The 57,671-nt window shown below is 42.8% G+C and carries 59 protein-coding genes, 2 tRNA genes and 2 pseudogenes (2 of these 63 only partly in view); 3 read left to right on the forward strand and 60 right to left on the reverse strand.

The features are described from left to right. The 14 genes from IGI96_RS02590 to IGI96_RS02655 all read right to left on the reverse strand — a co-directional run. Positions 1-67, reverse strand: the 5' end (the start) of a protein-coding gene (locus IGI96_RS02590) for a YggT family protein (RefSeq protein ID WP_005228822.1). It extends 197 nt beyond the left edge of the window; only the first 67 of its 264 coding nucleotides appear in the window; its start codon is at positions 65-67; the stop codon falls past the left edge of the window. 26 nt (positions 68-93) lie between these two features. Next, positions 94-747 (reverse strand): cell division protein SepF, encoded by a 654-nt coding sequence (locus IGI96_RS02595; protein WP_438784814.1) that lies wholly within the window; start codon positions 745-747, stop codon positions 94-96. Positions 748-763: 16 nt separating this feature from the next. Then, positions 764-1,435, reverse strand: coding sequence for a YggS family pyridoxal phosphate-dependent enzyme (locus tag IGI96_RS02600; protein ID WP_074536072.1), 672 nt, complete (start codon positions 1,433-1,435; stop codon positions 764-766). 12 nt (positions 1,436-1,447) lie between these two features. After that, the gene (ftsZ, locus tag IGI96_RS02605; RefSeq protein ID WP_005228816.1) at positions 1,448-2,692 is read right to left on the reverse strand and encodes a cell division protein FtsZ; all 1,245 of its coding nucleotides are present in this window, start codon (positions 2,690-2,692) and stop codon (positions 1,448-1,450) included. A 31-nt stretch (positions 2,693-2,723) separates the two neighbouring features. Then, positions 2,724-4,046, reverse strand: a complete 1,323-nt coding sequence (gene ftsA / locus IGI96_RS02610; protein ID WP_005228814.1) for a cell division protein FtsA — start codon at positions 4,044-4,046, stop codon at positions 2,724-2,726. Positions 4,047-4,199: 153 nt separating this feature from the next. Continuing rightward, entirely contained in the window at positions 4,200-5,183 is a 984-nt protein-coding gene (locus IGI96_RS02615) for a cell division protein FtsQ/DivIB (protein ID WP_086337988.1), read from the reverse strand. An 86-nt stretch (positions 5,184-5,269) separates the two neighbouring features. After that, positions 5,270-6,364: an undecaprenyldiphospho-muramoylpentapeptide beta-N-acetylglucosaminyltransferase gene (murG, locus tag IGI96_RS02620; protein WP_010749767.1), complete on the reverse strand. Its 1,095-nt coding sequence runs from the start codon at positions 6,362-6,364 to the stop codon at positions 5,270-5,272. A 15-nt stretch (positions 6,365-6,379) separates the two neighbouring features. Further along, positions 6,380-7,738, reverse strand: a complete 1,359-nt coding sequence (murD, locus tag IGI96_RS02625; RefSeq protein WP_086337987.1) for a UDP-N-acetylmuramoyl-L-alanine--D-glutamate ligase — start codon at positions 7,736-7,738, stop codon at positions 6,380-6,382. A gap of 12 nt (positions 7,739-7,750) precedes the next feature. Continuing rightward, positions 7,751-8,713, reverse strand: a complete 963-nt coding sequence (gene mraY / locus IGI96_RS02630) for a phospho-N-acetylmuramoyl-pentapeptide-transferase (RefSeq protein WP_010749769.1) — start codon at positions 8,711-8,713, stop codon at positions 7,751-7,753. Between the two features lie 19 nt (positions 8,714-8,732). Then, positions 8,733-10,928 carry a penicillin-binding transpeptidase domain-containing protein gene (locus IGI96_RS02635; protein WP_074933471.1) on the reverse strand — a complete coding sequence of 732 codons (2,196 nt, stop codon included), beginning with the start codon at positions 10,926-10,928 and terminating at the stop codon, positions 8,733-8,735. Continuing rightward, the gene (gene ftsL / locus IGI96_RS02640) at positions 10,929-11,348 is read right to left on the reverse strand and encodes a cell division protein FtsL (protein ID WP_005228796.1); all 420 of its coding nucleotides are present in this window, start codon (positions 11,346-11,348) and stop codon (positions 10,929-10,931) included. It abuts the gene before it with no gap. Between the two features lie 5 nt (positions 11,349-11,353). Further along, positions 11,354-12,313: a 16S rRNA (cytosine(1402)-N(4))-methyltransferase RsmH gene (gene rsmH / locus IGI96_RS02645; RefSeq protein WP_005228794.1), complete on the reverse strand. Its 960-nt coding sequence runs from the start codon at positions 12,311-12,313 to the stop codon at positions 11,354-11,356. A gap of 25 nt (positions 12,314-12,338) precedes the next feature. Further along, a complete protein-coding gene (mraZ, locus tag IGI96_RS02650) occupies positions 12,339-12,770 on the reverse strand; it encodes a division/cell wall cluster transcriptional repressor MraZ (RefSeq protein ID WP_005228792.1) in 432 nt (143 codons plus the stop codon). 198 nt (positions 12,771-12,968) lie between these two features. Beyond that, the gene (locus IGI96_RS02655; protein WP_005228786.1) at positions 12,969-13,337 is read right to left on the reverse strand and encodes a DUF3397 domain-containing protein; all 369 of its coding nucleotides are present in this window, start codon (positions 13,335-13,337) and stop codon (positions 12,969-12,971) included. Between the two features lie 332 nt (positions 13,338-13,669). On the opposite strand from IGI96_RS02655, the gene IGI96_RS02660 reads away from it, so the two are divergent. Then, entirely contained in the window at positions 13,670-13,789 is a 120-nt protein-coding gene (locus IGI96_RS02660; RefSeq protein ID WP_005237290.1) for a DUF4044 domain-containing protein, read from the forward strand. A 112-nt stretch (positions 13,790-13,901) separates the two neighbouring features. On the opposite strand, the gene IGI96_RS02665 is transcribed toward IGI96_RS02660, so the two are convergent. From IGI96_RS02665 to IGI96_RS02750, 18 genes and pseudogenes are all read right to left on the reverse strand, one after another. Then, positions 13,902-14,789: an IS3 family transposase gene (locus tag IGI96_RS02665; protein ID WP_315850476.1), complete on the reverse strand. Its 888-nt coding sequence runs from the start codon at positions 14,787-14,789 to the stop codon at positions 13,902-13,904. Further along, complete coding sequence (locus IGI96_RS02670) at positions 14,747-15,313, reverse strand: helix-turn-helix domain-containing protein (RefSeq protein ID WP_015509615.1); 567 nt, start codon at positions 15,311-15,313, stop codon at positions 14,747-14,749. Before IGI96_RS02670 ends, IGI96_RS02665 begins: the two co-directional genes overlap by 43 nt. Before the next feature lie 85 nt (positions 15,314-15,398). After that, positions 15,399-16,844 carry a cardiolipin synthase gene (cls, locus tag IGI96_RS02675; protein ID WP_005228785.1) on the reverse strand — a complete coding sequence of 482 codons (1,446 nt, stop codon included), beginning with the start codon at positions 16,842-16,844 and terminating at the stop codon, positions 15,399-15,401. Between the two features lie 124 nt (positions 16,845-16,968). Then, positions 16,969-17,853 (reverse strand): permease-like cell division protein FtsX, encoded by an 885-nt coding sequence (ftsX, locus tag IGI96_RS02680; protein WP_010749773.1) that lies wholly within the window; start codon positions 17,851-17,853, stop codon positions 16,969-16,971. Then, the gene (gene ftsE, locus IGI96_RS02685; protein WP_005228783.1) at positions 17,846-18,532 is read right to left on the reverse strand and encodes a cell division ATP-binding protein FtsE; all 687 of its coding nucleotides are present in this window, start codon (positions 18,530-18,532) and stop codon (positions 17,846-17,848) included. Before ftsE ends, ftsX begins: the two co-directional genes overlap by 8 nt. Positions 18,533-18,644: 112 nt before the next feature. After that, positions 18,645-19,752, reverse strand: a protein-coding gene (gene prfB, locus IGI96_RS02690) for a peptide chain release factor 2 (RefSeq protein WP_100214389.1) whose coding sequence is annotated in 2 segments (ribosomal slippage) — positions 18,645-19,679 and positions 19,681-19,752 — 1,107 coding nt in all. Because the reading frame shifts where the segments join, the coding sequence is not laid out codon by codon here. An 88-nt stretch (positions 19,753-19,840) separates the two neighbouring features. After that, positions 19,841-19,915: pseudogene (locus tag IGI96_RS02695) on the reverse strand (SEC-C metal-binding domain-containing protein); the annotation flags it as partial. 45 nt (positions 19,916-19,960) lie between these two features. Beyond that, a pseudogene (gene secA / locus IGI96_RS02700) lies at positions 19,961-22,345 on the reverse strand (preprotein translocase subunit SecA); the annotation flags it as partial. Between the two features lie 248 nt (positions 22,346-22,593). Beyond that, a complete protein-coding gene (locus IGI96_RS02705; protein WP_074933465.1) occupies positions 22,594-23,409 on the reverse strand; it encodes a DUF1189 family protein in 816 nt (271 codons plus the stop codon). A gap of 10 nt (positions 23,410-23,419) precedes the next feature. Beyond that, positions 23,420-24,253 (reverse strand): sugar ABC transporter permease, encoded by an 834-nt coding sequence (locus IGI96_RS02710; RefSeq protein ID WP_016608756.1) that lies wholly within the window; start codon positions 24,251-24,253, stop codon positions 23,420-23,422. A gap of 2 nt (positions 24,254-24,255) precedes the next feature. Further along, positions 24,256-25,545: a carbohydrate ABC transporter permease gene (locus IGI96_RS02715; RefSeq protein ID WP_010749778.1), complete on the reverse strand. Its 1,290-nt coding sequence runs from the start codon at positions 25,543-25,545 to the stop codon at positions 24,256-24,258. A 160-nt stretch (positions 25,546-25,705) separates the two neighbouring features. Beyond that, positions 25,706-26,971, reverse strand: a complete 1,266-nt coding sequence (locus tag IGI96_RS02720) for an extracellular solute-binding protein (protein ID WP_086337986.1) — start codon at positions 26,969-26,971, stop codon at positions 25,706-25,708. A 156-nt stretch (positions 26,972-27,127) separates the two neighbouring features. Further along, positions 27,128-28,075: a LacI family DNA-binding transcriptional regulator gene (locus IGI96_RS02725; protein WP_074536086.1), complete on the reverse strand. Its 948-nt coding sequence runs from the start codon at positions 28,073-28,075 to the stop codon at positions 27,128-27,130. 184 nt (positions 28,076-28,259) lie between these two features. Further along, positions 28,260-28,817, reverse strand: coding sequence for a ribosome hibernation-promoting factor, HPF/YfiA family (gene hpf / locus IGI96_RS02730; RefSeq protein WP_005231866.1), 558 nt, complete (start codon positions 28,815-28,817; stop codon positions 28,260-28,262). Positions 28,818-28,954: 137 nt separating this feature from the next. Beyond that, positions 28,955-29,431 (reverse strand): ComF family protein, encoded by a 477-nt coding sequence (locus IGI96_RS02735; protein WP_016608760.1) that lies wholly within the window; start codon positions 29,429-29,431, stop codon positions 28,955-28,957. Positions 29,432-29,627: 196 nt separating this feature from the next. Then, positions 29,628-30,938, reverse strand: a complete 1,311-nt coding sequence (locus IGI96_RS02740; protein WP_086337985.1) for a DEAD/DEAH box helicase — start codon at positions 30,936-30,938, stop codon at positions 29,628-29,630. Between the two features lie 106 nt (positions 30,939-31,044). After that, complete coding sequence (locus IGI96_RS02745; RefSeq protein WP_005228768.1) at positions 31,045-31,365, reverse strand: PTS sugar transporter subunit IIB; 321 nt, start codon at positions 31,363-31,365, stop codon at positions 31,045-31,047. A gap of 72 nt (positions 31,366-31,437) precedes the next feature. Next, entirely contained in the window at positions 31,438-31,731 is a 294-nt protein-coding gene (locus tag IGI96_RS02750; protein WP_005228767.1) for a DUF7662 domain-containing protein, read from the reverse strand. Between the two features lie 110 nt (positions 31,732-31,841). On the opposite strand from IGI96_RS02750, the gene IGI96_RS02755 reads away from it, so the two are divergent. Continuing rightward, entirely contained in the window at positions 31,842-32,483 is a 642-nt protein-coding gene (locus tag IGI96_RS02755; RefSeq protein WP_438784815.1) for a YigZ family protein, read from the forward strand. Positions 32,484-32,676: 193 nt separating this feature from the next. Here the strand turns inward: IGI96_RS02755 and IGI96_RS02760 are convergent, their stop codons facing one another. Together IGI96_RS02760 and IGI96_RS02765 are read right to left on the reverse strand one after the other, a co-directional pair. Next, positions 32,677-33,384, reverse strand: coding sequence for a GntR family transcriptional regulator (locus tag IGI96_RS02760; protein WP_005228765.1), 708 nt, complete (start codon positions 33,382-33,384; stop codon positions 32,677-32,679). A 198-nt stretch (positions 33,385-33,582) separates the two neighbouring features. Continuing rightward, positions 33,583-37,809 (reverse strand): 2-hydroxyacyl-CoA dehydratase, encoded by a 4,227-nt coding sequence (locus IGI96_RS02765; protein ID WP_086337983.1) that lies wholly within the window; start codon positions 37,807-37,809, stop codon positions 33,583-33,585. 174 nt (positions 37,810-37,983) lie between these two features. On the opposite strand from IGI96_RS02765, the gene IGI96_RS02770 reads away from it, so the two are divergent. Then, positions 37,984-38,589 carry a TetR/AcrR family transcriptional regulator gene (locus IGI96_RS02770; protein WP_086337982.1) on the forward strand — a complete coding sequence of 202 codons (606 nt, stop codon included), beginning with the start codon at positions 37,984-37,986 and terminating at the stop codon, positions 38,587-38,589. Between the two features lie 49 nt (positions 38,590-38,638). Here the strand turns inward: IGI96_RS02770 and IGI96_RS02775 are convergent, their stop codons facing one another. The 26 genes from IGI96_RS02775 to rnr all read right to left on the reverse strand — a co-directional run. Further along, positions 38,639-38,806 carry a hypothetical protein gene (locus IGI96_RS02775; protein ID WP_005228760.1) on the reverse strand — a complete coding sequence of 56 codons (168 nt, stop codon included), beginning with the start codon at positions 38,804-38,806 and terminating at the stop codon, positions 38,639-38,641. A 152-nt stretch (positions 38,807-38,958) separates the two neighbouring features. Beyond that, positions 38,959-39,030, reverse strand: a tRNA-Gln gene (locus IGI96_RS02780). 4 nt (positions 39,031-39,034) lie between these two features. Continuing rightward, positions 39,035-39,118, reverse strand: a tRNA-Tyr gene (locus tag IGI96_RS02785). An 85-nt stretch (positions 39,119-39,203) separates the two neighbouring features. Next, a complete protein-coding gene (locus tag IGI96_RS02790; protein ID WP_438784816.1) occupies positions 39,204-39,437 on the reverse strand; it encodes a DUF2969 domain-containing protein in 234 nt (77 codons plus the stop codon). A gap of 126 nt (positions 39,438-39,563) precedes the next feature. After that, positions 39,564-40,211, reverse strand: a complete 648-nt coding sequence (locus tag IGI96_RS02795; protein WP_010749788.1) for a CBS and ACT domain-containing protein — start codon at positions 40,209-40,211, stop codon at positions 39,564-39,566. Positions 40,212-40,214: 3 nt separating this feature from the next. Further along, entirely contained in the window at positions 40,215-40,916 is a 702-nt protein-coding gene (locus tag IGI96_RS02800) for an ABC transporter ATP-binding protein (protein ID WP_015510178.1), read from the reverse strand. After that, positions 40,916-41,692 (reverse strand): ABC transporter ATP-binding protein, encoded by a 777-nt coding sequence (locus IGI96_RS02805; protein ID WP_015510179.1) that lies wholly within the window; start codon positions 41,690-41,692, stop codon positions 40,916-40,918. The genes IGI96_RS02800 and IGI96_RS02805 overlap by 1 nt, the downstream gene beginning before the upstream one ends. Beyond that, positions 41,673-42,650 carry a branched-chain amino acid ABC transporter permease gene (locus IGI96_RS02810; protein ID WP_005228744.1) on the reverse strand — a complete coding sequence of 326 codons (978 nt, stop codon included), beginning with the start codon at positions 42,648-42,650 and terminating at the stop codon, positions 41,673-41,675. The genes IGI96_RS02805 and IGI96_RS02810 overlap by 20 nt, the downstream gene beginning before the upstream one ends. 9 nt (positions 42,651-42,659) lie before the next feature. Continuing rightward, positions 42,660-43,538: a branched-chain amino acid ABC transporter permease gene (locus tag IGI96_RS02815; RefSeq protein WP_005228742.1), complete on the reverse strand. Its 879-nt coding sequence runs from the start codon at positions 43,536-43,538 to the stop codon at positions 42,660-42,662. Positions 43,539-43,646: 108 nt separating this feature from the next. After that, positions 43,647-44,834 carry an ABC transporter substrate-binding protein gene (locus IGI96_RS02820; RefSeq protein ID WP_010749790.1) on the reverse strand — a complete coding sequence of 396 codons (1,188 nt, stop codon included), beginning with the start codon at positions 44,832-44,834 and terminating at the stop codon, positions 43,647-43,649. Positions 44,835-45,118: 284 nt separating this feature from the next. Then, a complete protein-coding gene (locus IGI96_RS02825) occupies positions 45,119-46,000 on the reverse strand; it encodes an ROK family protein (protein WP_005228730.1) in 882 nt (293 codons plus the stop codon). Between the two features lie 124 nt (positions 46,001-46,124). Continuing rightward, positions 46,125-46,583 (reverse strand): GNAT family N-acetyltransferase, encoded by a 459-nt coding sequence (locus tag IGI96_RS02830; RefSeq protein WP_005228727.1) that lies wholly within the window; start codon positions 46,581-46,583, stop codon positions 46,125-46,127. 39 nt (positions 46,584-46,622) lie between these two features. Further along, positions 46,623-46,898 carry a membrane protein insertion efficiency factor YidD gene (yidD, locus tag IGI96_RS02835; RefSeq protein ID WP_016608771.1) on the reverse strand — a complete coding sequence of 92 codons (276 nt, stop codon included), beginning with the start codon at positions 46,896-46,898 and terminating at the stop codon, positions 46,623-46,625. Positions 46,899-46,989: 91 nt separating this feature from the next. Further along, positions 46,990-47,166 carry a DNA-directed RNA polymerase subunit beta gene (locus IGI96_RS02840; protein WP_005228723.1) on the reverse strand — a complete coding sequence of 59 codons (177 nt, stop codon included), beginning with the start codon at positions 47,164-47,166 and terminating at the stop codon, positions 46,990-46,992. Positions 47,167-47,187: 21 nt separating this feature from the next. Then, positions 47,188-48,480, reverse strand: a complete 1,293-nt coding sequence (murA, locus tag IGI96_RS02845; protein WP_016608772.1) for a UDP-N-acetylglucosamine 1-carboxyvinyltransferase — start codon at positions 48,478-48,480, stop codon at positions 47,188-47,190. A 90-nt stretch (positions 48,481-48,570) separates the two neighbouring features. Further along, positions 48,571-48,804 (reverse strand): DUF1146 family protein, encoded by a 234-nt coding sequence (locus tag IGI96_RS02850; protein ID WP_438784817.1) that lies wholly within the window; start codon positions 48,802-48,804, stop codon positions 48,571-48,573. A gap of 158 nt (positions 48,805-48,962) precedes the next feature. Then, entirely contained in the window at positions 48,963-49,385 is a 423-nt protein-coding gene (locus IGI96_RS02855; protein WP_005228716.1) for a F0F1 ATP synthase subunit epsilon, read from the reverse strand. A gap of 31 nt (positions 49,386-49,416) precedes the next feature. After that, positions 49,417-50,823: a F0F1 ATP synthase subunit beta gene (gene atpD / locus IGI96_RS02860; protein WP_005234377.1), complete on the reverse strand. Its 1,407-nt coding sequence runs from the start codon at positions 50,821-50,823 to the stop codon at positions 49,417-49,419. Between the two features lie 26 nt (positions 50,824-50,849). Then, entirely contained in the window at positions 50,850-51,752 is a 903-nt protein-coding gene (locus IGI96_RS02865) for a F0F1 ATP synthase subunit gamma (protein ID WP_005228710.1), read from the reverse strand. Between the two features lie 16 nt (positions 51,753-51,768). After that, complete coding sequence (atpA, locus tag IGI96_RS02870) at positions 51,769-53,325, reverse strand: F0F1 ATP synthase subunit alpha (RefSeq protein WP_086297759.1); 1,557 nt, start codon at positions 53,323-53,325, stop codon at positions 51,769-51,771. A 23-nt stretch (positions 53,326-53,348) separates the two neighbouring features. Then, positions 53,349-53,891 carry a F0F1 ATP synthase subunit delta gene (locus IGI96_RS02875; protein ID WP_016619750.1) on the reverse strand — a complete coding sequence of 181 codons (543 nt, stop codon included), beginning with the start codon at positions 53,889-53,891 and terminating at the stop codon, positions 53,349-53,351. Further along, on the reverse strand, positions 53,878-54,402 hold the full coding sequence (gene atpF / locus IGI96_RS02880) for a F0F1 ATP synthase subunit B (protein WP_016612589.1): 525 nt from the start codon (positions 54,400-54,402) through the stop codon (positions 53,878-53,880). Before atpF ends, IGI96_RS02875 begins: the two co-directional genes overlap by 14 nt. An 88-nt stretch (positions 54,403-54,490) precedes the next feature. Beyond that, the gene (gene atpE / locus IGI96_RS02885; protein WP_005228705.1) at positions 54,491-54,703 is read right to left on the reverse strand and encodes an ATP synthase F0 subunit C; all 213 of its coding nucleotides are present in this window, start codon (positions 54,701-54,703) and stop codon (positions 54,491-54,493) included. 32 nt (positions 54,704-54,735) lie between these two features. Further along, complete coding sequence (gene atpB, locus IGI96_RS02890) at positions 54,736-55,455, reverse strand: F0F1 ATP synthase subunit A (RefSeq protein ID WP_008380872.1); 720 nt, start codon at positions 55,453-55,455, stop codon at positions 54,736-54,738. Positions 55,456-55,748: 293 nt separating this feature from the next. Further along, entirely contained in the window at positions 55,749-56,207 is a 459-nt protein-coding gene (gene smpB / locus IGI96_RS02895) for an SsrA-binding protein SmpB (RefSeq protein WP_008380870.1), read from the reverse strand. A gap of 15 nt (positions 56,208-56,222) precedes the next feature. Next, positions 56,223-57,671, reverse strand: partial view of a ribonuclease R gene (rnr, locus tag IGI96_RS02900; protein WP_270287786.1) — the 3' portion only. 912 nt of this gene lie beyond the right edge of the window; 1,449 of the gene's 2,361 nt are visible here — the last part of the coding sequence; its start codon lies off the right edge, out of view — the gene reads right to left on this strand; it ends in the stop codon at positions 56,223-56,225.

Genomic DNA, 57,671 nt, shown 5'->3' on the forward strand with positions numbered 1-57,671 from the left:
GTGCATAGATCACTAATAAAATGGTATACAGATAAACAGCATCACTTAGTAATTTAACGAATCTCAAAAATAAAATTGGCGTTCCTCCTCACTTTAGATATCAAAAAAATTGGTATCTGCTAATGTTTGGGCAGTGCCTTCAATTTCCATACCCTTAGGCGTGCAAAGAAAAATTTCATCGCCAACACGCTTGATATCACCATCTTCAGCGTACACTGTTCCTGTTAAAAAATCAACTATTCGACGAGCTTGGTACTCTTCAATTAAATGAAAATTAACAAGTACAGCATCCCCATTGATGACCTGCTTGGCAATCCCCATCGCTTCGGAATAGACGCGTGGCTCTACGATCGTTATTTTACCAGCTACTTGTGCGGGTGTTTCTTTTGCTTTTGTTTCTTTGACTCTCGTATTGCTTCTTTGTTGTGCCATCGGAACGACTTTTTCTTCTGTCTTCGTCACCGGTCTTACCCGTTCAGCCGCAGCTGAGGCTTGTTGATAGACAGCTGCTTGTGGTTGCTGTCTGTATTGATAGGCTTGATTTTGTGGTTGACTTGTTGTACGTGTTGCCGCTTGGCCAGATGCATACGTATTCGTGGTTGCTCTGGGGGCTGTAAAAGCTCCTCCTTGGTTCACAGCTTGTTTAGACGCTGTGCGTGCCGGTTCTTCCGTGGCAAATGTTTCTTCGTAGTAATCTTCTTCGTCAGTCAATCCAAAAAAATTGGTCAGTTTCTCTTTGAGCGACATCGGTCAACCTCCTTTTTTATTGAAATAATGCTGTTCCTACACGAATAAATGTTGCACCTTCTTGAATCGCAATGGGAAAATCATTACTCATTCCCATACTCGTTTCTAAGCAAGGGGCATGTGTAAGATGCAGGTCAGCGATCTGTTGTTGAATCCTTTTTAATTCTTTAAAAATCTGATGCTGCTCGTCTTTGGAAGCAGTGAGCGGGGCCATCGTCATCAATCCAACAACACGAATTTTGTCGAACGAAGCAAGTGCTTCAATAAAAGCCATTACCTCTTCAACAAAAATCCCTTGTTTCGTTGCTTCCTGCGAAACATTCACTTCCACAAAGCAGTTGATCGGATGCTCTGCTCGTTTTTGAATTTCTTGTGCCAGTTTGATTGAATCTAACGCATGGAAAAAATCAATCTCATTTATAATTGATTTTACCTTTCTGCGTTGCAAATTGCCAATAAAATGCCAACGGACATCTGGATAATCCTTTAGTGCTGCCTTCTTTTCAAGTAGTTTTTCTACTCGATTTTCTGCACAATCCCGCACACCATTTTCTAAAAGGACTCTTGTTGTTTCTGTATCGACGGATTTTGTCACAGCTGTCAAACAGACATCATTGGCATTTCTAGAAACAAGAGCACAGGAATCCTGTATCTCTTGCTGAATCTTGTGCAAGTTCTCAGAAATCATGTGCTCTGCCCCCTAGCGTTTACGACGGAAAAATGGTGGTGTGCTTAATTCGTCGTCATCATTCGAACGTACTTCATCACGGCTGAAGGTATCGAATTCTTTCTTTTCTACATTTTCAAATGTGTTTTCTTCTACTTTAGGTCGTACATTTTGTTCTTTGCGGATATCCCAATCACCAAAGCCATTGCTTTCTTCTGCTTGCGCTGGGCGTGCTTGATCCATATCTAATGTTGGTTTTTGAGGGATAGAATGAATTTGACCTTGGCTTTGTCTGCTAGAGCGAGAACCCCGTTCTTTTTTTGAAGGGTCAATGCCGGTTGCAATGACTGTCACACGGATCTCATCGCCTAAGTCTTCATTGATTGATGTACCTAAGATAATGTTTACGTCGCCTGTTGCCGCATGAGCGACGATATCAGAAGCATCTTGTGCTTCAAATAAAGTCATATCCAATCCGCCAGTGATGTTCAATAGCACTTGTTCTGCGCCATCGATCGACGTTTCTAGTAATGGTGAAGAGATCGCTTTTTTCGTTGCTTCGATCACACGTTCTTCCCCGCTAGCAACACCGATTCCCATCAAGGCTGTGCCTTGATTTTCCATTACTGTTTTCACATCAGCGAAGTCTAAGTTGACATAACCAGGTGCAGTGATCAAGTCTGAGATCCCTTGAACCCCTTGACGCAAGACATTGTCTGCTTCACGGAATGCTTCAAGCATTGGCGTTTTCTTGTCAACAACTTCTAATAAACGGTTGTTTGAGATGATCAATAAGGTATCGACATTCTCTTTTAATTTAGCGATGCCTTCAGCCGCAAAACGGCCACGTTTTGGTCCTTCAAAAGTAAACGGACGAGTAACGACACCGACTGTCAACGCGCCGATTTCTTTAGCGATTTTTGCTACGATCGGTGCAGCACCTGTTCCGGTTCCGCCACCCATACCAGCGGTAATGAAAATCATGTCTGCGCCTTCTAATGATTCGCGAATAGAATCTTCACTTTCTTCCGCTGCTTTTTGACCAACTTCTGGTTGAGAGCCAGCACCAAGTCCGCGGGTATATTTAGGGCCTAATTGAATGACTGTTTCTGCTTTTGAGTTTTTTAACGCTTGAACGTCAGTGTTGGCTGCAATAAATTCTACGCCCTTGACATTTTCTTCGATCATACGATTGACTGCGTTGCCGCCACCGCCACCGACTCCGATGACTTTGATCACAGCGCCGTCATTGATGTTATTATCAATTGAAAATTCCATAATTTATCTTCCTCCTGAGAATCGTTTTAGATTATTCAAAGATATTTGAGAAGAAATCTTTTACTCGGTTTGTGATCGACTCACCTTTTTTCTCTTCTTCTGCTTCTTCATAAGTTTCTTCTGGCGCTTCATATTGTTCGTAATGCACTTCTTGTTGTTGAATAGCAACGGGCTGTTGCGCCACTGTTTTTTCACCAGTGATCGCACTTTTGGCAAGCTGGTACACTTCGCTTAAGTTTGCCGAATAGTCAACGATACTGATCACATTCGTGAAAACAGGATTTCTAAGTCCCATATGATTAGGAACGTAAAGCTTGACGTTTGTTTCGAATACTTCTTGAGCAAGATCTACGACACCAGGAAGACTTGCAGCGCCACCAGTCAAGATCACGCCACCCGGTAAATCAAGTCCATCGATTTCGTCTAGGACTTCTTTTGATTTGGTGAAGATTTGTTCCATACGGGCTTCAATGATTTCTGATAAATAGCGTTCATCGATTTTCACTGGTTCTGATTTTCCGATCACATCAACCGGAAATTCTTCGCTGGCTGAAGTGCGTTCAGGATACGCATCCCCATAATTGATCTTCAATGCTTCTGCATTGTTGAAAGAGGTATTTAAAACCGTCGAAATGTCTTTTGTGACAAATTCGCCGCCCTCTTGGTTCACATGGGTGAATTTCAATTGCTTGTCGTGCATCGCTGCTGTGGTTGTTTGGCCGCCACCAATGTCGATGACGATCGTACCAAAATCTTTTTCACCGTCTGATAAAATCGATTCCGTTAGTGCTAATGGCGTAATGACTACTTCATTAACAATCAGACCAGATTTTTCAACACATTTGCGAATGTTGTGAATGATGGTTTTTGGTCCTGTATACACAACACCAAACATTTCTAGGCGAACCCCGATCATGCCACGAGGATCTTTGATTCCTTCAAAACCATCAACGGTAAATTCCTGCGGTAAAATAGCAATGATCTGTCTTTCAGGAGGGGTAGAACGAACGAGTGCTGCGGAGGCAACATTACGCACGTCTTCGTCGGTGATCTCTTTTGATTCACTATTGACAGCGATCATTCCTTGACAATTTTCCACTTCAAGAAGATTGGCTGGTACACCAACACTTACACTGCGAATTTGAATTCCTGCTTTTTCTTCTGCTTGTCTTACTGCTCTTTGAATGGCTTGTACCGTTTTATCGATATCTACAATGATCCCACGGTTGATTCCTTCTGATTTTGCATTACCTACACCAATGATATTCATTTGGCTGTCAACGTATTCGGCTACTACAACTTTTACAGATGTCGTACCGATATCAAGGCCAACATACATTCCCGTTTTTGCCATGGATGGGGTTCCCTCCTACTTAAATTGGATATATAGCGAACCATCACAGTCCGTTTTTAGAGTTCATTCGAATAATTTGTTCACTGTTACCAATTCTACCATATAATGGCGCTTTTTAGAAACAAGTTAATGAAAAAAACTCTTGAATTTTTCCTAAGAATCACTATCAGCTGTTTGATTTTCGTCTGCATCGTCTTCTTGTGTATTTGAAATTGGGTAAGTAAAGATTCCAACTTCCATATCCACAATACTGTCCTCGGTCAAATCTTTGGCAATTTGCGGATAATACTGCATTTGACTCACCATATTCGAAATGTTGACGATCACTTGATTGCCATCATTCATAAAGAGAGTCAGCAGCTCATCATTGCTGTCACGGGGGGTGTATTTGATTTGAGAAACGCCATCGCGAATTTCTGAACTTAATTCTTGATAGGCACTAAGTGTTGCTTTGATTTTATCTTCAGCCGAAAAATTTTCTAAAACCGGCAATCCTTCCACTGGCTGCTCACTGATTTCATCTAACACAACGCCATTTTCTAAAACCGGCGCATAGCCACCATCTTGGGCTAGTAAAGCAACTTCTTGAAATTCAGTGACAGTGATATCGAAGCGATTGATACCAGATAGAGAAATTGAGGCATTTTTTATACGTGGCAATTCTTTTTTGATGGCAGACACGCTTTGATTACGTTCGAAAAATTGCGGCCACATCTCTTCATTGACGGTTAGGTCCGAATTTTCGAGAATTGCTTCTGCGGATACTTCATGATTGCCTTTGACGACCACATTCGCCAAACGACTAAGGGGCGAAACGAAATACAAAACAATCAATAGAGGAATCATCAACAATCCAATAATCAAGGCTAAACGGCGAATCAACACTTGGTTGCGGTACGCCTTTAGGTTAGGCAGCCGATCAGCAAAGGAGCGGGCCTTATTTTCTGGCTCTGGCAATGCTTCCTTCTCATCAACTAACTCTTCCATTGCTTCATCTGCTTCAAAAAACGCTTCTTCTTGCTCGTCTTCATGGTCTTTGGACGTATCTTCTGTTTCTTCAGGAGCAGGAGAAGACCAAGCTGGCTGATTGCCTTTTTCTTGCAAATACTTTAGATTTTCTTTTTGCCAAGGGGTCAACTCTTCCGTTGACGAGGGGGTTTGATCATCATGAGGTGTTTTGTCTTTACTAATGATAATCGCTCCTTTCTATCCCACACATTGTACTATTTGATTACCTCTTGCACAAGTCGAAATAATCGTTCTGAGGCATCGCTGATCCCTTGTTCTTTTGAGGCTTTTGCCATCTTACTACGAAGGGCTTCATCTTGCATGATACTGTCTACTGCTTCCACGAGGTTTTGACTGTTTAGTTCATGATCGGCAATCATTTTGACTGCTCCTGCATTGGCTAAACTTTGGGCGTTCTTCGTTTGGTGGTCATTGGTCACATAAGGACTAGGAATCAAAATCGCTGGAATCCCTAATGCAGTGAATTCTGCGATCGATGTGGCTCCTGCTCGTCCAATCAACAAATCACTATTTGCCATCACTTCCGCCATCTGATCAATGTAAGGGCGAATACTGATATTAGGAAAGGCATCTTTTGACATGCCGATTTTTTCTTCGATCTCTTTGTAATACCGTTCACCTGACGCATAGAGAAGCTGATACTCTTTTTGAGCAAACAGCGGCAGCGCATCAATGATCGCTTGATTGATTTTCAGTGCTCCTTGACTCCCACCAAAAACCAAGACCGTCTTTTTCGCCGGATTTAAATCGTAGGAAGACAAGATCGCTGACTTTTGACTGTTGCGTACTTCTTGACCTCTGGGATTCCCCACCAGCACCGTTTTCTTCGCTGGAAAGTACTGGGACGCATCGTGAAAGGCAATGGCGATTTTGTCCACATATTTGGTTAGAAATTTATTCGTGATCCCGGGAACACTATTTTGTTCATGAATAATTGTAGGAATTTTCAACTTCGCTGCAGCAAAGACCACCGCGCCAGAAACGTAGCCGCCGGTGCCGATCACCACATCCGGTTGAAACTCCTTGATGATTTTTTTGGCTGCGTAATAACTTTTCATGAAAAGTTGGATCGTTTTTACATTATCGAAGGACAACTTACGCTTAAAGCCTTGGATTTCTAATGTTTTAAAAGGAATACCTGTTGGAGGGACGATTTTATTTTCCAAGCCCCTTGTTGCACCAATGTATAAAAATTCGGCTGTCGGGTCAATCTCTTTTACATAATCGACAAAAGACAACGCTGGATAAATATGTCCGCCAGTACCGCCGCCAGTCACAAGTATTTTCATATCCGTCACTCATTTCTATTTAAGTTCTGCTACTGCCGCCATAAATTTGTCGCCGCGAACTTCAAAATTAGGGTATTGATCCCAACTTGCATTCGCAGGTGACAATAAAATAGTATCTCCAGCAGCACTTAAAGAAAAGGCTAATGGGACGGCTGTTTCAACATTGTCTGTCATTTCAATTGTTTTTACCCCTGCTGCTTGAGCAGCAACGGCTAATTTTTCCTTTGTTTCACCAAACAACACGATGGCTTTTAGCCCTTTTAGTGCGGGAACTAAGTCATCAAAGCTGTTCCCCCGATCCAGACCACCTGCCAATAAAATCAGTTTCTCATTGTCAAAGCCGCCTAATGCCATTTCTGTGGCTAGAATGTTTGTTGCTTTGGAGTCATTGAAAAATTTCACCTGATTGATGGTGGTGACATACTGAGTCCGATGGGGCACGCCTGTAAAGGTTTGTAACGCTTGCTTAATGGCTTCGTTTGGCATATCGCAAAGTTTACCGACAGCAATCGCTGCTAATGCATTTTCAATATTATGATCTCCTGGCACGCCAAGTTCATCAGCTGCCATAATCACTTCTTCTTTATAATAGAGGATACCGTCAAGCATGTACGCGCCTGCTACTTTTTCCTTGGTGGAAAAAGGAATGATTTGCGCTTTTGATTTTGCCGACAGTGCTTCTAGTTCTGGCTGGTTCCAGTTGATCACCAAATAATCATCTGCAGTCATTCGCTGTTGCAACCGCCACTTTGCTAGGACATACTCTGGACGACTGCCATGGTAATCGATATGGGCTTCATAAATATTGGTGATCACGGCAATTTTTGGTCGCAAAGTATCGATCCCCATCAATTGGAAGCTAGACAATTCCATGACTAATCGGTCTTCCGCTTTGGCCGTTTGAGCAACGGAACTTGCAGGAAACCCAATGTTCCCAGAAAGCAGTGCCTGCCCTTTTTGCATCCCTGCGTTTAAGACATTGGCGATCATGGTCGTTGTGGTGGTTTTTCCGTTCGTACCAGTAATGCCGATAATCGGAGCCTCAGAGATTTGATACGCTAGCTCCACTTCCGTGATTACAGGAATTTTTTTCTCTAAAGCTTTTTGAACAAGGGGCTGTGAATAAGGGATTCCGGGATTTTTCACAACTAACGAAAAGCCTTCATCCAATAATTCGATTGGGTGGCTGCCAGTGATCACTTTGACCCCTAACGCCAAAAGATCTTGTGCTTCGGGATTTTCAGCAAATGGCTTGCCGTCATTAACGGTCACAAGTGCGCCCAAATCATGTAACAATTTGGCCGCACTGAATCCACTACGCGCTAATCCTAGCACAAGAACTTTTTTATTTTGATATGTTTTAATTTTTTTCATTTTCTTCATCTCCTACCATACAAGGGCTATTGTGAGCAACGAGCAACCTAACGCAATACACCAAAAAACAGTGTCGATCTTCCACTCAGACCATCCGCTCATTTCAAAATGATGGTGGATGGGTGACATCTTGAAGATTCGTTTGCCCGTTAATTTGAATGAGGCAACTTGCAGCATCACGCTTGCTGTTTCACAAACATAGACCAGTCCGACAAGCAAGAGGGTCCATTCTTGGTGTAAAAGAATCGAAATTGCTGCCAGCAGACCGCCTAAAGCCAGCGAGCCGACATCCCCCATAAAAATTTTAGCCGGTTTGCGATTGTACGGAAAGAAGCCGATCAATCCGCCAATGATTGCTAGACAAACGATCAATACATCAATTTGATCTTGCCGCCAAGCAATCAGTGCGTAAGTTGAAAAAGAAATCGTGCCCAGTCCTGCGACCAGACCATCGATACCGTCGGTCAAGTTGACTGCATTTGAAAAACCGACCAGCCAAAAGATGACGAACACTCCGTAAAAGATCGACAGTGGCACATCGATCCCAAAGAAATTTAACACGTCTGCATTGCCTTCCGCTCGAAAAACAAAGTAAAAGACGAGTCCGCCTAAAATTTGTCCAATCAATTTTTGCAGCGAGTTTAAGCCCATATTTCTTTTGCGGAAAATCTTGATGAAATCGTCAAGAAATCCTAATGCACCATAAACCAAGGTAATGAACAAAAGAATGAACAATGAAGCAGTCAGTTGATTTTGCCATGCCCCTACCCAAATTGCAGTGATCATTGCAGAAATCAAAAATACAAACCCACCCATCGTTGGTGTACCAGCCTTTACGTTATGCCATTTAGGGCCGTCACCACGTATTTCCTGTCCGTATTTCTTCATTTGAAAATAGCCGATAAACAAAGGCATTGCGGCTGTTACGATCGCAAAGCCGCTTGCCAAAGGTAATATCATCTCTGTCCATTCCATATCGTTCTCTCCTATTATTCTATTCGTTTTCGCTTAGTGTAAACTTGATCGATTGTCCCGATAACTCAGTATAAGGCTCCACGCTCTGTTTGGTACAATAGCCGTCCCCTTCAAAACTGACGTCCACATTCAACAGACTGCCAAATTTGATCAAATCTGCTTTGGACCAGGAGGTCGTATCAGGCATGTAATACTTGTCGCTATCCGTAATCAGCAGTACCCGTCCGCCAGGCATGATCGAAGTGCCGCTGTCAACGGACTGTGCGATGACCTTCTCGCCATCACCGATGACAACAGGGGTCAACCCAGCTTTTTGAACGTCAGTTGCCGCTGATTCTGTATCAAGATTACGATAATCCCCTACAGTCGTTTCACTACCAGAGGTTGAACTATCTTCTAATGCAGAATTTTTTAGATCCATGACTCGTTTCATCAATGGATTGGCAATTTCACCCAACACGGTGCTTTCGTGCTTCTCTGGTAATTTGATCGTCAAATACAAAATATATTCAGGTTCTTCTGAAGGAAACATCAAAACAACAGAATACAGATAATTGGTACCACCAGACAAATACTTACCGGTCGTTGGATCGGCTACTTGGGCTGTCCCCGTTTTTGCGGAAATATTGTAGCCCGGTAGTTCATAGACACCATAAGCACTTCCGTAATTTTCACTTTCGACAACATCACGCATATATTCCCGTACTTTTGTTGCCGCTTCTTCTGTGATGGGATGGCCAACTTCTTCTGGTTGTGTGACCGTTTCTTCTCCTGTATTGCCATCAACGATTTTACTAATAAATTGTGGTTTCAACATCGTTCCGTTATTTGCCACCGACGTAAAGGCCTGCATCATTTGGAAATTCGTCACACCAATCGCTTGACCAAATGACGTCATCGCTTGGCTGACAGGGTTATCCTCTGGTGTGATCCCAGTATTTTCGTTAGGCAATCCTGAATAGGTACTGCGACCAAAACCAAATTCTTTTAAGTATTGTTGCCAACGATCTGCCATTCGCTGTTCCAAGGTCACCATTCCAATATTACTCGACCATGAAAGTGCTTGGCGCATCGTCAGTGTTCCTTTTTGACCGAAGTCCCAGTCGTTGATGGTTGCATCATAAAGTTTCATTCCATCAGGGCTTGGGGTAAAAGTTTCGTTTTCATTAAAGATCCCTTGATCGATCGCTGCTGCCGTCGTCAAGATCTTCATGGTTGATCCTGGCTCGTAGTTGTCCTCAACTAATAGGTTTTGCCAATCATTGATGGAATCCAAATTTTCTGGATTATAGGTTGGTCGTTGCGCCATCGCCACGATCTCACCCGTTTTTGCATCCATTAAGTTCGCTGTTAAGTTTTCTGGTTTATTTTCTTTAAAGACACTGTCCATCAGCGTTTCCAAGTAGCTTTGGATTCGACTATCAATGGTCGTATAGACATCTTTTCCATCCACCGCTGCAACAGTTTCGGCTACGGTTCCTGGCAACGGATTTTGATTGTTGTCTTTTTGATAAACGATCTCGCCATCAGTCCCAGAAAGCACGTCATTGTACGCAGCTTCTAGCCCGGTTTTCCCAACTAGACCAGTATCGTCATCATTGGCAACAGCATACCCGATAAAGTGAGAAGAAAAGACACCATTCGGATAAAGTCGAGCTGGATGGCTGTCAAAATGAAAGCCAGCAATCCCTTCTTTTTCCATTGCATCTTCAATCGCATTCTTTTGTTCTAATGTAATATTGTTTCCTTTGCTTCCAAAAGAAACACGCCATAATTGTTGTTCAAGCCCTTCTTCTAATGTATTGACTGCTGTTTCTTGGTCGATAGACAATACATCCGACAAGATTTTGCCCAATTTATTGAAGTTTGCTTTTTCTGCAAAAAGATTCTTTTTGCCATCTTTGTAATTTTGGTTCAAAACAGCGTAAATTGAATAGGAAGTCACATCTTCAGCAATTGGAATCCCATTGCGGTCATAGATCGTTCCACGTTTCGCTTTGATGACTTCACTGCCTTCATAAAGATTTTTCGTTTTTTCAGCTAAGGAAGTCCCAGCGACATCTCCGACAATGACGATGTAGCTCAAACGCGTGACAAACAAAAAGAACAATCCAATACTCGTAGCAAAGAGAATAATACCTACTTTTTTGCGATTGTTCGTTGTAGTTTGATTGTTCTTTTTTAAGTATTGCTTGAATTTATCTGTTAACTTCATTTAGTCCACTTTCCTTAAATTGCCGTCATCGATCGACAATCCATTATCCTCAGCAATCTTTTGGATGCGCTCGGTTTTAGAAAGTTCATTTTTCTCTTGTTCCAACTGTTCTGCTTGTGTTGTTTTTTCATTGATATCCGATTGGATCAAAGAAATATCGTGTTCGACTTGACTGATATTGGTTCGAATATTGATGGTCAAGATCGCCAACGTCAATACAGAGATGATCACAAAGGCAGCGATCAGTTTTTCCAGAGTAGAAATGCTTTTTAACCGACGAGCCGGAGATGCTGGTACGCGGATGACCTCAGGACGCTGGGGATCAGTAGGCAGTTTTTCAGTTGTCGGTTCAGAGTGTTCCATAGGTTGTGATTCAAGTGGTTCTCTGAATTCATAGTCATGAACTTTTAGTTCTGCCATAGTTGTTACCCTTCGCTTTCCTTGATTTTTTCCGCGATTCGCAGTTTCGCACTACGAGAACGATTATTTTCAGCTACTTCTTCCTCAGTTGGAAGTAGTGGTTTTCTTGTTATAAGTTTAAGTGTTGGTTGGAATTCTTCTGGTATCATCGGCAAACCTGGCGGCATATCCTTCGGTGTGCTGTATTCCTTGAACATCGATTTCACGATGCGATCTTCTAAAGAGTGAAACGTGATGACACTCACACGTCCGTTGACTGCTAAAAGATGAATCGCTTGTTCAAGTGATTCTTCAATCACACCTAGCTCATCATTGACTGCAATGCGAATGGCTTGGAAAACCCGTTTTGCAGGGTGTCCGCCTTTTCTTCTTGCTGGCGCAGGAATGGCTGTTTTGATGATATCGACCAACTCACCCGTTGTTTCGATTGGATGATCTTGTCGCACCCGCTCGATTTCACGAGCGATTTGTTTCGAGAATTTTTCTTCTCCATAACGGAAGAAGATTTTGACTAATTGGTGGTAGTCGAATTGATTGACTACTTCATAGGCAGTCAATGCTGCAGTTTGATCCATCCGCATATCCAGCGGTGCATCTTGGTGGTAGCTAAAGCCGCGTTCGGCTTCATCTAATTGGGGTGAGGAAACACCTAAATCGTACAAAATCCCATCGACTCGGCTCACACCGTGTTGATGCAATGCTTCCTTTAAATAGCGGAAATTACTTTTAATGAACGTAACCATTCCTTTAGCAACATATGGTGCTAAACGTTCTTTCGCATGATCGATAGCAGTTTGGTCTTGATCAAAAGCAAAGAGATGTCCCTCTTCAGACAGTTGCGACAATAAATATTCACTATGACCGGCTCCACCTAATGTACAATCGACATAGACGCCTTCTGGACGAATCTTTAACCCATCAACGGTCTCCTGTAGCATAACGGTGTAGTGTTGAAAATCTGCCATGTGTTTTTTCCTCTTCCTATCAAGCCTATAAGCCAAAATCAATCATTGTTTCAGCAATTTCATCAAAGTTTTCTTCTGCTTCTTCAGAGAATGCTTGCCAGCGCGTTTCATCCCAAATCTCGATTCGGTTTGAAACGCCGATGATCACACAGCTTTTGGTAAGGTCTGCATGATTTCTCAATGTAACTGGGATATTGATTCGTCCTTGTTTATCGATTTCGCACTCTGTTGCAGCAGAATAAAAGAAGCGGACAAATGTCCGAGCGTCCTTTTTCGCTAAAGGCATTTCGTTTAGTTTTTCTTCAAGTTTTTCCCATTCAGATAAGGGGTAGCCAAATAAACAGCCATCTAATCCACGTGTCACAACAAATTTTTCTCCGAGTTTTTCTCGTAGTTTTGAAGGGACGATTAGTCGGCCTTTTGCATCTATCGAATGTTGAAATTCACCCATAAACATCGATAAATAACCCCCGATCTCCACCTGATATTCACAGTCTACCACAATCCCCCACTTTCTACCACAAATTATATGAAATTTGAAAGGGAAGTTGTTTGACTTTTCTTTACCAAATGAGGAAAAAGAGGAAAACCGACTACTTAAAGTTTTTAAAAAAACTTTAAGTGAAAAAATGGGCGTTTATCAAGAGTCAAAACACTATAAGTAACTAACAATATTTAGAATGATCAAAACGACATGAAAAATGATCGTAAATAGAAAAATACTACGCCAATACATCTTTAAATAGCGACCATATTGGATCTCCTCATAGTAATATGCCTGAAAAACTGCCAGCAGAATCCCTAATAAAAAAATGGAGATCAAATAGTACAATGTGATCGCTTGATCAAAAGTATACTTTGATAATTGATGAATCCCGACCATCAAAAACGGTACCGCTAAATCTGGTGCCTTCACATGGTAACGATCATTCAAGGACAACGCAGAAACAATAAACCGACAGGCGAAATAGACGAGCACAGGAAAGATATACCAAAACAAAACGATTGGATTAAATCCAGACATACAGCAAAATCCTTTCTAACAACTAGTGTCACTATACTTTATTTTCTTTACATCCGTGTTTCAGTTCTTTTAAAAATCTGAGCTGGAATAAGACAGCCTTGAAATTTTTTAAGGAGCCTCTTTGTTCATCAGCTGACTTTTGAAAGTCTTGAAGAATGCATTTCTTTACCTATTAAAACAGAAGGGCGTATCTTCAACAAGTCTATCTTGCCATTCTAGTGATTTTTTTTGTCCTGAAATTGAAAATTTCTTAATTTCTCCTTGGTTCAACTTGAGTTCTTGTGTATTTGAGGGTAAACTGTCACTAGAATAACTCTAAAAGGTGGATTAGAATGAACGAGAAAAAACCAAAAAGTACCTTTGCAAAAATCACGCAAGTCGTGATCTGGACCATGCTTATTCTCACTGTTGGCTCGATTTTCTTAGCAGCATACACAAGTATTATGGGTTAATCCTATTAAAAAAGTGCCCTTTTCCAAAATGATGGCTTTGTAGTGACCCCAAAAAGTTAGACTTTTATGGAGTGGAGAAATCCACTCCTTTTTTGTACGATAAAATTAACTGTTAAACAGCTGTTTTTACAGCTTCTCGAAACTGAACTGGACTTCGCCAATTTAATTTCTTTTTGATGCGTTTATGGTTGTAATAATAGATATATTGGTCAATTTTTGTTTTCAATTCATCTAAACTCCGATAGACTTCTCCATGAAAAATCTCTTGCTTTAATAAACCAAAGAAGTTTTCCATAGGTGAGTTATCTAAACAATTCCCTTTACGAGACATACTCTGGAAGATTTTATGCTGCTTCAATTTATTCTTATAAGCATTCATTTGATAGGCCCATCCTTGATCTGAATGGAAGGTTCTACGAAATGGACAATCATTTGTCATCTGGATTGCTTCTTCTAATCCTTCCATTATGGCTAGTGCGTTTGGTTTTTCAGAAATCCGATAAGATAGAATTTCACTATTGTAGAAATCCATGAAAGGATCTAAATACAGCTTTTTCTGACGAACGACACCTGTGGTGTCTACTTCATAATACTTAAACTCTGTGGTATCAGTTGTAATTTTTTGGTGACAGATATTTGTATAAAACCGACGATGAATACGATTTTTGGCGACAGTGCCAACCTTCCCACGATAAGAATTGTACCGTCGAGATTTTCGAGTGTAAGACTTTACTTCGATACCTAGTTTTTTTATCAGACGTTGAATCTTCTTTTTATTGACATGAATCCCTTGATTCTCTAATTCTTTTTTTAGTCGCAGACAGCCATAGTCTTTATGCTCCTTGCGAATTTCAATCATTTTTTCTTCAATTTCTTGGTCTGGGTTTGGTCTGTCAAACCGTTTCTGCCAATACATATAGGTTGCTTTAGGAAATTTCAATGTTTCAAGAAGCTCAACTAGTTTGAATGATCCTCGGAGGCTGGCGATGATTCGTGCGATTGATTCTTGCGTCTTTGCTGGGCTTCCTGTTTTCGCAGCTTCCTCAACTCTTTTAAAAAGGCATTCTCAATTTGAAGGGATCGGACTTGCTTTTCTAATGCCTTGATACGATCGCGTTCTTCAGTTGTTGTATTTTCTTTTTTGTTCTCTTTTTTTCTAGCCAAAGTAAGTGGTCGTCCTTTCTCTTTTGAGATCCCCTCAATACCTGCTTCTCTGAAATTACGCATCCAATTGGCAATAAGCGCAGGGTTGTTCATTTCTAAAGTGCTGGCAACTTCTCGATAGGACATCTCACTTGTTTGATATAACTCTATCGCATTTAACTTAAATTGAACAGAATATTTCTGATTTTGATGCTTTCTCAATAGACCTTCCTCTCCGTATTCACGATAGGCATTCACCCAATCACTTACTTGAGACTTGCTTGAAATACCGTATTTATTGGCAAGATGCCGATATCCACCCACACCACTAAGATATTCTTTAACGATTTTTAGTTTTAATTCAAAAGGATATTTTGCCATACAAATAGCGACCCCCAAAAGTTAGATTTTTGGTCTAACTTTTGGGGGTCGCTTCACTTCCATCTTTTGGAAAAGGGCACTTTTTTTACAGCAAGGGTGACACAAGGCGTGCCAACCCTTCTTTGATTTTGATCGTCAGCTTTCTTTGCTGATACGCTTCGATCGTTAAGTGCTTAGAATCGATCGAATCCGCCAGAAACGCTTCCTTCGTTTGCGTTGCGAGTTGTGCATCATAGATGATCGTATTGACCTCAAAGTCTAAACGAAACGAACGAACATCGATATTTGCTGAACCAATCGAAACGAGCCCACTGTCAATGATCATCGTTTTTGCATGCATAAACCCTTTCTCATAAGTTTCGATGACTGCCCCAAAATGCAGCAGCTCAGCCGCAAAGGAATAGGTCGCCCAATATACCAAGGGATGATCCGGTTTGTTCGGGATTTGTATATGGACTTTCACCCCAGAAAGCAGTGCCAACTTCAAGGCATTGTGAATGGCTTCATCCGGAATATAATAAGGTGTTTGGATTAAGATTTCCTTTTTGGCTAAGTTGATCATTTTCAGATAGGTCATTTTGATTTCTTCATGTTCCGTATCAGGACCACTCGTGATGACTTGGGCTGCAACTGTCCCGACTTGTTTGATTTCAGGAAACAAGGAAGGATCATATTTGATCTCCAACGCATGTTGTGAATTCCAATCCATCAAAAACCGATTTTGCAGCGAATAGACAGCTGAACCGGCAATTCGCAAGTGATTGTCTCGCCAATAACCGAATTTTTCCACTTGCCCTAGATATTCATCTCCCACATTAAAACCGCCTGTATAGCCAATTTCTCCATCGATCACCACGATTTTCCGATGATTTCGATAATTGATTCGCGGATTGACATAAGGAACGAATAAAGGAAAGAAGAAGGCAATTTGACCGCCATGTAGACGCAACTCATCAAAAAACTTCAATGATACTTGGGTGCTGCCCCAAGCATCTAATAAGACTCTTACTTTTACGCCTCGCTTCGCCGCGCGCACCAGTGCCTCTTTGACTTCATTTCCCAATGTATCACTGCGATAAATGTAATATTCCATATGAATGTGATTTTTTGCCTGTTCGATATCCGCGATCAAGGCATCAAATTTCTGCCGTCCGTCGGTATAAAGCGTCATACTATTCGCTGTCGTATACAGGGATTGCCCAAAGACTGTCAACAGGTAGACCAGCTGCTGCACTTCTACCTGCGCGGTCGGCGGATGCGGAAACAGCTGACGAGCGAGGGCTTGTTTTTGTTCTTCTAATTCAACATTCAGCCCCACCTTTGCCTGTGAGCGCATATCAAAGATCTTTTCCTTAGAGATCCCTCTACCAAAGAAAAAGTAAAGCACAAAGCCAACGATTGGAATGAACATCAAGACCAAAAGCCAGGCCCACGTTTGAGCAGTCTGCCGCCTTTCTCTGAAAATGATAATGATTGATAACAAAATATTGACTATAAATAAAATGGTTACCAAATTATCCATTACAACCATTTCTCCACCTCTTCCCCGATTTCCCGCTACTAAAGCATATCAAAAAATAGTACCTAAAGTAAAGAAACACTGTGATGAAACAAAAAAAGCCGATCTTGACGATCGACTTTAAGAAAACATCGGTTTAGAATTTTAAGAAACGGCGCATTGATAACACGGAACCAAGTGAACCGATCACGATCCCAATCAGTGCCATCACACCGCAAACTTGTAATAGAAACATATTTGGTGCAATTAAACTGTAATTTGAACGCAGTAAGGATGGATTGACCATTGCATAAACTTGGTGGTAGCCGAAGTACATTAATGCAATCGGAACGATCGAACCTAAGAGTCCGATCCAGCCGCCTTCAAGGAAGAATGGCCAACGAATGTAGCCGTTTTTCGCCCCCACCAGACGCATGATCTGAATTTCTCTTTGACGAGACAAAATCGTGATCCGAATCGTATTAGAGATCAGGAACATTGCCACAAAAATCAATAAGACAGCAGCAGCTAAGCCCCAAGTCCGCACAGCAGCAGACAATTCAAAGATTCGGTCAGAAGAATCTCCGCCATAATCGGCTTTGAAAACATTTGGCAATTCGCCAGCTTGCTCAGCGATCTCTGTCGTATACTCTGGATCTGTTGCACTGACGACAAACACGTTATACAGCGGATTGCTGTCGCCTTCGAACAAGTTCCATGAATCCCCCATTGCATCTTGGATCTTCTGCAATTCTTCGTCTCGGCTAGAAAATTTCACTTCTGAAACGTTCGGCAGATCATTTAAGGACTGTTCCAAAGCATCCATGTCTTCTTGTTCCGTACCAATATCAACGAAAACCGAAACGTCCACATTCTCGCGAATGTCTTCGGCTAGTTTTGTTGCATTTAAGATTACACCTAGAAAAATACCGACTAATGTCAGTGTGATCGTTACCGCACTCAATGACGCAATAGTCATCCAGCCGTTACGCTTTAAACTTTTGATACTCTCCAGGAGATGACGGAAAAATGTTCTAATCATCGTAACCATATTCTCCTTCCGCTTGGTCGCGAATAATGCGGCCATTTTCAATCGCGATCACGCGATGACGAATCGTATTTACGATCGTACTATTATGGGTCGCCATAACGACCGTTGTTCCTTGGGCATTGATCCGATCAAGCAGCTTCATGATTTCCCATGAGTTTTCAGGATCTAGATTCCCCGTTGGTTCATCCGCAATCAATACTTTCGGCGTATTTACGATGGCACGAGCGATCGACACCCGCTGTTGTTCCCCACCGGAAAGCTCACTTGGAAATACCCGCACCTTATGTTTCAGGCCGACCAAGTCTAACACTTCCATCACCCGTTTTTTGATATCACGAGGTTTGCGGCCGATAACTTGCATTGCATAAGCAACATTTTCAAAGACCGTTTTCCGTGGTAAAAGTTTATAATCCTGAAAGACCACGCCGATTTCCCGACGCATCAATGGGATCTCGCGGTTTTTCATGCCGACCAAATCATATCCTGCGACATTCAAAACGCCTTTAGTTGCTTTTTCTTCCCGATACATCAATTTGATAAAGGTTGATTTACCGGCACCCGATGGGCCCACGACATAAACAAACTCTCCTTGATCAATTGAAATCGAAAGGTTACGGATAGCAGTCGTACCATTAGAGTACTTTTTCATTATATCTTTCATTTCTATCATACAGCTATCTCTCCATCTCAAATTTTCATTCTGGCTTATTATAGCATGAATATATTTCACCTTGCTTGCAACAGATTACAATTATGTTTCAATCTGTTTAAGTCACACAGGGTTATTTTTGATTCAGTTTCAGCTTCAAATACGCATCGATAAAGCCATCCAAATCGCCATCCATGACTGCCTGTACATTCCCAGTTTCGAAATTCGTTCGGTGATCTTTGACCATCGAATAGGGATGGAAGACATAAGAACGGATTTGCGAGCCCCAACCAATTTCTAACTGCTCGCCTCGCAAAGCTGCTGCCTCTTGCTCTTTCTTTTCCACTTCTAATTGATACAGCTTGGCTTTCAACATCCCCATCGCTTGCTCACGGTTTTTCAATTGTGAGCGCTGGGCTTGGCTAGCAACGACCGTTCCTGTCGGAATATGGGTGATCCGCACAGCAGATTCGGTTTTGTTGATGTGCTGTCCACCCGCACCACTTGCGCGGTACGTATCGATTTTCAAATCATCTGAGTTGATTTCCACATCGATCGCCCCATCTAATTCTGGCATCACATCCACCGAGCAAAATGACGTGTGCCGTCTCTTGGCTGAATCAAAAGGTGAGATCCGAACTAAACGATGAACGCCTTTTTCCGATTTCAAATACCCATAGGCGTTGTGGCCTTTTACAAGTAAAGTGACACTTTTGATCCCCGCTTCATCACCAGCTTGATAGTCGAGGGTCTCTACTTGATACCCGTGTTGTTCGCAAAAACGAGTATACATCCGTAACAGCATGCTGCCCCAGTCTTGTGATTCGGTACCGCCTGCACCAGGATGAAGCTCGATGATGGCGTTATTTCGATCATAGGGTTCATCTAACAGCATCGACAATTCATAAGACGCCATTTTCTCGTTTAGCTTCGTGATCCGTGCTTCAAGTTCTGCTTCCATTTCTGGGTCTGCTTCTTCTTGAATCATTTCCAACATCACTTCCAGCTCTTCCAATTCTTCTGCTAACTGATTGAACTGATCGTAGGTCTCTTTGTTGGCATTGTTTGCGTTAATGACTTGTTGAGCTTTTTCTGAGTCATCCCAAAAGGTGGGATCTGCCATTTGGTGTTCCGCTTCCGCAATGTCCTCTTCTAACTGATCTAAGTCAAAGAGACCCCCTAAAACTGATTATTTTTTCATTCATCTGGGTCAATTGATTCCGAATATCTGCGATTTCCATTAAAATTCCTTCTTTCTTTTTTTCTTACAAACGAAAGTAGACTGGACAAAAACGTCTGCCAGCCTACTCTCAACTTTTTCAAAACGTGTTACATATTTTTCCCGTGGCAATTCTTGAATTTTTTCCCGCTGCCGCATGGACAAGGATCGTTACGACCAACGTTTTTGAAACTTGGTGCTTGGGCAGCAGGTGCTTCTTCTACCCCTTGTGCTTCCCCTTGAGCAACTTGTTCCCGTTGAACGTTTTGACGAATCTCTGCCTTCATAAAGAGACGAGTTACTTCATATTCGATCGCTCCAACCATGTTCTCAAACATATTGAATCCTTCTGTTTGGTACTCAACTAATGGATTGTTTTGTCCATAAGCCCGTAACCCAACCGATTGACGCAGCTGATCCATAGCATCAATGTGGTCGGTCCACTTCGTATCGACAACTCGTAAGATGACGACTTTTTCAAATTCCAGTAATTGTTCTGGACTATTAAGTTGTGCTTTCTTTTGTTCAAAGACTTCTTCTGCCCGTTGGTTTAGGTAGTCTTTGATCTCTTGAGCTGATTTGCCCTTGATGTCCTCGATACTGATAGTATCTTCATGAACAAGTGCATTCGCCGCAAAATCAACGATTCCTTCGTAGTTCCAATTGCTTTCTTCTAATTGCGTATGACTGTCGACGACTCGGCTGATGGAACGTTTCACCATATTCATTAATTGCGGTGAAAGATCCGTTTCTTCCATGATCACTTCTTGACGTTGTCCGTAAATAACTTCCCGCTGTTCTCGCATCACGTCATCGTATTGCAAGACATTTTTCCGAGTGTCGTAGTTATTGCCTTCCACTCGTCGTTGGGCAGATTCTACTTGTTTTGAAAGCATCTTGCTTTGGATCACGGCGTCGCCTTCATCAATCTTCATCCGATCCAAGAACACTTTGATTCGTTCAGAACCAAAACGCTTCATTAAATCATCTTCTAGCGATAAGTAAAATTGCGACATTCCTGGATCTCCTTGACGTCCCGCACGTCCCCGCAACTGATTATCGATCCGTCGTGATTCATGACGCTCAGTACCGATAACTGCCAAGCCGCCTAGTTCTGCAACACCAAGACCTAACTTGATATCCGTTCCCCGACCAGCCATATTGGTCGCGATCGTTACAGCGCCTTTTTGTCCAGCATTCAAAATGATTTCTGCTTCTTTAAAGTGATTCTTAGCATTCAATACTTCATGAGGAACTTTCTCACGATCAAGCATTGATGACAGTAATTCAGAAGTCTCAACAGCGACCGTCCCTACAAGCACGGGTTGTCCTTTGCGGTGGCGCTCTTTGATGTCTTGAACGACTGCTTGGAATTTGCTCGTAAGCGTTGGATAAAGCAAGTCCGCACGATCATCCCGTAAGATTGGTTTGTTTGTAGGAATCTGAATGACTTGCATGTTATAGATTTCTCGAAACTCTTCTTCTTCCGTTTTCGCTGTACCAGTCATCCCAGACAGTTTTTTGTACATCCGAAAGTAGTTCTGGAATGTGATCGTCGCCATCGTTTTGGTTTCATCTTCGATTTCGACACTTTCTTTCGCTTCGATCGCTTGATGGAGCCCATCAGAATATCGGCGACCATCCATGATCCGACCTGTAAATTGGTCAACGATCATTACTTTTCCATCTTGCACGACATAATCGATATCGCGAATCATAATGTAATTCGCTCGTAGTGCTTGATCCAAGTGATGGGTCAATGCCGTGTTTTCAATATCATACAAGTTTTCTAAGCCGAAGGTCTCTTCCGCTTTTTCGATCCCACGTTCTGTCAAACCGATCGTTTTTGATTGGATATCGATTTTGTAGTCTTCTTCTTCCGTCAAGCGTTTGACAAAATTGTCGACCCGATTGTATAGCGCAGTTGATTTTTCTGCTTGTCCTGAAATGATCAACGGTGTTCTCGCTTCATCGATCAAGATCGAATCGACCTCATCGACGATGGCATAGTTTAATGGACGCTGTACCATTTGATGACGGTAAACCACCATGTTGTCCCGCAAATAGTCAAACCCTAATTCATTGTTTGTACTATAAGTGATGTCACAAGCATATGCCGCACGTTTTTCTTCTGCTGATTTTGAGTTAATGTTCAAGCCGACCGTCAACCCTAAAAAGTTGTACAGCTCCCCCATCTCAGTCGAGTCACGAGTTGCCAAGTATTCATTGACAGTTACGACGTGGACACCTTGACCGCTCAAAGCATTCAAATAAACAGGTAATGTCGCCGTCAAGGTTTTCCCTTCACCCGTACGCATCTCTGGGATATTCCCATCATGCAAGACGATCCCACCCATTAATTGGACGTGGTAAGGATAAAGGCCCAAAACGCGTTTTGCAGCTTCACGTACTACTGCAAAGGCTTCAGGCAATAATTTATCCAAAGTCTCTCCCTCTTGGAAACGACGACGAAATTCATCGGTTTTCCCGCGTAATTGTTCATCAGATAAAGCGGCCATTTCATCCGCATGTGATTCAACTTGATTCGCAATATGGTCAAGACGTTTTAATTCTTTTTTGTCGTTTTCGATTAATTTTCTAAAAAAATTGGCCATACCTTAATAATTCTCCTTTTACTTCTGCATTATCCTAGCTGGAAACTCTCCTAACTATTTTAGCACTAGTTCACCATAAATGAAATATTTTTCGATAGAACTATCGCATCAATCTTGCGTGATAAACGGATTCTTAACCTTTTTTCACAGATTTTAAAGAAACGCGGGAAAAAAAACACGCAACAAGCCATTGATCGGCGCTGAAAGTCCAGCACACGCCCAAACGTCTTGTTGCGAAGGTTTGCAAATTATGCCGTTTTAAAACGGGTTTTTAAGAAAGCTAAGAAGAGCATCAGTAGCATGCCTAAAGACTGAATCCCGATCATCAAGACGATATCAGCGCCAATAAATCCTGCCAACATCGCAACGAGAGAGCCTGCCCCCAGTGCATTTAAAATCACGTTCGTACTTTCTTTGAAGCTGCCGATTGTCGATAGTCGTGATTTTTTCGTCAACCAGAGGAAAAACGCTGCGCCTATGACTAGAATACTATTCATTGCCACCAATAAAAATGCCACTGTGATCGTCTGACTGAAGAAAATTGCTGTCTCGTTGTTGCGATAGAAGCCGTCTTCGATTGCTTTTTGAAACGAAGCCGCATCATCTACTTGATCAGGTGCCATTTCCGCCGTGTAACGCATTTCATAGTGATAAGTTTGTCCATCGATTTCTTCTTTGATGGTCCAGTCTGTTTCCCGAAAATTGATGGCGTATTTCGCTTTTTCAAGAGCCGCTTCTGAAAGCGCAACGCCTATGATCCCCGCTTCTGTTTGGGAAAAGACTTGTGACTCATCCGCTAAAAGTTTGCCATCTTCCAGCTGCAGCTCACTGTATTTTGCTGCCGTTTCTGCCGTCACGAGTGTTTTTGCATGGGGAAAAAATGCCGCAAAGGCTTGATCCGTTTGCTTGCTGATCATTAAGGTCAACGGGATCATCAGCAAGGACATCAAGAAAACATAGACGAACACTTGCTGCCAGCGATTTAATTTTTTACGCCATGCATAGACTTTTGTTGGAGAAAAAATGGCCCCAAAGTACGTTAAGGGAAATCGTTGTTCAGACATCCTATCATTCCTATCCTTTTGTTCCGCCAGAGGTCAAACCTGAAACAAAGTATTTTTGTAAGAAGAAAAACAGTGCAGCGATCGGTACGGCGATCAAAATCGCCCCAGCCGCAAAGAGTGCGACCCGTTGGTTACGGGCATCATTGATAAAGGTTTGTAGCCCGACTGCGACGGTCAAACGCTCTTGTGAGCGAAGCAAGAATCGCGCCAGCAAGAATTCGCCGAATGGTCCCATAAAGGCCCACAATGCTTGGACGGCAACCATTGGTTTTACGAGGGGCAAAACGATTTGCCAAAAGATGCGAAAATGCCCTGCACCATCAAGTTTTGCTGATTCATCCAAGTCGATGGGTACCGTATCAAAGTACCCCTTCATCAGCCAAGTATTCATCGGAATCCCACCACCGATATAAATCAGTGTCAAGAACCAGAAGCTATCTAGACCGTTTGCTAATAAGCCCATGACATAAAAAGCGGTCAACGCCGACATTGTCGGTACCATTTGAACGATCAAGAACACCATCAGACTACTTTTACGACCAGCAAAACGGTAACGACTGTAAGTATACCCTGCTAATGTTACGATCATTACTTGAATGATCATCGTCGAAACGGCCACGATCAAGGTGTTTTTATACCATGTCAAATACGGGGTTTCATTGAATAAACGTCGAAAGTTGTTCAATGTCCAATCCGCATCAAAATCTAAGCGAAAAGCGATCATGTTCCCTGCCTTGAAGGCTGAGGTTGCGGTAATCAACAAGGGATAGATGATAATGATCGATAACGCGATCATAAACAAGTAGGTAAATAATTTGCTGAAAGAAAACTTCTTCTTTTTCATCCTCAATCCTCCATATTAAATGCATTCGTCTTTTTAAACACCAGTAATGAAATGGAGATCACCACAAAGGAAATGATCAAGGTCAATGCAGAAGCAATCGAATATTGTGGTGAGCCGCCGGTCGTCAGTTTGTAGATCCATGAAATCAAAATATCTGTCGAACCGGCATTTCCACCTAAACTCCCTGGACCACCTTCGTTAAAGAGATAGATCATGGAGAAGTTATTAAAGTTCCCTGTATATTGCGTAACGAAGGTTGGTGCTGCCACCAAAAAGATTGCCGGCAGCGTAATGTTCCGAAAACGCTGCAACGCATTGGCTCCATCCATTTTTGCTGCTTCATACAAATCTTCGGAAATGGATTGTAAAATCCCCGAAACCATTACATAGATGTAAGGAAACCCTAACCAACCCTGAATCAAAATAATCGCCGTTTTCGTCCAAAACGGATCAGTCTTCCAAGCAATGTTCCCAATATCCACAAAAGGCAGATTGTTCAATAGCGGGATCACCTGCGTATTGATCGCTCCTGCGGTATCATTAAACATATTTGAAAAACTCATGATTGTGATAAACGCTGGCACCGCCCAAGGAAGCAAGAAAATCACCCCAAAGACGCGACGAAACTTCACAAATTTTTGGTTGGCAACAACTGCTGTCAGTATGCCGAGTGTAATTTGCAAGGTGGTTGCTAAAACGGTCCAAATCACCGTCCAACTGAATACTTTTACAAAGGTGTCGCGGTAAGAACTTAAGGTGAAGATATTCGTGAAATTCGAAAAACCGATCCAGTCGATTAAGTTTGCTGGCGGAATGTGTCGAAAATCATAGTTGGTAAATGCCATAAAGAGCGTCACCATTACTGGAAAAATAATTGCTACGATCATTACCAAGTAGGCAGGGATCGTCAGTAAGTACGCGAACCCATCTTCGTATAATTTTTTGAAAAATTCTTTTCTCGTAACAGCTACCGGGAAGCCTTTTTCAATGCTTTGCCGAACCTGATAGGCATCTTTGATATTTAAAACCCAAAAGATAATGAAAATAACGGTAACGATGACCTGCAGTGTTCCTTCAATCAACAAGAACAAAGAGTTGTCTTCCATCGGTACTGATCCGAGTGTGACAAAGTTATAAAGTGCTTGTCCACCAAACAAAAGCATTTCGACCAGAAAAATCAGAAAGGCTGCAAAAAAGAGACCCGCTTTGAATTTCTGACCATTTTTGAATTGTCCCCCACCAGGGATGATTGAAAGAAGCGCTGTCTGCATGGCTTGTGAATTCGTCCTCATATGTATCCTCCTTAAAATCGAAAGTCTGCCAAGCGGCCGACGATCGATAGAAAACAATCTCGTCAAGCAATTTCTTGCGTGCTACGTTGCAAGGAATCCTTTTGACAAACATCCTCTATAGAATCGTCGACATGAATGACAGACCGTAATCGGCTAATTATTAGTATTTCTGCTCAATCGCTTCTTCGATTGTTTTGGCAGCATTATCCGCTGCTTCTTGAGGAGTCATATTGCCTGAACCTGCATCAAACAGCATGTTTTCAGCCCCTACCCAAACCTCAGACATTTCAGGGATATTTGGCATTGGTTGTGAAACACTGTATTGCTCGATCACTGCTTTTGCTACTGGATCATCAGAAGCAGCGACTGTTTCTTGAGCCATAATGTTCGCTGGAATATCATGACGCATGTCATACAATTTCTCTTGATTGGCTTCGTTGGTCAAATACTCGACAAATTGTTGCGAAACGTCTTTGTTTTGTGAGTAGTTAGATACCACCCACGCTTTTCCGCCGCCAAATGTTTCATAGTCGTTGCCGTTGCTTAGCGTTGGGATTTTCGCTACACCATAGTTGATGCCTGCTTCTTCAAAGCCGTTCACGCCCCATGGTCCATAAATGATAGCTGCTGTTTTGCCTTGATTGAAGTAATCCAACATCAAGTTTTCGTTGGCTGATACATCCAGCATTCCTTGCGGCCAGACATTTTGGAACCAATCAGTTGCATACGTGATTGCCTCAACAGAACCTTCGTTGTTCAGCCCTAGATCAGATGGATCTGTTCCTTCATCACCAAAGACATACCCGCCATGCCCCGCTAATAGACCATACGTATAATAAAAGTCCGTCCAACGAGCTAAGAAACCAACATTGTCATCGCCTTCTGCAAAACGATCATCTTTTGCTAGTTCTTCTAAATCAGAAAAAGTTGCTGGTGCTTCATCGATCAAGTCTTTGTTGTAGAACATGACAACCGCTTCGATCATTGCTGGTGCACCATAGATCTTATCATCGATGGTCACTTGTTGCTTGTCGGTATCGCTGTACCGTCCATCATCTGGCAAAGTCATTTCTGCCAAATGCCCTTGGGAGCCTACTTGACCCACACGGTCATAAGGAGACATCGTAACATCTGGGCCTTTCCCAGCAGGACCGTCTAGTTGAAGCGCATCCATTTGATCGAACATGTCCATTTCTACAACGTTGATGGTGACATCATTTTCAGATTCAAAGTCAGATTTCACTTCATTGATATAATCAATATAGTCTGCGCCTACAGAGACCGTGATCGTTTTTTCATCGCTACCTGAACCTGCATCTGCATTACTACCATCGGTACTACCGCCGTTGCCGCCACACGCCGCAAGCGCTAACAACGCACTTCCTGAAACTAATCCTAGAGCTGCCTTTTTCCAATTCACTTTCATCCTGTTTACCTCCTGCAATTTGTAACTCTATTATGCAACCGGTTTCTTAAAATGGCAAACATTTTCTAAATGTTAGCGATAACAAAAATTGAAAAAGCCTTTAAATTAAGATATTGAGGAATTGAAAAGAATTTGCGCAACCATTTGCTTAATTTTTCACCTTGTGGATTCACGAACCACGAGTTGCGGTAAAAAGCGCTGTTGTCGCTGGCTCGTATCGTTCTGTTCAATTTTTTGAATCAGTAATTCACCACAAGCTTCGCCCATCTCAACGATTGCTTGCTTCATAGTCGTCAACTTGGGTGAGCTGACCTGATCCAAGAATACCCCATCGTAGCCGACAATCCCAAAATCCTTTGGTATCTGCGCACCAATCGACTGCAAGCCTTGATTGATGCCTAGTGCCAAACGATCCGTCGCACAAATAAAACAAGTATTTTCCGCAAATTGCTCCTTCTGTGCTGTGATAAACGTGCGGGCTGCGGAAGAACGGTTTTCAAAACGATGGATTTTTGGTGCTTGTCCTGTTTTTGTCACTGTATCTATGTACCCTTTTTCTCGGCTTTTCGTAAATGCTTCTTCCAACTCTAAACCAATATAGACCAAGTGTTGATAGCCAGTATCGAGGGCGTGTTTACAAGCAGAAACGATCCCTTGGTAGTTGTCACTATCAACAAAGCTGAATCCAGCTTCATTTTCACCAAATAGAACGACGGGTTTCTTTAAATTTTTTATCCAGTCCATATCCTTTTGGCGAAATCCCGTAATGATACAACCATCTGCTGGGCCACGATCCACCCCATCCGTCGTAACCAGCTGCAACGAATAATGCGCTTTGCCGATGGAACGAGCGATCCCCACTAATAAATTCATATAGTATGGCTCCGTCGTGTCCATCTCCTCTAAGATATACACTTTGATGATATGGGAACGCTTGGAAACTAATGATTTGGCAGCAATATTCGGTTGATAATCCAGTTCTAGCATTGCTTGATGAACGAGCTGCTTTAGCTCTTCGGTCACTTTATCTGGATGGTTGATCACTCGAGAAACGGTCATTGCGGAAACATTTGCTTTTTTGGCGACATCTGCTAACGTAGTCATGATTCACTCTCCCTGTATTATTTCATCTATAGTATAACACAATAAAACAAAAGAGAAACAAAGCCAACTTTTATATAGAAAGATTTCTTGCTTCATTCCAAAAGATAAAAAAACAGAGCAGCTTCTCAGCTACTCTGTCAAAAAAGACTTTTTTTGGGGTGTCGCCAAAAGGATCCCACACGTGTTAATCCGTTTCGATCAACCCGTATTTACCATCTTTCCGACGATACACAATGCTCGTTCCATTCGTTTCCGCATCTTCAAAGATAAAGAAGTTGTGTCCAAGCATGTTCATTTGTAAAACAGCTTCTTCACTATCCATTGGTTTTAAAGACAAACGTTTTGTACGTACGATGTCTAAATCAGAACCATTGGTTTCTTCATCGTTTGCTTCAGTTGTGAATAAATCACCATCTGTTGGCGGAACCAACGCTGTCTCACGAGATTTGCGATTGATTTTTGTTTTGAATTTGCGGATTTGGCGTTCCAATTTGTCAACAACCAAATCGATACTAGCATATAGATCAGGTGAAGTTTCTTCCGCACGTAGAACTAGGAATGGTAAAGGAATCGTTACTTCTACTTTTGCAGTTTTTTCTGTATAAACTTTCAAATTAACGTGTGCTGTTGCTTCTGGCACATCATTAAAATAACGTTCTAATTTACCTACTTTTTTCTCGACGTAATCACGGATCGCTTCTGTTACCTCGATATTTTCGCCACGCACATTATATCTAAACATAAAAATTACCCCTTTCGTCTACCAGTAAAGAAGGAAAAGGACCACTCTTTTCTTCTTCTTAACTCTATTATATCGAACTCTTGGTCATTTGCCTAGTAAATCGAACAATTTTCTTTAAGCGTTTTCAAAATAACGTTTCAACGAGCAATAGAAAAAGAACGAATCGACTGGGGGCCAAAGGACTGCAGTGCTTCAGCTGCATGATATAACGTTCTACCGGTAGTATACACATCATCGATCAACAATAATTTTTTCCCTTTGATTTCACACGCTACATCTGGCTTCACTGCAAAGGGTTGCGCCTCTACTAATCGTTGCCTGCGAGAACGTTGTGCCTGTGGTGCGGTATCAACAACTTTCTCCAGTAACTCTTGAAATCTGACTCCGGCGGCTTCCAGCACAGCGGTGACTTGATTAAACCCTCGCTGTTGGTAACGCTCTGCCGATAGTGGGATGGGAATCAAACACTCATAGTCAAACCTGTTGAGTTTCTGTTTGATCACAGGCGCAAACGTCCCCCGCAACTGATAGTTTCCCATCAGTTTGTATTCGTGAAGCCAATCCTTCATTCCTTGATCGTAAGCAAATAGCGCTCGGTGCTGCAATTGTATCATGGGACACGTTTCTTCCCAATAGAGACAATCGCTGCAAAACTCAGTTTCTTTTTTTCCACACGAAGGGCAGCAGGTTCGCCAATCGATCACCGAAAACTGTTGAGCACATTGCGGGCACAATTCATTTTCTGGGATACGCCAAGGAGCCAACACCTCAATGATCGTTCGTTCTCTAGGAAAAGTCCTTTTACACCAACTACACACCATCGGTCAGCCAGCTTTTTGCCAATTGGTTCATTTCCTTAATTTCGTTGAGTGCTTTTCGGATCGCTTCCGTCATTTGGTCGTAGAAAAAAATGACCTCCCCTTCCGTATAGGCCCCTTTACGATCGACACGACCAGCAATTTGCACGAGCGCCGATTTTGTAAAGACTGGATGATTAGCACCCAATACGATGACTGAGACGTTTTCAAACGTCACCCCACGCTCTAAAATCATCGTTGTAAACAACACCTTGTAAATCTGTCGACGAGCAGACGCTACTTTTTCGCTCCGTTTTTGATCTTGCGACGAAACGCTTGTCAAAGACCATGACGTGCCTTGTCGGCGGACAGCCGCTTCTACTTCCTTCATCAGCGCAATGCTTGGACAAAACACCAAGACAAAGTTTTTTTGAAGCAGCCGCTGCAACTGCTGCAGCAATGGTCGCAGCCAACGTTTTCTGCGATAAGCCTGCGCCCAGTGACTATAATGAACAGGTTTTGGAACGATCAATGGACGCTGATGAAACCGCAGCGGCATTTTCAAGACAGCGAATTTCCCACGAATTTCTTGCAGCAGTCGTTCTGAAGGCGTCGCACTTAAATAGATCAGACACCCGTTTTTGGCTAAGGCATTGTATAATCCGTAACGCAGCTGCGCATCGCCCTCGTAGGGAAATGCATCTACCTCATCCACCACGATCAGTTGAAAGCTCCAATAAAAATGCAGTAGCTGATGGGTGGTGGCAATAAGGATGTTTGTGTAGCGATAAGACTCTTCTGATTTTCCATAAAGGAGCAAGCTTTCCTCTTGTGGAAATGCTTGCTGAATTCGCGGAAACAATTCACGACAAACATCGATCCGAGGTGAGACGATCGCCACTCGACCACCTTCTTGCCGAACGTAGCGGATCGTTTCAAAGATCATTTCGGTCTTCCCTGAACCCGTGACCGACCAAACAAGCGAGGATCGCTTTTGTCGACAATTAGACACCAATTGCTGGGAAATTTTTTTCTGAAACGGCGTCAATGCTCCTGGCCAGACGATGTGGTGATCAATGGCTGGACTATCCGTAGGTTGAATCACCAGTCGCCCATTTGATGTGATCCGACCATAGCGAATACAGGTTGGACAGTAATAGCTGCCTATCGGTAATTGCACCGACGGCTTGCGGTGGGAAGAACCGCATCGCTGACAAACGATTCTCTGCCCCTGCTCGAGCATTGCCGGTCGAGAATCAAAGGGTTTTCCTACATTCATTGTTTCATCTAAAACAAAAAATTGTCTTCCTTTTTGATTGGTCATAACATACACCTCAGTTTTAAGTACGCAAAAAAATCGGTTCAAGTACTTTTTGAAAAGTACTTGAACCGATTACAGGTTTCTTGTTTGCTTCAACAGCAGGTCTTGCTTATTCGCCGATCAATGTCAAAGCTTGATCTAAGACTTTTTCGCCGTTCATCATGCCGTAATCTGCCATGTTGATTACTTCTAAAGGAATTCCTTTTGGCGCTAGACGTTTCTCAAAATCGCCTTTCATGAAACGAACTTGTGGTCCTAATAATAAAACATTTACGTCTTTGCTTTCTAAATGTTGATCTGCTTCTGAAGCGGAAACTGCAAAAATATCTGCTTCTAATCCTTTTGCTTCAGCTGCTTTTTGCATTTTTGTTACTAATAAGCTTGTACTCATTCCTGCAGAACAAACTAACATAATTGTTTTTTTCGCCATATCGAACACTCCTTGAATTTTAAGAATAAGATAACATTTCCTATCTCTAGTATAGAACAAGTTTGAAATTTGTCAACGCTTTCTATCCAGCAGCCAGTTTGATTTTACTAAACGGTTAAAAACGACATACTCTTTTTTTAAATTGACGAGGACTACCTCATAGCCGGCATTCAGCCACGCATAGGCCCCGTTTTCAGGATGTCGGTAATCATTTGCCCACCAATCCGTACTCGTGCGGGCACTTTTGGGCAAACCGGATGCTGGGAAAAGAAATTCATCAAACTGGGTAAAGGTTAACGTAATTTGTGAACCGCCGTTGTTTTTTAAATAGTGCGTGATCGTATCGTACTTTTTGCGTCTACCCAAAGCAACTGCCTCCTCTTTTTCAGGTCTGTGTTGGTGCCTTTTTCTTTCTTCTATTTGTAACTTTCCTTCCGATTGCCTATACTAGAAACATAAAGGAGGCGATCGTACGCGTGACTTATCGAACGATCCGACAAGATGGAGAAACGGAAATAGAAATCAAAAAATCGCGTTTCATCTGTTCGTTAAAACGAATCCAATCAGAAGATGAAGCCAAAGCGTTTATACAAGCCCTCAAAAAAGAACATTGGAAGGCGAATCATCATTGCAGCGCCTATGTATTGGGTGAAAACCATGAGATCCAACGCAGCAGTGATGATGGTGAACCTAGCGGCACCGCTGGAGTACCGATTTTAGAAGTATTGAAGAAAAATGACTTGATCAATATGGTCGCTGTCGTTACCCGCTACTTCGGTGGAACGAAACTTGGCGCTGGCGGATTGATCCGCACTTATTCCAGTTCAGCTTCCGCTGGCATCAAGGCGGTGGGAATCGTCGAAGGCGTTTTGCATCAAGAGCTTGCATTGACCATTGATTATCCCCTTTTAGGTAAGCTGCAAAACTATTTAGAACTGCAGAACATCTACGTAAAAGACATTGCTTATACCGAGAAAATCGTTGTTACCTTAATGATTCCCGAAGCAACGCTTGCCGACCAAGAAGCCGCTTTGATTGATTTGCTGCAAGGGCAAGTGCAGCTAAACAAAGGCAAGACCGAATATGTAGAGCGCCTCATCGAGGAGCCAACCGAGTAACTATGCAGGACAAGCACCTGTCAGGTTTGCTCTTTTCCTCAAAGCACGGACTCTAATGCCGCTTGCTGCAGCGAATGCAGGAACGCCCAATCGTTGAAAAACCGAATTGACCGATGCGGAGCAACAGCACGTATGCTCGCAGTGTCCTTTCGGCTTTTTCGCGTCTTTTTTGTTTCCAGCCGTCTCAGGCAGCTTATTTTTCCATATAAAATTCGAAACGATTGCCGACATATTGGGTGCGCACATATTCAAATGGTTGCCCATCTTCAAATGAAGTGATTTGCCGCATACGTAAAATCGCATCGCCGCGTTTGATTTGTAAGTAATCGGCAATCTGTTCCGATGCGACCATGGCTGAAATCGTCTGTGAAGCGCCGCCGATTTTCCGTTGTCCTTTTTCCTCTAAAACTTTATAGAGGGAAGAGATGATCTCCTCCTTGCTAAAGTCATGAATAAACTTTTCAGGGATACTCGCTACTTCAAAACAGATCGGCACATCATCCGCATACCGAATCCGCTCCATCCGTAAAATCGTTTCGTGTCCTTCTAATTGCAGCTTTTCCATCTCACTGGAGCTAGGTGCAGTCAAGAAATAAGCGACCGCTTTGCTGGAAGGCTTACGACCAAGAGAATTCATAATTTCGGTAAAACTCGTCGTGCCCGTCATTTTCTCTTGTACTTTTTGGCGAGCGACATAAGTGCCAGAACCGATTTTGCGCTCAAGAATCCCCTCATCCGCTAAGGTTTGGATCGCTTGCCGCAACGTCATGCGACTCACGCCGAATTGTTTTGACAACTCCCGTTCTGAAGGCAGACGATCCCCGATTTTGTATGTATTGTTTTCGATATTGGCTTTGATTTGATCATGAATCTGGATATAAACAGGTAATTTTTCCACCACTACACATTCCTCCGTTCCCCTCCTATTATAACTGGTATATACCTAAATAGCTAATAAAAAAAGCAAAAACTGCTCTGTTTTTCTCCATTTGTGCGAATTCTTTCCCCATTTTATAGGCAGAAAAAGAAGTTATCACAAATTGTCCAAACAAGAGCAGTCCCTTTGCTTTTAAATTGGTTCGGTCGCTGGCTTGAGAATTTATTCAGCCAACGCTTTATTGGCAGTTGCCATGAGCAAGCGAATGCGATTCAATTGATTGACGATCGAGACACCTGGATCGTAATCAATCGCTGCAATGTTCGCCTGTGGGTATTGGCGACGCAGCTCTTTCATGACGCCTTTTCCTACTACATGGTTAGGCAGACAGCCAAATGGTTGCAGACAAATGATATTGTTGACATTATTTTCCAACAGATCGATCATCTCACCGGTCAAGAACCAGCCTTCTCCCGTATGATTGCCGATGGAAACAATCTCGCTCGCTTGCTCCGCAAGCTGATGGATCGAATGGATACCATCAAAACGCGTTGACGCCCTAAGTGCTTTATCCATCGGTTTTTGGAGCCGTTCAATCGCCATGATCGCAAAATCAGCGATCATTTTACTTTTCTTCGCCATCCCCAAATGCTCGTAGCGCCAAATCTGATTGTAGAGGGAATAATTCATGAAGCCGACAATATCCGGTACGACCGCTTCCGCTCCTTCTGCTTCTAACAGGCGAACGACATCGTTATTAGCTGTCGGTGAATATTTCACTAAAATCTCTCCCACGACTCCGACACGCGGCTTCTTGATATCTCTTATCGGCACTTGATCAAAGTCTTGAATGATTTTCTTCATATTGCGATTAAAGAGGCTGAAGGAGCCATTGCGGACATTTTTGGCAATTTTTTCCAGCCATTCTTGGTGGAGCCGATCGACAGCCCCTGCTTCTTGCTCATATGGACGGGTGCGATAAACGACCCGTTCAAAGAGATCTCCGTATAAAAATGCCACCGCCAAGCGTTTCATCATCGGCAAGGTAAAGTGAAAGCCAGGATTTGATTCAACACCAGTATTGCCCATCGAAATAGATACCACCGGTACTTGCGGAAATCCTGCATCGTTCAATGCTTTACGTAACAAGGGAATATAGTTCGTTGCGCGACACCCACCGCCCGTCTGGGTCATCAATACGCTGGTGTTTTCGACGTCATATTCCCCGCTTTGTAACGCTTCTACCAGCTGTCCAATGGAAATGATGGCCGGGTAGCAGGCATCGTTATTGACAAAGCGCAAACCGACATTGACTGCTTCTCGATCTTCACTGGGCAGACAGACCACTTGATACCCAGAAGCCTGCAAAGCGACATCTACTAATCCGCTTTGGTGGATGGGACTCAACATCGGCAATAAGAGCGTGTGCTGCTTGCGCATTTCTTTGGTAAAAATAATCTTTGCTGGTTCCTCGTATTGCTTTTTAGGAACAAAGTGCTGTTTATCCCGTTCGTTGACTGCTGCTTTCAAGGAACGCAACCGAATCCGAATCGCCCCAAGGTTTGCACCCTCATCGATTTTCAACACCGTATACAGCTTGCCATATTGCGCCATGATCTCTTCGACTTGATCGGTGGTCACTGCATCGATCCCGCAGCCGAAGGAGTTTAATTGAACCAATTCCAACTGCTTGTTTTTCGCCACCACTCGTGCAGCCGCATACAACCGTGAATGATAGACCCATTGATCCACGACCCGCAGATCGCCGACATTTGCTAAATGAGCAATACTGTCCTCGGTCAGTACATGAAAGCCTTCTTGGGTAATGACTTCCGCTATCCCATGGTTGATTTCAGGGTCCAAATGATACGGTCTTCCAGATAAAACGATCCCTTTTTGGTTGGTCGTCATCAGCATTCGCAGCGTTTCTTCTCCCCGTTGCGCAATATCTGCTTTGAACTGATCTAGTTCCTCGAAGCCGCTGCGCAGCGCTTGGGCAATTTCGTCTTCAGAAAAACCAAAATCTTGAAACGTCCCCGTTAAGGTTTTGGCCATTGAGGCTTCATCTGCCAGATTTAAAAATGGACAGCGGTAGTCAACCGCCCCTTCACGAATCGCATCGACGTTGTTACGAATCACTTCTGGATAGCTTTGTACGATTGGACAGTTAAAATGATTTTCAGCGGCAGTGTTCTCTACTCGCTCAAAAATGACTCCTGGATAAAAGATCAACGGTATGTTTTGATCGATCAGTGCTTGGATGTGTCCATGGGCTAGTTTGGCTGGGTAACAAACGGTATCGCTAGGAATCGTTTCGATCCCTTGCTCATATAGTTCTTTATTAGAACGCGGCGACAAGGTTACTCGAAACCCTAACTGGGTGAAAAAGGTATGCCATAGCGGATAATTTTCATAAAGATTCAACACTCTTGGTAAGCCGATTTCCCCATGGAGGGCATCTTTTTTACGCAAAGAACGGTACTTGAACAAGCGGCGGTATTTTTCATCCACGAGATTGACTTTGCGGTCTTCTTTTTTGATTTTGATCCGCGCACCACGTTCGCAGCGATTCCCCGTAATGAATTTTCGACCATCCGAAAAGAGGGTCACGGTTAATAAACAATTGTTTTCGCAAAGACCGCAATTTGTAAATTCTTTTTCTGCTTGAAAATCGGCCATTTCTGCAGGAGACAACAACGTACTGACATCGTCGATCGCCGCTTCTTCTAACGCGATCAACGCCGCCCCATAAGCGCCCATCAAGCCAGCGATCGATGGTCGTACGACTTCACGGCCGCTGATCAATTCAAAGGCGCGCAGAACCGCTTCATTATAGAAAGTCCCTCCTTGGCAGACGATTTTCTCGCCAAGATCTTCGGGGCGCCGAACCTTGATCACTTTATAGATAGCATTCTTTATGACCGAGTAAGACAAGCCAGCCGAAATGTCGCCAACAGAGGCTCCTTCTTTTTGGACCTGTTTGACTTTTGAGTTCATAAAGACGGTACAACGCGAACCCAGGTCAACCGGCGCTTGGGCTTTTGTCGCTGCCAGCGCAAATTCTTTGACATCCTGATTCATAGATTTGGCAAAGGTCTCAATGAACGAGCCGCATCCTGACGAACAGGCTTCATTTAGCTGAATCGAAGAAAGTGCACCGTCTTTGACTGTCATCGCCTTCATGTCTTGCCCACCAATGTCCAGGATAAAATCAACCCCTGGCTGGAAATGTTCAGCAGCTTTGTAATGGGCCATCGTTTCGACTTCACCGATATCGACCTTCAGTGCATGTTTGATCAGATGCTCACCGTACCCTGTGATCGTTGACTTTGCGATGTAAACGTCAGAAGGCATCTGACGATAAAGCTCTTGTAAAACCGCCATCGTTGTCGCTAACGGCTCGCCTTCATTGTTGCCATAAAAAGAAAACAACAAATCCCCTGCATCATTGATCAAGACGACTTTCGTTGTCGTTGATCCAGCATCGATACCCAAATAAGCAGCACCTTTATGCTCCGACAAAGGTTTTTCTGCAGCAACCGCTTGGGCATGGCGGGCACGAAAAGCAGCCAGTTCTGCTTCGTCTTTGAATAAAGGATCTAGCGTATCTGTTGGCGCAAGTGTGCCGTCTTCTTCATTGGCTAAGCGGTCGCATAGTACAGAAAGCTGCTGCGCTTCTTCTGCATACAGTGCAGCCCCCATCGCCACAAACAGTTCTGGGTTCTCGGGAAAAATGATATCTGCTTCTTGCAGGTTCAACGTATCGATAAATCGTTGACGCAATTCCGACATAAACGTCAGTGGACCGCCTAAGAAGGCTACCTTGCCTTTGATTTTACGACCAGCAGCTAAGCCAGCAATCGTTTGATTGACCACCGCTTGAAAAATACTCGCAGCAATGTCCGCTTTTGCCGCTCCTTCATTGATCAGCGGCTGCACATCAGTTTTGGCAAAGACCCCGCAGCGTGAGGCAATCGGATAAAGGGTTTGGTATCCCTTGGCTAGCTCATTGACCCCATTGGCATCCGTTTTCAATAAAACCGCCATCTGATCAATAAACGCACCGGTCCCACCGGCACAACTGCCATTCATCCGCTGCTCCAACGCACCTTCAAAAAAGGTGATCTTCGCATCTTCACCGCCTAATTCGATCGCCACATCCGTTTCTGGGATCACTGTCTCGACTGTTTTGGTACAAGCGATGACCTCTTGGACAAAAGGGATCCGCAAAACTTCTGCCAGCCCCATTCCGCCTGATCCGGTAATCGCCAGCGCAACTGGCTGATCTTGGATTACTGCTTGCGCTTCTTTAATAATTTTTTCCGCTGCCTTTTGGATGTCTGCATAGTGTCGTTCATACCTTGAAAAACACGTTTGATTGCGTTCATCTAACAGAACCATCTTGACCGTTGTTGAACCGACATCGATGCCCGCCTTATATTTTTTCATTTGTTGCCTCCATCTAAACAACACTTTGTTGATTATCTAACAAGCCGTTTGTTATAATACTTATGTTCATTGTAATTCTTTTAATTGATAATTCAACAAACAATTCCAACGAAGGTGTGGGATAAACAACAATTAGACGTTTTTTGTCGTTTATTTTGAAAGGAAATTCACAATATGAAAAAATTGGATTTACGTGTCAAACGAACCAATAAGTACATTATTGAAGCCTTTATTCGCTTAGTTGAAGAAAAAGGCTTCGAGCAAGTGACTGTCCAAAATATCGCAGACGAAGCCATGATCAACCGCGCGACCTTCTATGCCCATTACAAAGACAAGCAAGACTTGTATGAAAAAATATTTGACTTGGCCGTCGAATCTTTTACCTCGATCCTTGACTTTGAAGATTTCGTTCAAGGCAATCGAATCAAGATCCGTAAAATCGAAGCGGCCATGACCGAACTTTTTATACACATTCAAAAGAATCGCTCTTTTTATTTGACGATCATGGATGCCTCTGCCATTGAGATCATTCGTAAAAAACTGGGGCTGATTTTAACGGAACGGTATCAAGAGATCTTTTCAACCTTGAAGATTACAGAAGGCGATCTTGAAGTGCCCTTAGACTTCATCATTGATTATATGACCTCAATATTTGTTGGCACGCTGCATTGGTGGCTAACGGCAGAAACAACGATGCACGCCGACCATTTAGCAAAACTCGTCATCAAACTAGTGGCAAACGGTCACCTAACTGTCTTGGGGATTGAAATTGAGGAATAAAAAAAGAAACTGCCTATATGCAGTTTCTCTCATACCAATTGCCCTTTAATCAATGATTTTTTGCGCGCCATTTGATCGTGTCTTTTGTCTTACGCTGTTTAGTTACTTTGATTCCTTTTGGAGCCACACGAATCGCATAGTCTTCCTTTTTGACAACGTCATAGACATGCTCGGCAACTTCCGTTACTTTTTCTTTTAGATTCAGTTTAAATTTCATGTGTTTTCATCTCCCGAATGCTTTACTACTAGCGTATCGCAAATAAAAAAAATCTTCAACTTATAGCCCTTCCTCAAACCAAAAAAAATAATGGTTAAATAACGAAAAAAACAGCAAGACTACTTGCTGTTTTTTTTTGCGTATTCATCTGACTGGGGTAGCTGGATTCGAACCAACGCATGACGGAGTCAAAGTCCGTTGCCTTACCGCTTGGCTATACCCCAATAATGGTGGAGGAGAGTGGATTCGAACCACTGAACCCTAAGGAACGGATTTACAGTCCGTCGCGTTTAGCCACTTCGCTACTCCTCCAAAAGGTTTTTCTCAAACCTGACAATAGTTATAATACCGAAAAAGATAACAAATTGCAAGAGCAAAAAGTAAATTTTTCTAGAAATTATTCATGTAAATTCCATTGGCGAATAATCATCTCGATCGCAGCTTCTAAACTTCTGCTTGAACCTAGATCTTCATCCCCTAAAAAGCTTTGAAATTCTTTCGGTCCAGTCGTTAAAATCTCACCGATACGTTTTTTATCAATAAATAATTCATTGACGGTATAGTCTTTGCCATGAATGGCTTTCGTTGTTTCTTCAATACGGACTTCGATATCTTTATTTTTCTTAGACATGATTGCACCTCTTTCTTTACAGCACCTTCCTATTTTAACAGAAAACCAGCAAAAGAAAAAGAAAATCTCATCTGGAACGAAAAAAAGTAGTCAATCGTTGTGATCGACTACTTTTGCTGCTTTGTCTCATTTCTGGTTCGTCAAGACAGCACTGGTTACGGTATACCCCGCATCGCTTAAGATTTTCTCAATCGCTGCGACTTGGCGCGACTCTACTTGGATCTCAACAATCGTTTTTAGCGCCATCCGATTGACTACGATGGTCAAAATACTCATCTGATGATCGGCAAGCAGCTTGGTCACGTCTGCTAACACGCCTACATGGTCATCCGTGATCTCGATGGACACTCGGGTTCCACCATCATGGTAGCCAGTGATTTTCAAAAAGGCATCGAAAATATCATTGTTGGTAATGATTCCCACTAGGGTATCATCATCCATGACTGGTAAAACCCCCACGTTTTCACTACGCATGACGGAAATGGCGTCCTCTAATAGTGCATCTGGTTCAATCGTGGTCACTTTTTTCAACATGATATCAGCGACAGTCGTTTTATTTAAGAGATAGTTCATTTCATAAACGCTTAAGCTTGTCGCTTTTGAGGGAGTTGCTTCAGCGATCGTTCCTTCTGTGATCAACCCTACTAATTTACCATCGTCAACGACGGGCAGACGGTGGATATCGTGTTGCTTCATTAAATCTACTGCATCAAAGATCGGTGTCTGCGAATCGACGGTGACGACCGTCTTCGTCATAAAATCACTTACACTCATTGTTTAGCCTCCTAGATACGCTTTTCTTACTTCATCACTTGCTAGTAATTCTTCTCCAGTACCTTCTAAAACGATTTTCCCCGTTTCTAATACATAGCCGCGATCGGCAATCGATAAAGCCATTTTTGCATTTTGTTCAATCAGCAGCACAGTCGTTCCTTGCTGCTTGATTTCTTGAATGATTGAAAAAATTTCTTTGATAAAAATCGGTGCCAAGCCCATCGAGGGCTCATCCAGCAAAAGCAAGCGCGGTTTTGACATCAATGCCCGCCCCATTGCCAACATCTGCTGCTCACCGCCAGATAATGTCGACGCATCTTGCGAGAGGCGTTCTTTCAATACAGGAAACTTGCGGTAAACTTGTTCATAGTCTTCTTTGACACCACTGTCTTTACGCAAGAAGGCGCCCATCTCTAAGTTTTCTTGAACCGTCAATCCTGAAAAGACGTGCCGCCCTTCTGGCACTTGCGACAAGCCGTTTGCGACGATTTTTTGCGGTGCTTCTTTCTCAATTCGTTTTCCTTCAAAAGTGACTGAGCCATTTGAGGGGCGGATCAATCCAGAAATCGTCCGTAAAATCGTGGTTTTCCCTGCACCATTGGCACCAATCAGTGAAACGATCTCCCCTTGATTGACGTGGAAGGAAACATCATGGACCGCTTGGATCATGCCGTAGTGTACACTTAAATTTTGAATTTCCAGCATCAGATTTCCCCTCCTAGATAAGCTTCGATCACCCGCGGATTGTTTTTGATCTCTTCTGGTTCACCGTGGGCGATGACTTGGCCGTATTCCAGCACATAGATCCGTTCGCACACTTCCATGACCAAACTCATATCATGCTCAATCAAGAGGATCGTCAATTGAAAATCTTTTTGGATCTTATAGATCAACTTTGTCAGTTCTGTTGTTTCTTGAGGATTCATCCCCGCAGCCGGCTCGTCAAGAAACAGAATTTTTGGTTCTGTAGCCAATGCGCGTACGATCTCTAACCGACGCTGCTCGCCATAAGGCAAATTTTTCGCTAACGTTTGACTTTTGCCATCCATATCAAAGATCCGTAACAGCTCTAAGGCTTTTTTCTTCATGGACGCTTCGTTTTTGTAGTACTTTGGCAAACGCAGGATGCTAGTCAGCAGTCCTTCTTTATGCTTACTGTTCATAGCGATCAAGACGTTGTCCATCACAGTCAAATTTTTAAACAAGCGAATGTTTTGGAAGGTTCTTGAAAGACCTAAATCCGCAATTTTATAGGGCTTCACGCCATTTAAACGTTTTGGCTTACCTTGGGTCTCAAAAAGCACTTCCCCTTCACTAGGTTCATACACACCTGTCAGGAGATTAAAGAGCGTTGTCTTGCCAGCACCGTTTGGTCCAATCAATCCGACCAGCTCATTGGTATCTAAATGGAGGTCTACATGAGAAACAGCAGCTAAACCGCCAAAGTTTTTCGTTAAGCTTTTAACTTCTAATAGAGGCATCGTTGTCATCCCCCTTTTTTCTAAATTTATCCAGCAGTCCTTTTACGGAGAATTCCCATGTCCCTAAAAGTCCGCTTGGTTTAAAGATCATGATGATGATCAAAGCCAATGCATAAATGATCATGCGCAAATCAGAGAAGCCTTGCAAGTACATATTTAAGATTCCTAGCACTACTGCCGAAACAACTGCTCCTGTGGTACTCCCAAGCCCTCCAAAAACGACGATGATCAATACATCGATCGATTTCATAAAACCGTAATCTCGTGGGAAAACCGACTGCTGATAGCTGGCATAAAGGGTACCAGCAATGCTTGCCATCACTGCCCCCATTACAAACGCAATTACCTTGTATTTCGTTGTGTTGACCCCCATTGATTCTGCAGCGATCTCATCTTCCCGAATCGCTAAAGTCGCCCGACCCGGTCCGCTATGGATAAAGTTTGACACGACAAGAATCGATAAAACGGCAAAGAGAAAGACGATCTGCCAATTACTGAATTGGGGCAATCCGAAAATTCCAGCAGGACCATTGGTCAAGCCTCGTAGGTTCACCAACAAGATCCGAATGATCTCTGCCACACCTAGGGTAGCGATCGCTAGATAGTCGCCTTTTAAACGGAGAGTCGGAATCCCAACCACTAATGCGACTGCACCTGAAACCAGCATCCCCACCAGTAAACCAGTTAAAAAGCCACCAAAGGTTGGATTGCTTGCCGACAGGATCGCGCCAGCATAAGCACCGATTGCCATAAATCCAGCATGTCCTAAGGAGAATTGCCCTGAAAAGCCGATGATCAGATTCAAACTGACTGCCAAGATGATATTGATTCCGATATTGACGATGATGGCATCAGAGAACAAATTGATCATTCCGCCATTGTAGGCTGCAAATAATCCAAAATAAAGAATAGCTGCCAGAGCGAGCCAGATTAAGTTGTAACGTAAATTCTTTTTCATTTCTGCCACCTACACTTTCTCTTTGATATTTTTGCCGAGGATCCCAGCTGGACGAACCAACAATATAATTATTAAAATGACATACACTAAAGCATCCTTATAATCAGAAAAACCAAGCGCTGTCGCTGCTGTTTCCACCAAACCGATCACAAAGCCACCTAAGGCTGCTCCAGGAATGATCCCGATCCCGCCAAGAACCGCTGCAACAAAAGATTTCAGACCAGGAACGACGCCCATTGATGGATCAATGGAATTATAATACAAACCGATCAGCATCCCGCCAGCTGCAGCCAAAGCCGAGCCTAAGGCAAAGGTAAAGGAAATCGTTCGATTGACATTGATCCCCATCAAACGCGCTGCATCTGCATCAACACTTACTGCCCGCATCGCTTTTCCCATACGGGTCTTTTTCACGATCAATTGCAAGAGAATCATTAAGGTAACCGAAACAGCCAAGATCAATAACTGGACATTACTTACTTGAACAAACCCGATGGAATAAGTTTGTCGTTCAATCGCTTGCGGAAAGGGGCGCACATTGGCTGAAAAGAAAAAGATCATGACATTTTGCAAAAAATAAGAAACCCCGATTGCCGTGATCAGTGCCGAAATTCGCGTGGAATTGCGTAAGGGACGATACGCTAAAAATTCGATCGTTACCCCAAGAGCTGCACTGGCGATCATTGAAATGAACAACGCGGGGAAAAACCCTAATTGCCATTGATTGATCAAAAAGTAACCGATAAAACTACCGATCATGTAAACTTCTCCGTGGGCGAAGTTGATCAACTTGATGATGCCATACACCATCGTATAACCCAACGCTAACAAGGCATAGATACTGCCTAGAAACAAGCCGTTGATCAATTGTTGGATCATCATTTCCATATACTCACTTCCAATATCATTTATTATGGTCATTCTTTTAGAGAAAAGAAACTGAGACAAACACATCAGGTCTGTCCCAGTTTTCACTGCCAAACAACTGCGGGTTTTTTAAGGTTCCACAGTGTCTGCTGAGGTTTCTTTCCCGTCAGTCAATCCTAAAACAACTGCTGATTTTTCAGGGTTATGATTTTCATCCATCGTGATTTCACCGGTCACACCGACAAAGTCTTTCAGTTCAGACAAACCAGCTGCGATCGCCAATGAATCTGCTGAGTTTTGATCTTCGATCGCTTGTTTGATCATATAAACGGCATCATAGGCTAATGCATTAAAAGCAGAAGGCTCTTTGCCATATTTTTCATTGAAAGCTGCCACAAACGGCTCAACTTTGTCGTTTGCTGGTGCTTTGGTAGAGAAGTGACCTGTATAGTAAACATTGCTGACATTTTCTGCACCAGCTGTTTGAACCATTTTTTCATCACCGAATCCATCCGCACCAATGATTGCTTGATCAATTCCTAATTCTCGCGCTTGCTTGATGATCAAACCAGCTTCTGTGTAGTAGCCTGGAATGAACAAGACATCGAAGTCGACATCTTTGATTCTTGTAAGAACTGCTTGGAAATCTTTGTCGCCTTCAGTAAAGTTATCCTCTAAGACGATTTCGCCTGGGTAGCTTTCTTTAAATGCTTCCGTCAAACCAATTGCGTAGTCACTTGAGTTATCACCCAAGATTACGGCTTTTGAAGCATCCAAATTTTCTGCTGCATATTTTGCCAAGATTGTTCCTTGGAAGCTATCTTGGAAACAAGAACGGAATGCAAATTCTTGGACTTTTCCACTGGTGTAAGTAATCGCATCATCGGTACCTGAAGGAGTGACCATCGGTACTTGGGCTCTCGTCACATTCGGTAAAGCCGCCTTTGTGGCACCTGAAGTTGCTGGTCCAATAATGGCAACGACTTTATCATTGGTTGCTAAGTTGGCTGCTACTGTCGCAGCTTCATTGTTATCTGATTTGTTATCTTTCGAAATGATTTCAATTTGTTTTCCAAGAACGCCGCCGGCAGCATTGATTTCTTCGACTGCCAAGTCGATCCCCTCTTTTTCAGCCGTCCCATAAGCAGCAACTGCTCCAGACAACTCTAAGTTGGCACCAATCTTAATGGTATCTCCCTCTTGTTTATTGCCACCTTCAGCAGCACCACTGCTATCCGTTGGTCCACCTGTTGGTCCTGCACTACAAGCTGTCAATAAAAACAAACTCGCAAACAAAAATGCAAATTTCTTTTTCATAATTTTCCTCTCCTTTACTTCCCCTGAATATGTTATCCAATATACTGAAAAATCTAGGAAATGTCAACGAATTATCAGAATATTTCACCTATTCAGAATTTATTTTTTTCGCCGATAAAAAATGGTGCTTTTAAAACATTGATCCAGCAACAATGGAATCGCTTTTCTAATTTTCGGATAAAAAGAAAAGCAAGCAAAGGTTTTTCCCCTTTGCTTGCTACCGATACGCTTTGATTTGATACTTTTTTCTTCAAACGGACGTTTGAAAACATTACATCCTCATGTTAGCGGCTATTTCGTGGATACAATGCTTGAAAATTTGCCGCCGCCCCAACTAAATTGGCATCATTGCGATAGTCACATAGCTTGATCAGTGGGACGAAATCATTTAATGCTTGATCCGCCAACATTTTTTTCAAGCGCTGGTCAACTTCTTCTAACAAGCCTTTTTTGGCACTGACACCACCGCCGATAATGATCACTTCAGGATCAAAAGCAAACTGAATACTGAACAGTCCTTGTGCTAAATAGTTGTAAAATTTATTGACTTCCTCGATCGCAATGGCATCGCCATCTTCTGCACGTTGAAAGACCTCTTCACCGGTAATCGTCGTTCGATCCACTCCGATCCGATCACAATACCGCCAGGCCATTTGAACCGCTGTCCCTAGTTGCGAAAATGTTTTGCCTTGATCTAGGATCATCAACCCAAACTCGCCACCGTATAAATGTGCCCCACGGACTAGCTCACCATTTTGAAACAGGGTACCGCCAACGCCTGTTCCGATCACAACGAAGGCTGCTTGCTGATACTCTTTGCCCGCTCCTTGATAAAATTCAGCCATCCCAGCGCAATTGGCATCATTTTCGATGGTTACGGGTACCCCAAACGCTGCTTCGAGTTCTGAGTAAATATCAAACCCATGGATATAAGGGATCGCACTAATGCCGTCGATCCGCCGTTCTTGGGCATTGACCGCACCTGGCGCACTGATTCCAACGCCTTCAATCTCTTCATCTACGCTTGCCCTCACTTGCTGCAGCTGTGCTTTCATTTCCTCCCAAGTATTTGGAGTAGTGAATTTCCCTTTACTCACCAAAGAATCTTGTGCCCAGACGCCATATTTTACTGCTGAACCACCCATATCAAAGACTAAAATCGCCATTTTTTTCCCTCAATCCTTTATTATTCTGATACTGTCTATTTTACCGCAAGTCGGCGCTTGAAGAAAGCGATTTCCGAGGACAAGAAAAAAACAGTCTCATTCACACAGACTGTCTCTTCATCCATTAGAGTTGTTTTTCTAAAATCACTTGATCGAACAGCTGCTGCCCATTCTCAAAAATCGGTTCGACATAGTGGGTGGTGAAATAATTCTTCACCCGCTCTTTTTCAACATAGCCTTGCTTTTGGTACAAAGTCAAGGCTGCAGAGGGCAGACTACCAGTTTTGATCACTACGATCGGCCGTTTTGCCCCGAGGTGCTGACTAAGGATCGCTTCTTCGGCAGCTTGCAGCAATTGACGACCGATGCCCATTCCTTGCTTTTCTGGCGAAACGGCCACATTCATGATCTCCCAGTTCTTGCCTTGATTTTGATAAACTAGCACACCAATCATTTCTCCAGCTTCTTCATAAACAAGTGTTTGGCTATTATATAGATAGCTTTCTACGACTGCTTTATCAGGATCTGCATCCAGCAGCAACGCCCAAGGATACGCTTCATTAGGGGCGATTGGACGAATCATGGCTTTTTGGCTCCTTTTTTATATTTCTGTTGATTCCTTTTAACTTTTCCGATAACGGTACGTTGGTTTGACTTTGTCTTTCGTATTTCGTTTTAAAGTAAACGTCTGGGGTACGTAATCTATTCCGCCTTTTACAAAGGGATGGCAGCGTAAGATACGAGCTACCCCCATCAAGCCTCCTTTGGCTGCTCCATGGACTTGGATGGCTTGGATCATGTATCCTGAGCAAGTCGGATAATAACGACAGCTAGGAGGAAATAATGGGGAAATAAAACGTTGATAGAAACGAACAAAGCCGATCAAAAGTTTACTCATTCCTTGCCAGCCTTTCTTTTTAGCGTACGATTCAGTAAAGATAGATAGAAAAAACTAGGACTCAGCACGTGGCGGAAGTCCTAGTTATGGTTTATTTCATAAACTCAAAGATATGATTCCAAAGACTTGGAGAGAATACTTTAAAAGGACTGCCGTCACCGATCACTCCATAACCAATCATCGTTCCTGCTAGGAACAATAAAATAGCTAATAAAATGACGATTAAAATTTTTATCAAGCTAGTTAAAATATAACGGTTCAACTTCACTTTTTTTCTCTCCTACTCCTATTAGGCGTTAACTGGTACGACTTCTTCTACTGCGTCAGAAACTCGTTCAACAGATGCCCCTAATTGTTGCAATTTTTCGTGGAATTTGTAGTAGCCGCGATCCAAATATTTTAGATTGCGAACACGCGTCCGTCCCGTTGAACGCAAACCTAATAAAATCAACGCTGCTGCGGCACGTAAATCTGTCGCATAGACCAGCGCACCTTGTAATTCATGACCGCCTTCGATCACTGCAACGTTGCCGTCAATTTTTACATGGGCATTCATGCGACGCATTTCTTCTAAATGTTGGAAACGATTCTCAAATACCGTTTCATTCACAACACTCGTTCCTTGCGCTAATAATTGAATAGCAGACATTTGCGCTTGCATGTCCGTAGGAAAACCTGGATGTGGCATCGTTTTTACATCAGTCGCTTTCAAGCGTTCTGGTCCGACCACACGAATCCCTTCAGCGACTTCAGTCACTTCTGCGCCCATTTCGATCAATTTTGAAATCAATGGACGATTGTGCTCTGAGATCGCATCTTTAATAATAACGTCTCCTTGAGTCATCGCTGCTGCAACCATAAAGGTTCCTGCTTCGATACGGTCTTGTACGATCGAATGGTCTACTGCATGCAGGTGTTCGACACCTTCAATACGCATCGTTTCGGTTCCTGCACCAAAGACCTTGGCACCCATTTTATTCAAAATGTTTGCTAAATCAACGATTTCTGGCTCACGAGCGACGTTTTCGATGATGGTGATGCCTTTAGCTTTTACGGCAGCCATCATGATATTTTGCGTGGCGCCGACACTTGGGAAATCCAAGTAAATGCTATTGCCTTTTAACTCATCGGCGATCGCTTCTATGTATCCATCTTTTTGGATGATTTGCGCGCCTAGTGCTTGAAATCCCTTCAAATGTAAATCAATTGGTCGTTTGCCGATTGCACAGCCGCCAGGCATTGCCACTTTGGCATGTCCATTACGGGCTAACAAAGGCCCCATGACTACGATTGAAGCGCGCATTTGGCTCACATACTCATACGGTGCTTCGATTGCTAATTCTTGTGACGCATCGATCGTCATTGTGTTGTTTTCTTCTTCAAAATCGATTGCGACATTTAAATGCCGAATCACTTCTTTCATTGTTAATACATCGGAAAGGATCGGTACATTTGTTAATGTCGTTGTTCCTTCTTCCGCTAATAAGCTTGCCGCTAAGATAGGTAGAACAGCATTTTTTGCCCCTTCGATCTTCACTGTTCCAGTTAATCGATTACCACCTTGAACGATCATCTCTTCCATTTATGTTCCCTCCAAATAATGCAGTGACTCACACAAATCTTGCCAATTATAGCATAATATTCGGTGTTTTTGCATATATTAATGAAATTCTTAAAAACCTGTTAAAAATAAATTACGACATAACGCAATCAACTCAAGGAAAAAAGTACTGACGGTGTAGCCTAATGCAATCGCAAGAAACACCATGATCATTCGTATCTGAGTCGTTCGTAAAACTTTAAAAAAAGCATCGATCCGCACAGATTGCAATGCCCAAAATGCTAAATAGATGAACGCTAAATGACTCACGATTCGAATGATTGCATCAATTCCATACACTTGCATACTTCCTGCTCCTTTTTCATAATTGAACATTCCTATCATACCACAAAGATGTCAAGATAAAAAATAATCTTTCTTGAAACCTTCATGAAAAGACTTTAAAAAGTTTTTAAAACGTTTTCTCGAATAAAAAAAAACAAAGGCAAGATGCCCTTGTTTTTTTAGGAATGTTTTGACACGTTGATTCGATTAATGGCGCGGTGCAAAGCAACCGTTGCGCGACGAAGCTGGTCGATATCTTCGACTTGTTTGGCCTCTTCGATTTGACGTTCTGCACGTTGTTTTGCTCTTTCTGCCCGTGAAACGTCGATATCACGATCACGTTCCGCACTATCGGCTACGATGGAGACAACATTGTCCCGCACTTCAAGGATACCGCCATTAACGGCGACCCAGTCGACGTGAGTATCTGAATCGATCCGTTTGACCCGGACTTCATCAATCGTCAAAGGAACGATGATTGGGGCATGATGCGGCAAAATACCGATCTCACCATCTGTCGTACGTGCAACCACGATTTTCGCGTGATGATCGTAAACCAAACCAGCAGGTGTCACCACATTGACTGTTAAAAATTGATCCATGAGGTTCCCCTCTTTCTTCAAGGCTGGTTAATTAATAGCCAATTTTTTTCGCTTTTTCAATGACGTCTTCAATTCGTCCTACACTACGGAAGGCTTCTTCTGGAAGATCATCATATTTTCCTTCAAGAATCTCAGCAAATCCTTTGATCGTTTCTTCAACTGGTACATAAGAACCAGGTTGTCCAGTAAACTGTTCCGCTACGTGGAAGTTTTGCGACAAGAAGAATTGGATCCGACGCGCACGAGCCACTAACGTTTTTTCTTCATCAGACAACTCATCCATCCCTAAGATAGCGATGATGTCTTGTAGTTCGCGATAACGTTGCAACGCATGCTGTACTTCAGTCGCTACTTCATAGTGTTTTTCACCAACGATTTCAGGTGCTAACGCACTAGAAGAAGAAGCTAGCGGATCAACAGCTGGATAGATCCCTTGTTCAGTCAATTTACGTTCCAAGTTGGTTGTTGCATCTAAATGGGCAAAAGCAGTCGCTGGTGCCGGGTCCGTGTAGTCATCGGCAGGAACATAGATTGCTTGAATAGAAGTAACCGATCCTTTTTTTGTTGAAGTGATCCGTTCTTGCAATTGTCCCATTTCGGTTGCTAGTGTCGGTTGATATCCAACGGCAGAAGGCATCCGACCTAGTAAGGCAGATACTTCAGAACCAGCTTGAGTAAATCGGAAGATATTATCGATAAACAAGAGCACGTCTTGTCCTTCTACATCGCGGAAGTACTCCGCTAAGGTCAACCCAGTCAAGGCAACCCGCATCCGGGCACCTGGTGGTTCGTTCATTTGTCCAAACACCATGGCTGTTTTTTCGATAACGCCAGATTCTTTCATTTCATTATAAAGGTCGTTTCCTTCACGTGTCCGTTCACCAACACCTGTGAAGACAGAGATCCCCCCATGCTCTTGGGCAATGTTGTGGATCAGTTCTTGGATCAAGACAGTTTTACCAACACCGGCACCACCGAAAAGACCAACTTTCCCCCCTTTTAAATAAGGGGCTAATAAGTCGATAACTTTGATCCCAGTCTCAAGGATCTCGGTACTTGTTGACAATTCATCAAAGTCAGGAGCTTTTTTGTGGATCCCACTGCGGGGTGCTTCTTCAGGAAACGGTGCTTCTAAATCGATGGTGTCCCCTAAGACATTAAACACCCGTCCTAAGGTTTCTGTCCCAACTGGAACAGAAATGGAGGCGCCTGTATCGATTACTTCCATTCCTCGTTGTAAGCCATCTGTTGATTCCATGGCAATCGTACGGATAACGCCGTCGCCAAGTTCTAAGGCAGCTTCTAACACAACTTTTGTTTTCTGCTCATCTTTTTTGTAAACAATCAACGCATTGTTGATATCTGGTAATGATTGGTCTAGAGAGAATTCCACGTCAACAACGGGACCAATGACTTGAACAATCTTGCCTGAACTCATTCGTATTCCTCCATTCGTTCTTGAAACTATTCTAACGCGGATGCCCCCGCCACAATTTCAGTAATTTCTTGGGTGATCGCTCCTTGGCGCGCTCGGTTATAAGAGATCGTCAAGTCCCCAATAATATTTTTGGCATTATCTGTTGCTGTTTTCATCGCTGTCATTCCGGCAGCATGCTCGGCTGTTTTTGCGTCAACAATCGCACCATAAATCAAGCTTTCAGCGTATTGAGGCAGTAATTGATTCAAAATTGCTTCTCTGGAAGGTTCAAACAAGTATTCTTGTTCATAACTTTCGGCTTCTTCAGGATCTAGATCGGAAATCGGCAACATTTTCTCCACACGAAATTGGCTAGTCAATGAGTTGATGTGATGGTTATAACACACATATAATTCATCGAAGACTTCGTTTTGGTACATCGTTGTCGCCAATGTTACGATTTTACGCACCTCGTCAAAGCTTGGTTGATCCGAAAGGTTTCTTAGCTCGTACGCCAAATTGATGCCCCGTGCTTTGAAAAAGTCAGCGCCAGTTGCACCAATGGCAATCATGACATACTCTTCTTCTTTTGCATGGTCTTCATCCAGCATGGTCATCATTTGCTTCAAGATGGAACTATTGTAGCCGCCCACTAGACCGCCATCAGAAGTGATGACGATGTAGCCTGTGCGTTTGACCGGACGACTAACCAACATACTGTTATAGTTCACACCATCTTTTGGACCAGAACCTGCAAGATCGGAAAGCTGCTGCGCAGTTAAATGCGTAACGATTTCACGTACTTTGTTGGCATACACTTGAAACTGTTTCGAATGAGCTTCAGATTTTGTTAATTTTGCAGCTGAAACCATTTGCATGGCCTTTGTGATTTGGCTGGTTTTTTTTGTTGAGGCAATTCGTTGCTTGATTTCATTTAATGAAGCAGCCATTTTCTCTCACCTCTTTTTATGCGTTTTGCATTGTCGATATTTTATCTTGGGGTGTCACCCGAGAACCGTTGGATGCCATGAAAATATCTTTGAATGCTTTAATGGTGTCATCTAACAAGCTTTCTTCTGGCAAGTCTTTCGTTGTCCGAATGGTTTCAAAAATCGTCGCTGCATTTGCTTCGATATATTCAAATAATTCTGCTTCAAAGTCCAATAGTTTATTGACTGGTACACTATCAATGAATCCATGTGTCAAGGCATAAAGAATCACGACTTGTTTTTCTACTGCCAGTGGTTCATGCAGTTTTTGCTTCAAGATTTCAACGGTTCGACGACCGCGGTTTAATTTGGCTTGTGTTGCAGCATCTAGATCAGACCCAAACTGCGTAAAGGCCTCTAGTTCGCGATAGCTAGCCAAGTCCAAACGCAAGGTACCGGCAACTTTTTTCATTGCTTTGATCTGCGCAGAACCACCAACCCGTGAAACGGATAATCCAGCCGCTACGGCAGGACGAACACCAGAATAGAAAAGGTCGTTTTCTAAGAAAATTTGTCCATCTGTGATAGAAATCACGTTGGTTGGGATATAGGCTGAAATATCCCCTGCTTGTGTTTCAACAAACGGCAATGCCGTCATCGATCCACCACCTAGTTCATCACTTAATTTCGCTGCACGTTCCAATAAACGAGAATGCAAGTAGAAGACATCCCCTGGGTATGCTTCACGACCTGGCGGACGACGTAGAAGTAGAGAAAGTTCACGATAAGCGACCGCTTGTTTTGATAAGTCATCAAAGACGATCAAAACATGTTTGCCGTTATACATGAATTCTTCCCCCATCGCAGCCCCCGCATAAGGTGCGATATAAAGCAGTGGTGCTGGTTGTGAAGCACCTGCTGAGACCACGATCGTGTAATCAAGGGCCCCGTAACGACGCAATGTTTCCACTTGTGCACGAACAGTTGAATCTTTTTGGCCAATTGCGACATAAATACAGATCATGTCTTGCCCTTTTTGGTTGATGATCGCATCAATAGCGATCGTTGTTTTCCCGGTTTTCCGGTCACCGATGACTAATTCCCGTTGGCCACGACCGATTGGTACTAAAGCATCAATAGCTTTCAACCCTGTTTGCATTGGTTCCGAAACGGATTTCCGTTGCATAACACCTGGTGCAGCTGCTTCGACTGGGCGTGATTTATTTGTTTCGATCGGACCTAAACCATCGATTGGTTGCCCTAATGGATTTACTACCCGGCCAATTAATGCATCGCCGACAGGAACTTCCATGATTTTACCAGTTCGTTTTACTTTGTCCCCTTCACGAATGGTTTCAAAATCACCTAGGATGATGATTCCGACATCGTTTGACTCTAAGTTTTGTGCCATCCCATAAGAACCGTTTGAAAACTCAAGCAGTTCTCCACTCATGGCATTTTCTAAACCGTGGGCGCGGGCGATCCCGTCCCCAACATATGTGACAGTACCGATTTCTTCTACAGAAAGTTCGTTCTGATAATTTTTAATTTGCTCTTTGATCAAGGCACTAATTTCTTCTGCTTTGATGGCCATCCGATTCACCTCTTATCTCTTGTTTATCTGCCGATTTTTTGTCGCAGATAATCCAGTTGGCTCTTAATACTACCGTCGATCACTTGATGATTTGCTTCAACGATGACACCGCCTAAAATCGTTGGATCGATCGTTTCTTTCAATTGTGCCTGCTTGTACCCAAGCTTATCGGCGATTTGCTTTTCGATTTTGCTTTTTTGTTCTGCTGACAAAGCAACAGCCGTTGTGATCGTTCCGAGAACAAGACCTTGATATTCATCGTAACGACGTTCGTATTCATCAATGATCAGCAATAGATCATCCATGCGATCATATTCATAAACGATCTCTAAGAAATTTCTGACCAAGCCTTCAAAGCCCTTCAGCAATTGATCGACTAATTGTCTTTTTTCATGGAGATCCAAGCGGTTATCCGTCACGATCTGACCGAATGTTGGAATCTCCTGATAAATCTGACGCAAGGTCATTAATTCTTGGTAAACTTCTGTCAAGCGCTGTTCTTCCATCGCCAATTCGAACAAGGCTTTTCCATAGCGTTTTCCCACTGTGAATTTATCGAGTTTCATTAACTGAACCCAATCCTTCGATATATTGATTGATTAGGGATTCATGATTTTCGGGAGTCAATTCGCGTCCTAAGATTTTTTCTGCGATTTGAAGCGAAAGTTCTGCAACATCATCTTTCACTTCTTTTAACGCAGTTTCTTTTTCAAGGGTGATATCTGAGTTTGCTTTTTCTTTCAAACGAGCCACTTCTTCTTTGGTCTCGCTCAAAATATTTTGTCGACTCAATTCCCCGCTATCTTTGGCGCTCTTGATGATCTCCGCAGCTTCAGAATGAGAACGTGCCAATTTTTCTTGGCGTTCTTTTTCTAATTTTGCTGCATTCAAGCGTGATTGTTCCGCTGAATCCAAATCATTGGCGATTTTATCTTCCCGTTTTTGCATCATGCTGCTGATGGCATCCCATGCAAAATGTTTCAATAAGAATAGCAAAAGAAGAATTGACCCGCTGACAACGATAATATTGCCAAGCATTGGATTTTGAACTTCCGCCATAACCAACTGATTTAGCATAACGATTCTTCCTTTCTGAAAGTCATTGTTTCATTAGAAAAAAGCAAAAACGAGTGCAATTGTTCGTTTCTGCCTTTTCGTGCTTGTCTTATCGGAAGACTAATAACAGCGCGATAACTACCCCTAGAATCGGTACAGCTTCGACTAACGCTACCCCGATAAACATTGTTGAACGTAGTTGACCTGACATTTCAGGTTGGCGTGCCATTGATTCGATCGTTTTTGCGATTACTTGTCCGTTACCATACCCTGCACCAATTGCTGCTCCGATAATTGCTAATCCTGCTCCAATAAAGTTCATTCTTTTTTCCTCCTAATTGTATGTCGATTCGATTAATGTTCTGCCACGATTTTGTGGCTCATAAATACCATGGTCAATGTAACAAATACATAAGCTTGGATCGCTCCAATAAAGAGCGAGAAGCCAATCCAGATCATTTCTAGCGGCATCACGATCGGCAATGACCACCAACCAAGACTAATAAACATGTTGGCAATCAATCCTAATAACACTTCTCCCGCGAATATATTCCCATATAAACGTAAGCCTAACGTGATGACATTCGTAAATTCTTCGATGATTTTTAGCGGCAATAAGAACCCCACCGGTTTCAAGTACGAATTGATCAAGTAATTTTTGAAGCCCAACGACTTGATCCCAAAGAAATGTGTCAAGGAAATAACCATAAGTGCAAGTGTCAATGTAACAAACGGGTCTGCTGTCGGACTTTTCCACAAGGTAATGTCATCTGTCGTCACAATTTTTGTGACTAAGCCGATCTCATTTGCCACAAACACAAAAAGAAACATTGTTACACCGAGCAAATGAAAGTTGTTCACTTGAGATCCTGGTAGATTGTCCGCTACGATACCACGAACAAAGTCAATGACCCATTCAATGAAGTTCTGCTTCCCTTTCGGTTTCATTTGCAGATTACGTGTACAAATAAAGACCACCAAAAAAACAATAATACAAGAAATGATTGTCATCATAGCTACAGTTCCATCAAACCATATAGGACCGATATGAAACATAAGCGATTTATCTTCCAATCTTTCTCACCTCTTTTCCTGTCATCTCCAGAAAAAAATCTGGTGTTACAATGCGTTTCCTCTCATAACAATCGGTATCATACCACCACGAATGGAAAATTTCAAAGCATTTTCAAGAAAATTAGACAAAAAACTCACAATGCCAAAAATCCTAAATTAAATGAAAAATTCCCGTGTCGCTATGTGGAAGAAAAAGCCTGTTATATCAACAGCTTTCCCTTAAATGCTACCAAATTTAGCGCGATTTTCAAAGCAATAACCTCTATCGGATTCTAAAAGAAGTTCTTAGAAAATTAGAAATTTCTAAGAACTCGGTCAATTTGTCTTTCTTGATCTTTGCGTTTCAAGGATTCCCGCTTGTCATATTCGCGTTTTCCTTTCGCTAAACCAATCAAAACTTTGGCATAACCATCCTTGATATACACCTTTAACGGAACGATCGTCATGCCTGTATTTTTTGTTTCGCCAATCAGACGAGCAATCTGCTTTTTATGCAGTAACAGTTTTCTTGTCCGTAGTGGATCATGATTAAAAATGTTTCCTTGCTCGTATGGGCTGATATGCACATTGACTAAGAATGCCTCACCATTGCGAATGCGTACAAAGCCGTCTTTCAAATTGATCCGACTGTTACGGATCGCTTTGATCTCTGTTCCCTGTAAGACGATCCCCGCTTCGATCGTATCGAGGATCGTGTAATCATGGCGGGCCTTTTTGTTTTGGGCGATTAATTTCCCTTCTCCTTTAGGCACGGGCCATCCCTCCAATTATTTTTTCTTGATTCCTTTGTAAAAAGGTTTTTTCTTTTTCACTTTGCCAGCTTTCTTTGACTTGCCTTTACCGGTTTGTTCAAAGCGTTTCCCTTGTTTTTTCTCAGGGTTGTGTTGTTTTTTCCCGCGACGGTTCGCTTCATTTTTTTGATGGTTGTTTCGTTTGTTGGCTTTTGGTGCTTGCAGTTTTTCGACTTCTTCTGCTGCTACCAATTCGAAATCGATCTCTCTTGTTTCAGGATCAGCTTTCACGACTTTGATACGAACTTTTTGACCAATTTTAAAGGTCAAGCCTGTCCGTTCACCTACAAGTGCCAGATGGTTTTCCAAATAATGGAAGTAATCTTGCTTCAGATTATTGATATGGATCAGCCCTTCAATCGTGTTAGGCAATTCAATAAACAAGCCAAACTTAACGACGGAACTGATGATACCGTCAAACTCTTCTCCTACTTTATCGGCCATATACTCAGCTTTTTTAAGCGCATCGACTTCTCTTTCTGCATCGACTGCTCGTCGTTCCATTTGGGAGCTGTGCATTGCGATGTCAGGCAAGATTTCAGCCCATTTGTTTTGGTTGGCTTCAGAGACATCTTCACTGTAAGAACGAATCAAGCGATGCACGATCAAGTCGGGGTACCGACGGATCGGTGACGTGAAGTGGGTATAATCTTCCGCTGCCAAACCATAGTGGCCGACGTTTTCTTCTGAATACTTCGCTTGCTGCATACTTCTGAGCAGCATCGTATTGACAACCATTGCCTCTGGCTTATCTGCGACATCTTCAACCACTTTTTGCAGTTGTTTTGGTGAGATCGAGCCGTTGGTTTGTTTGACTACAATCCCTAAAGCAGAAGCAAAATCAAAGAAGCGACGCATTTTCTCTTCTTTTGGTTCCTCATGGATCCGATAAATAAATGGTAAATGCTTCCGATTGAAATGACGCGCCACGGTTTCATTGGCTGCCAACATGAAGGACTCGATCAATCGTTCGCCGACTCCACGTTCTCGCAGAACGATTTCTTGCGGGTGCCCTTCTCCATCGACCAAGACTTTCGCTTCGCGGTCTTCAAAAGAAACCGCCCCACGCTTGATCCGCATCGTTTCTAACACGTGGTGCAAGGCGGCCATATCATGGAACATCGGTACTAGTTTCGCATATTCTTTGCTGGTTTCTGGATCATTGTCTTCAATAATTTGATTGACTGCCTGATAAGTCATGCGGGCACTTGTTTGAATAATACTTTGGAAAATATTGTAATCCGTGACGATCCCCTCTTGGTTGATCCACATTTCACAGCTCATGGCCAACCTTGGGACATTCGGATTCAACGAACAGATCCCGTTTGATAAACGTTGTGGGATCATCGGGATCACTCGATCCGTTAGATAGACACTCGTTCCCCGCTCAAAAGCTTCTTTGTCCAACGCACTGTTTTCTGTCAC

This window comes from Enterococcus sp. DIV0421 (assembly GCF_051713745.1).
In the GTDB taxonomy this organism is placed as follows: Bacteria; Bacillota; Bacilli; order Lactobacillales; family Enterococcaceae; genus Enterococcus_D; species Enterococcus_D casseliflavus.

What these genes read in the sequence shown, in the direction of transcription:
- IGI96_RS02745 (WP_005228768.1), bottom strand. Translation starts at nt 31,365, where the DNA reads ATGGCGAAAAAAACAATTATGTTAGTTTGTTCTGCAGGAATGAGTACA.
- IGI96_RS02765 (WP_086337983.1), bottom strand. Translation starts at nt 37,809, where the DNA reads ATGAAAAAATATAAGGCGGGCATCGATGTCGGTTCAACAACGGTCAAG.
- murD (WP_086337987.1), bottom strand. Translation starts at nt 7,738, where the DNA reads ATGAAAAAAATTAAAACATATCAAAATAAAAAAGTTCTTGTGCTAGGA.
- ftsL (WP_005228796.1), bottom strand. Translation starts at nt 11,348, where the DNA reads ATGGCAGAACTAAAAGTTCATGACTATGAATTCAGAGAACCACTTGAA.
- atpF (WP_016612589.1), bottom strand. Translation starts at nt 54,402, where the DNA reads ATGCTAAATCAGTTGGTTATGGCGGAAGTTCAAAATCCAATGCTTGGC.
- IGI96_RS02855 (WP_005228716.1), bottom strand. Translation starts at nt 49,385, where the DNA reads ATGGATCAATTTTTAACAGTCAATGTGGTGACACCTGCTGGTTTGGTT.
- IGI96_RS02875 (WP_016619750.1), bottom strand. Translation starts at nt 53,891, where the DNA reads ATGAAACTCGATAAATTCACAGTGGGAAAACGCTATGGAAAAGCCTTG.
- IGI96_RS02660 (WP_005237290.1), top strand. Translation starts at nt 13,670, where the DNA reads ATGAACGAGAAAAAACCAAAAAGTACCTTTGCAAAAATCACGCAAGTC.
- IGI96_RS02635 (WP_074933471.1), bottom strand. Translation starts at nt 10,928, where the DNA reads ATGAAGTTAACAGATAAATTCAAGCAATACTTAAAAAAGAACAATCAA.
- IGI96_RS02595 (WP_438784814.1), bottom strand. Translation starts at nt 747, where the DNA reads ATGTCGCTCAAAGAGAAACTGACCAATTTTTTTGGATTGACTGACGAA.
- IGI96_RS02600 (WP_074536072.1), bottom strand. Translation starts at nt 1,435, where the DNA reads ATGATTTCTGAGAACTTGCACAAGATTCAGCAAGAGATACAGGATTCC.
- IGI96_RS02770 (WP_086337982.1), top strand. Translation starts at nt 37,984, where the DNA reads ATGAAAAAATTGGATTTACGTGTCAAACGAACCAATAAGTACATTATT.
- IGI96_RS02865 (WP_005228710.1), bottom strand. Translation starts at nt 51,752, where the DNA reads ATGGCTGCTTCATTAAATGAAATCAAGCAACGAATTGCCTCAACAAAA.
- ftsE (WP_005228783.1), bottom strand. Translation starts at nt 18,532, where the DNA reads ATGATAGAAATGAAAGATATAATGAAAAAGTACTCTAATGGTACGACT.
- murA (WP_016608772.1), bottom strand. Translation starts at nt 48,480, where the DNA reads ATGGAAGAGATGATCGTTCAAGGTGGTAATCGATTAACTGGAACAGTG.
- ftsZ (WP_005228816.1), bottom strand. Translation starts at nt 2,692, where the DNA reads ATGGAATTTTCAATTGATAATAACATCAATGACGGCGCTGTGATCAAA.
- IGI96_RS02825 (WP_005228730.1), bottom strand. Translation starts at nt 46,000, where the DNA reads ATGGCGATTTTAGTCTTTGATATGGGTGGTTCAGCAGTAAAATATGGC.
- rsmH (WP_005228794.1), bottom strand. Translation starts at nt 12,313, where the DNA reads ATGGCAGATTTTCAACACTACACCGTTATGCTACAGGAGACCGTTGAT.
- IGI96_RS02800 (WP_015510178.1), bottom strand. Translation starts at nt 40,916, where the DNA reads ATGCTGGAAATTCAAAATTTAAGTGTACACTACGGCATGATCCAAGCG.
- IGI96_RS02815 (WP_005228742.1), bottom strand. Translation starts at nt 43,538, where the DNA reads ATGGAAATGATGATCCAACAATTGATCAACGGCTTGTTTCTAGGCAGT.
- atpD (WP_005234377.1), bottom strand. Translation starts at nt 50,823, where the DNA reads ATGAGTTCAGGCAAGATTGTTCAAGTCATTGGTCCCGTTGTTGACGTG.
- IGI96_RS02705 (WP_074933465.1), bottom strand. Translation starts at nt 23,409, where the DNA reads ATGTCTGAACAACGATTTCCCTTAACGTACTTTGGGGCCATTTTTTCT.
- IGI96_RS02795 (WP_010749788.1), bottom strand. Translation starts at nt 40,211, where the DNA reads ATGAGTGTAAGTGATTTTATGACGAAGACGGTCGTCACCGTCGATTCG.
- IGI96_RS02810 (WP_005228744.1), bottom strand. Translation starts at nt 42,650, where the DNA reads ATGAAAAAGAATTTACGTTACAACTTAATCTGGCTCGCTCTGGCAGCT.
- ftsX (WP_010749773.1), bottom strand. Translation starts at nt 17,853, where the DNA reads ATGATTAGAACATTTTTCCGTCATCTCCTGGAGAGTATCAAAAGTTTA.
- mraZ (WP_005228792.1), bottom strand. Translation starts at nt 12,770, where the DNA reads ATGTTTATGGGTGAATTTCAACATTCGATAGATGCAAAAGGCCGACTA.
- IGI96_RS02710 (WP_016608756.1), bottom strand. Translation starts at nt 24,253, where the DNA reads ATGAAAAAGAAGAAGTTTTCTTTCAGCAAATTATTTACCTACTTGTTT.
- IGI96_RS02820 (WP_010749790.1), bottom strand. Translation starts at nt 44,834, where the DNA reads ATGAAAAAGAAATTTGCATTTTTGTTTGCGAGTTTGTTTTTATTGACA.
- IGI96_RS02790 (WP_438784816.1), bottom strand. Translation starts at nt 39,437, where the DNA reads ATGTCTAAGAAAAATAAAGATATCGAAGTCCGTATTGAAGAAACAACG.
- murG (WP_010749767.1), bottom strand. Translation starts at nt 6,364, where the DNA reads ATGAAAATACTTGTGACTGGCGGCGGTACTGGCGGACATATTTATCCA.
- hpf (WP_005231866.1), bottom strand. Translation starts at nt 28,817, where the DNA reads ATGTTTAGATATAATGTGCGTGGCGAAAATATCGAGGTAACAGAAGCG.
- IGI96_RS02830 (WP_005228727.1), bottom strand. Translation starts at nt 46,583, where the DNA reads ATGATTCGTCCAATCGCCCCTAATGAAGCGTATCCTTGGGCGTTGCTG.
- IGI96_RS02775 (WP_005228760.1), bottom strand. Translation starts at nt 38,806, where the DNA reads ATGAAATTTAAACTGAATCTAAAAGAAAAAGTAACGGAAGTTGCCGAG.
- IGI96_RS02805 (WP_015510179.1), bottom strand. Translation starts at nt 41,692, where the DNA reads ATGCCTCTATTAGAAGTTAAAAGCTTAACGAAAAACTTTGGCGGTTTA.
- IGI96_RS02715 (WP_010749778.1), bottom strand. Translation starts at nt 25,545, where the DNA reads ATGAGGACGAATTCACAAGCCATGCAGACAGCGCTTCTTTCAATCATC.
- mraY (WP_010749769.1), bottom strand. Translation starts at nt 8,713, where the DNA reads ATGGAATGGACAGAGATGATATTACCTTTGGCAAGCGGCTTTGCGATC.
- IGI96_RS02725 (WP_074536086.1), bottom strand. Translation starts at nt 28,075, where the DNA reads ATGACTACGTTAGCAGATGTCGCCAAAAAAGCAAATGTTTCCGCAATG.
- IGI96_RS02655 (WP_005228786.1), bottom strand. Translation starts at nt 13,337, where the DNA reads ATGTCTGGATTTAATCCAATCGTTTTGTTTTGGTATATCTTTCCTGTG.
- yidD (WP_016608771.1), bottom strand. Translation starts at nt 46,898, where the DNA reads ATGAGTAAACTTTTGATCGGCTTTGTTCGTTTCTATCAACGTTTTATT.
- ftsA (WP_005228814.1), bottom strand. Translation starts at nt 4,046, where the DNA reads ATGGCAAAAACGGGAATGTATGTTGGCCTTGATATCGGTACGACATCT.
- IGI96_RS02850 (WP_438784817.1), bottom strand. Translation starts at nt 48,804, where the DNA reads ATGCAAGTGTATGGAATTGATGCAATCATTCGAATCGTGAGTCATTTA.
- atpA (WP_086297759.1), bottom strand. Translation starts at nt 53,325, where the DNA reads ATGGCCATCAAAGCAGAAGAAATTAGTGCCTTGATCAAAGAGCAAATT.
- IGI96_RS02735 (WP_016608760.1), bottom strand. Translation starts at nt 29,431, where the DNA reads ATGATACAATTGCAGCACCGAGCGCTATTTGCTTACGATCAAGGAATG.
- IGI96_RS02720 (WP_086337986.1), bottom strand. Translation starts at nt 26,971, where the DNA reads ATGAAAGTGAATTGGAAAAAGGCAGCTCTAGGATTAGTTTCAGGAAGT.
- IGI96_RS02740 (WP_086337985.1), bottom strand. Translation starts at nt 30,938, where the DNA reads ATGACCAATCAAAAAGGAAGACAATTTTTTGTTTTAGATGAAACAATG.
- atpE (WP_005228705.1), bottom strand. Translation starts at nt 54,703, where the DNA reads ATGAACTTTATTGGAGCAGGATTAGCAATTATCGGAGCAGCAATTGGT.
- IGI96_RS02670 (WP_015509615.1), bottom strand. Translation starts at nt 15,313, where the DNA reads ATGGCAAAATATCCTTTTGAATTAAAACTAAAAATCGTTAAAGAATAT.
- cls (WP_005228785.1), bottom strand. Translation starts at nt 16,844, where the DNA reads ATGGTTGTAATGGATAATTTGGTAACCATTTTATTTATAGTCAATATT.